We start from the raw sequence: 57671 nt of genomic DNA, 5'->3' as shown, positions 1-57671 counted from the left end.
CGACATCACCGATCCCGACACGGGCGCGGTCATGGCAACCTGCGCCATCGCGGATGGCAACGCACCCGAGGTGGTGTGCACGCTGAGCGAAACGGTCGCCGGTAAGGAGAATATTGGCGGCTCCCTGTGGATGAGTGCCGAGGCCAGCCGATCCACCACCAACGAAACGGTGACGTTCGACATCAACAACAAGCTGGTCCTCGTGGATCTGCCCGGTGAGGGTGGAATCATCACCGAAGACCTCACCGAGCCGGTGGAACCCGTGAAGTACAGCAGCAAGACGGCCACCGATGGCCGATTCATGTGGAGTATCCGCGTTCCCGCGAGCTCCGTGCACAATGGTGGTTTCGCGATTACCGACAGGCTTGACCCCACTCAGGAATCGCACACCTACACCGGAGATATCGAACTCCTCCAGCGCCCCGTTGAAGACGGAAAGATGGTGGAGGACTGGAGTCCGGTCGATCCCGGAAAATTCACGGTGGACTGGGCTGGCGACATGAAGTCATTCAGTTTCGCGGTTTCCGGGCTGGAGCCGAGCGGGTTCATCTACATCCTGCAGTACTACACCCAGGCCGATGGTCTCGTGGTTGAGGGCGATACCTTCGGTAACTCGGCGACGGTGGATAACACCACCGTCACGGCTATCCACCGCGTTGATGCTGAGGGCGGCGGCACGGGAACCGCCGATCAGCACACCCGTTTCACCATCACCAAAAAACTCACCGGTGAGGCCGCGGCCCTCGCCGCTGATGCTACGTACACCGTGCGGTATTCGGTCTCCGGTTCGACTGCGAGCGCAAAAACCATGACCCTGCCGGTGGGAACCACCATCCGTTCGGATCGGGTCCCGCTGGGCTCAACCTTCAGGATCGAGGAGATCAACTTCCCCACGATTGCGGGGGTTACCTGGGGTGCCTGGACACTGAGTGGCGAGGGTGTATCCCGGAATATTGATGGCACCTACAGTGTGGCACCCGGTGCCGCGACCGAGGTGAGCCTGACACTCACAAACGATGCTCGGGTCCCCACCGGTCCCACCGGCTCGATCGCCTGGACAAAGGTTAACCCCGACGGTGATCTACTCGCCGGGTCCGAATGGGAACTTATCGGACCGGACGGTACGGCACTCAGCGTGACCGATAACGGCACCGCCGATGCAAATCCGAAGACGGGCACCTTCCTAGTGGAGCACCTGGTTTATGGCACGTACACGCTCACCGAGAAGAAGGCCCCCGCAGGATATGTCCTGCTGAGCGAGCCGCTCAGCATTGTCGTCGATGCCGAGCACACGGCGGCAACGTTTGGTGCGATACACAATCTCCCCATCGTTCCCGTTCCCTCCGATCCGGAGGAGCCTGGACCCCCGGCCCTCGCACACACGGGATTTGATGCAGCCGGTGGCCTCGGGCTCGCCGCCATCCTCGCGGTGGTCGGGTCGATCGTCCTGATTGCACGACGCCGCACGCTCACCCGGGAGCGCTAACACCGATGGGCGGGTCCGCGGCGTGTTGACACACACGCCGCGGACCCGCCCAGTTCGGCTGCAGCTAGCGACCAGGTAGGCGAAGATTACGCCTTAGCGTCGGGGATCGAGTAGAACCAGGCCTGCATCTCCTGGCCGGGCTTGTTGGCGGCGTTCTTGTCCTTGATCAGCTGGTCCAGGTCGCGGTAGTCGCCGTCGAGGTTGTGCGACACAAACGCGACCTCGGTGTGGCCGTTCACCTTCTTGACGCTGGACACGGTCATCACGTGGTCGGGGCGGCCCTCGCCGGTCCACAGGAACACGCCGATGTCGCCGACCTTGAGCTTGTCGCGGTCGGCGAGGGTCAGCTTGGTGAGGCCCAGGGTTGAGGCGTCGTTGGTGAGCCACTTGTCCATGGTGGGCACGAAGCGCCAGGACTCGGTCGAGGAGGCCACGTTCACGCCGGGGCTGTTCCACTGCGGGTTCTGCTTCCAGCCGCGGGCGATCAGGCCCTGGCTGGTGAAGTTGGCGCAGTCGCCACCGCCGGCGTTCATGTCGCCCCACTGCGCGGTGTTGTAGTTGTTCCAGTGCTTGAAGAGATAGGCCATCTGACGGTCCACGTCGGTCTTCACGTCGTAGCTGTACTCGGCGCTACCCGCGGCAGCGGTCTGACCCACCAGGGCGGTGACCGGAACCTTGCCCACCACGTAGTTGAACGAGGAGGGCACGGTGACCTCGATGGTGGTGTCGTTTTTGACGGTGATGTCGCCGGCGTCCACGGTACCGAAGTGCACGTTGGTGACGCCCTTGAGGTGTTCACCGGTCAGGGTCAGGGTGGTGCCACCGGAGAGGCCGCCCTCGGTGCTGGAGAGCTTGGTCAGCGCGGGCTTACCGGTGCCGGCATCGGCGCTGGTGTTGCTGCTGGGGGCGGCAGAACCACCGGTGGACGGTTCCGATGCGGCGCACCCGGCGAGGGTGGCGGCGAGCAGGCCGCTCAGGACGAGGGCGGGGAGACGAGTGCGCACGGGGACCTTCCAAAACACAAATACAGACAATATGTCGAGACCTCATCCTAAGCGCGCGTGCCTGGGAAATCGGCACAAAAATCGGCGGGCCGGGATCGAAGGTTACGACGCGAGGATCCCGCCGGGTAGCCCGGGCGGCGCACACGCGAGAGAATGGGGGCGTGGGGAATTCCGTTTCCCCGTGTGCTGTTGCTCCTTCACAGCACACCCCGTACGACAAGTGCCCATTTTGGGCAGAGGAAGCCGTCTCCTATGACCCTGAACCATCCGATCGACGATGCCGAGGCCGCCCGCCTCGCTGCCGACTTCCCGGCCCTGGATCAGGAGGTGAACGGTCACCGCCTGGCGTATCTGGACTCCGGCGCGACCTCGCAAAAACCCACCGCCGTGCTCGATGCCGAGCGCGACTTCTACGAGCACCACAACGCCGCCGTCCACCGCGGTGCCCACACCCTGGCCGCCCTGGCGACCGAGCGGTTCGAGAATGCGCGGGCCAAGGTTGCCGGGTTTATCGGGGCCGATGTCGACGAGGTGGTGTGGACCAGCGGTGCCACCGAGGCGCTGAACCTGATCGCCTACGGCATCTCCAACGCCAGCGCGGGCCTCGGCGGCGAGGAAGCGAAGCGCTTCGCGATCGGGGCCGGAGACGTGATCGTCACCACCGAGGGTGAGCACCACGCCAACCTCATCCCCTGGCAGGAGCTGGCCGCCCGCACCGGCGCGACCCTGCGGGTGATCCCGATCCTGGACGATGCCACCCTCGACATGGAGTCTGCCGCCGCGCTGATCACCCCCGAGGTGAAGCTGGTCGCGTTCACCCATGTGTCCAACGTTTCTGCGGTGATCAACCCGGTTTCCGAGCTGGTCGCCCTGGCCCGTGCCGCGGACGCCCTGGTGGTGCTGGATGCCTGCCAGTCGGTTCCGCACATGGGGGTGAACGTCCGCGAGCTGGACGTGGACTTTGCCGCGTTCTCGGGCCACAAGATGCTCGGTCCCACCGGCATCGGTGTGCTCTATGGCCGCTCCGAACTGCTGAACGCCCTGCCGCCGTTCCTCACCGGCGGCTCGATGATCACCACCGTGACCCTGGAAAAGGCCGAGTATCTGCCAGCCCCGCAGCGCTTTGAGGCGGGAACCCAGCAGGTCGCGCAGGCGATCGGGCTGGCCGCCGCGATCGACTATCTGGATGCCGTGGGACTGGACCGGATCCACGAGCGCGAGGCCGAGCTGGGCGCACGCATGTATCGCGGGGCCGCGGCAATCCCGGGCATCCGGGTCCTCGGCCCGAGCGAGGCCGCGCTGCGTTCGGGCGTGGTCGCGCTGGATGTCGAGGGGGTGCACGCGCACGATGTCGGCCAGTATCTGGATGATCGCGGCATCGCGATCCGCGTGGGTCACCACTGCGCCCAGCCGCTGCACCGTCGTCTGGGCGTGACCGCCTCGACCCGGATCAGCCCCTACTTCTACAACACCACCGCCGAAATCGACGCGGTGATCGAGGCCCTGGGCGAGGTCCGTGCCTACTTCGGCCTCGCCGACTAATCCCGCCGTACTCCCCCACTCAGATTTAGAAACTGGAGCTGCCATCATGGGCTCACCCGAACTCGCCTCCCTCTACCAGCAGGTCATCCTGGAGGCATCCAAGCAGAAGCACGGCTTCGGCCTGCGCCCCGAGGATCACCCCAGCAACCACCAGCTGAACCCCACCTGTGGGGATGAGATCACCCTGCAGCTGGTCACCGACGCCTCGGGGGAAACCGTGGAGAAGCTCGCCTGGGAGGGCCAGGGCTGCTCGATTTCGATGGCCTCGGCCTCGCTGCTGACCGACCTAACCGCGGGTCTGCCGGTGGCCGAACTGCCCGAGCGGATCGGCCTGTTCCGCGAGCTGATGCAGTCCAAGGGCGCCGGGATCGAGGACGACGAACCCCTCGGGGACGCCGCCGCGCTCGAGGGTGTCTCGCGCTATATCGCCCGGGTGAAGTGCGCGATGCTCGCCTGGACCGCGCTCGAGGGCGCGATGATGGAGAGCGCCGCCAAGTAGGCGGAGCGTGCGCCCGGCGGTCCGCGGCGGCCGGGTGACAGATGCCTAACGCAGGTGGTTTCGACCTGGCAATGCCCTGGGAGGCGTGCGGCATTGCCCCCATCCGGGCCCGATCCCGGAAATAGTTGTAGCGACAATCTATTTCCGATCGAAGGAGCCCGCTTTGACCCCGTCGACCACCTCGTCCCTTGGCCTGGCACTGCTGCGCGTTGCGCTCGGTGTCGTCTTTTTCGCCCACGGCTGGCAGAAACTCACCGAATTCACCCTCGCCGGCACCACCGAAGCGTTCCGCGGCATGGGGGTACCGCTGCCCGAGCTGGTGGGTCCGGCCGTGGCGATCCTGGAGATCGTTGGAGGTGCCGCGCTGATCCTCGGCCTGGCAACCCGGATTGTCGCCGGACTCCTGGTGCTCGACATGCTCGGCGCCCTGTTCCTGGTGCACGCCTCGGCGGGCATTTTCGTGGACGCGGGCGGCTTTGAGCTGGTCCTCGCTCTCGCCGCCGGTGCCGCCGCCCTGGCTCTGACCGGCCCCGGCACCTTCTCGGCCGACCACCTGGTGCGCGGCCTGCGCCGCGGCCGCTCATCCGCCGCGACGGCCTAGTCGCACCCCCGCGTCGCCCTCGATGTCCACACGGGCATCGAGGGCGACTTTTTAAGACGGCACCCGAGTAGAGTGGTGGGGTTCGTCGCGGCCAGGCCGCCGCATTCCCCGCTTCACGTTTCGGAGACCAACGATGTCCTCTCCCCTTACCCGTCCGAACCCGATTCCGCGTCGCCCGCTGCGTTTGGGCGTCCTGGGTGCCGCACGGATCGCCTCTCGCTCGCTGATTCCGGCCGCACAGGCCGCCGGCGATGTGCTGGTCGCCGTGGCCGCCCGCGATCCCCAGCGTGCCCGCGACTATGCGGCCGAGCACGGATTCCTCCGCGCCGAAAATGACTATGCGGCACTGCTGCGCTCCCCGGACATTGAGGCCATCTACGTCCCGTTGGTGAACTCCGAGCACGCCGAATGGGCGGCCCGGGCCCTCGACGCGGGCAAGCACGTGCTGGTGGAGAAGCCGATCGCCGCCAACTCCGCCCAGCTGGAATCCCTCGCCGCGCGGGCGTCCGGATCGGGCCTGGTGCTGGCAGAGGCGTTCCACTACGCGATGCACCCGCTCTGGCTGCGCGTACACGAGGTGCTGGCCTCGGGCGAGCTGGGCCGGATTCAGAGTGTCACGATCCGCTCGGAGATCCCCGCCCCCGACGACGCCGACCCGCGCTGGAGCCTGGGCCTCGCCGGCGGCAGCGTCATGGATGTGGGCTGCTACGCGCTGCACGCCGCCGAAAACCTGGGTTCACACTTTGGTGGCTCTCCGCGCCTGATCGGTGCCACCGCGCTGGGCCGCCCCGAGGATGCCGAGGTGGATCGCTCGCTCACCGCCAACCTCGCCTTCCCCGACGGCACCCCGGTGCGCATCACCTCCTCGATGGATGCCGCGGACATGGAGTTCTCGCTGCGCATCGTCGGGCGCGCCGGAGTCCTGGAGGCCCCCGACTTTGTGCTGCCGCAGCTGGATGATCGCCTGCTGATCGGCCCGCTGGATGCCCCGCGCACCGAGCGCCTCGGCACCGTCGCCTCCTTCGACTATCAGCTGAGCGCCTTCCGGGCGGCCGTGCGCGGGCATGCGGCCTTCCCGGTGAGCGTCGCCGAATCCGTGCGCACCCTCGCCCTGATCGACGCCGCCTACCGAGCGGCCGGACTCGCCCCGCGCCCGGGCGAGCCCGTGGGCGCGCGGGTCTAACCCGCTACTTCACCGCGCCCGAGGTCAGCCCGGCCACCAGGCCGCGCTGCAGGAAAACCGCGGCGGCAAAGACCGGCGCGACCCCGACCAGCGAGGCGGCGGCGAGCTGCCCGAAGTCCTGCACCTTATCGCCGAGTAGCAGCGAGAGGATCACCGGAACCGTCTGCGAGTCCGGCCCCTGGGTGAGGAACAACGCCAGCAGGAACTCGTTGTAGTTGAGCACCGCGACCACCACTCCCACGGCGATCAGAGCCGGGGTCAGCAGCGGCAGAACGACACGGAACAGGATGCGCAGCGTGCCCGCACCATCGAGCGCCGCCGCCTCCTCGATCTCCAGCGGAACCTTCTTCAAAAACCCCTGCAACAGGAACACCGCCAGGCCCGTATTGGCCAGCGCGTAGACGACCGCCAGCCCCACCAGCGTGTTGTTGAGTCCGAGGATGCGCAGCAGCGTGAACAGCGGAATCACCGCGACGATCGGCGGCAGCAGCCAGGGTGCCAGGATGCTCGCGGTCAGGGTCTTTCCGCCGGTCTGGTGGCGCACCATCGCCCAGGCCGCCGGCAGCGCGAACGTCAGGGTAATCAACGCCCCAAAGCCCGCGGCGATCACCGAGTTGAGGATCGCCCGCGGCAGCCCCGAGGTGGTCAGCGCGGCCTCCCAGTTGCCCCACGCCGGGGCCGAGGGCAGCAGGTGTCCGGCGGCCACATCCGCGCGCCCCATGAACGAGAGCGAGAGCAGATACAGCAGCGGGATCAGGGTCAGCGCGAGACTGATCCCCAGCACGGTGGCCGCAACCGGGAAGCGGCGGCCGGAGGTCCGGCGGCCTGCTGTCCGACGGCGCGCGGGGGTGCCCGCGGGAGCGGTATCGGGCCCGCGGGTGAGTGTCGCGCTAGTCATTGCCAAACCTCCGGGAAATCAGGATGATCGGGGTCGTGATCACGGTGATGACCACGGCCAGGATCAGCGTCAGGGCGGCCGCCTGGCCCACATCCGAGTGCTGCAGGGCCGCCTGGTAGATCTGATAGGCGGGCATCGTGGTGGCCTGGCCGGGCCCACCCGAGGTCATCACATAGATCAGGTCAAAGACCTTGAAGGCCAGCACCAGGCGCACCAGGAACGCGGCGGCGATGGTTGCGGCGATCGCCGGCAGGGTAATCTCCCGGAACAGTCGCCAGCCGTGCGCCCCATCGAGGGCCGCGGCCTCGGACACCTCGGGATCCCGACCGAGCAGCGCGGCGAAAACCAGCAACGCGATCAGCGGCGTCCACTCCCAGATGTCCGCGATGCCCACCCCGGCGAGCGCCAGGTCGGGATTGGCGAGGATCGAGAGTGGTTCGCCCCGGTAGCCGAAGGTGCGCAGCAGCGTATCGATCAGGCCGCCCGAGGGACTAAAGATCAGCTTCCAGAGGATTCCCACCACCACCGGCGGGGTGATCAGCGGCAGGAGCAGCAGGGTACGCACCAGCGATCCCGCACGCACGGCCCCGGCGAGCGCCAGGGCCACGATCACCCCAAACACCACGCTCAGCACCGCGACGGCCAGTGCGTAGCCGACCGAGCGGATCAGCGAGCCAATCACATCGTCGTTGGTCAGCGCCGAGGTCACGTTATCGCCACCAACAAACTCCTGGAACGGACGCCCGAGCGAGGAGCGGCTGAAGGCCGCGAGCAGGATAAACACCAGCGGGAACGCGCCCAGCACGATGACCGCGAGGCCGGCGGGGGCCACCAAGCCCGCCCGCACCAGGCGGGTACGCGGTCCCTCGCCGGGCAGGCGCGGGCGCCGGCCACGGGCGGGTCGACGCTCAGGTCGACCCGAGCGACGCAGGTCGGCGATCCGGGCAGCGGCACCCCGGGGACCGCCGGTCACGGAACCGGCGACTCCGGTGGCCTGCACCGTGGCCTTCCCGGCGCGGGCGGACTCCGTGTTGGAGTCCGCATCAGCAACGGCGGAAGCCGCCGACCCGGCTTCGGGGTCGACGGCGTCCAGCGTGGGGGTGTTATTTCCCAAGGAGGGACTCCCACTTGGTCTGCACCCGGTCGAGGGTTTCCTTGGCGGTGCCCCCGGTGCCGGCGAGCAGCTTGGCCAGCTCATCGGTCAGGGTCTGCGCGAGCTCGGTAGCCTTGGGGCCGGTGGGCCAGGCGAGGGCACCGTCGAGGGTTGCGCGGTTGACGCGCTGGATCTCCGGGTATTTCTCGCCATAGGTGGCATCCTCGAGCGAGGACTTGCGGTTGGGGTCGATCCCGGTGGTGGGGATCGCGGTCAGCAGCGCGGCGTTGACCTTCTCCGAGGAGGCCCAGATGATGAAGTCCTCGGCGAGCTTGGTCTTCTTGGTGTTGGCGGCCACGACCCAGCTGAAGCCGGCCACCAGCGAGGCGCGCGACTTCTCGCCGGCCTTCTCGGTGGGCAGGAAGGTGACGCCCCACTTATCGGCGATCGCCGGGGTGTTCTGGGAGTTCACGCCGGTGTCGGTCCAGTTCTCGATGAAGCCCACCTTGCCCGAGTACCAGGCGTTGTTGCCGGCGCCGAAGTCGGTTTCGGCCGGGGTCGGCAGGGCGAAGTTGTTGACATCCACCAGGGCCTGGGCGGCCTTCACGGCCTCGGGCGAGTTGATCGCGGGCTTGCCGTTCTTGTCCAGGAACTCCCCACCGAAGCCGGCGAGGCGGTTGGCGAAGCTGGCACCGAGGATCAGCGGCGACTTCTGACCGAAGACCGCGGCTCCGTAGGTGCCCGACTTACCCTCGTTGGCGGTGATGGTCTTCACGTCTTCGAGATACTCGTCCCAGGTGGCGGGCGGTTCGGTGATGTTGTTCCGGGCCAGGATGTCCTTGTTGTAGAAGAGCACGTGGGTGTCGCCATCAAAGGGCAGACCGTAGCGCTTGCCATCTACCAGGGAGTAGGGGTCGTAGATCGAGGGGATGAAGTCGTCGGGCTTAATCTCGGCGGCACGATCCTTGATCACGCCGGTGAGGTCCTTGATCGCCCCGTCCTGGGCGAGCGAGCCCAGCGAAACGTACCAGGGGGCGGCGGCGTCGATCGTGTTGGCACCCGACTGCTGGTCGAGGGCGAGCTTGGACCCGATCTCGTCATAGGGCACGATGACCGGGTTGATCTTGACCCCGGTCTCCTTCTCATACTCGGTCTTCAGCCACTCGGCCGCACCCTTATGCGAGGAGATCAGCAGGACCGTGAGTGACTTATCGCCGGCCTGCGAGTTATCGTCGGCGCTGGCACCGGCCGCGCACCCGCTCAGCGCGAGGGCGGCGACGCTCAGGCCGGCCACGAGACCGGTGACGCGGCCGAGGCGGCGGCGTGGGGTGGAGAAGAATGACATGGGGTTCCTTTGGGCGGGGATGGCGGGGATTCTGGCAACCCGATTCGGGGCCTCTGAGTTGCGTTGCGTCACGCTAGCATCGGCGCTCCCCGGGCCGCGCCCTCCCGCGTCATGATCCGACGCGTCCGGTAACACTGCGTTATGTAAGGCGCGCATGGCGCGTGAATTCGCGCGTGCGGGAACGCGTGAGCGCGCGCGAATGTCCCCGTGTTACGAAAGCCGGGCGCTCACCCCGGCCGCGCTGTTAGCGTTCCCCCACGGCAGTTTTTCTCCCCACCGATCAAAGGATCCACCGTGTCCAAGCGCATCATCCTCAACGCCTTCGATATGGGCTGCGTCACGCATCAGGCCCCGGGCCTGTGGCGGCACCCGGACAACCGGGCCGACACCTACAACACCCTGGAATACTGGACCAACCTCGCCCGGCTCCTGGAGCGCGGCAAGTTCGACTCAGTCTTCCTCGCCGACGTGCTGGGCGTCTACGACGTCTACCGCGACTCGGTTTCCCCCGCCCTGATCGACGCGGCGCAGGTGCCGATGATCAACCCGGTGCTGCCGATCACCGCGATGGCCGCGGTCACCACACACCTGGGTTTCGGCGTCACCGTGGCGCTCACCTATGAGCAGCCCTACAGCCTGGCCCGCACCTTCTCCTCGCTGGATCATCTGACCGGAGGCCGGATCGGCTGGAACGTGGTCACCAGCTACCTCAACTCCGCGGCGACCAACCTGGGCCTGGAAAAGCAGCTCAGCCACGATCAGCGCTATGAGCTGGCCGAGGAGTTCCTCGACGTGACCTACAAGCTGTGGGAGGGTTCCTGGGAGGATGGCGCGGTGGTGCGCGACCGCGAATCCGGCGTCTTCACCGACCCCACAAAGGTGCACCCGATCGATCACCGCGGCGAGCACTTTTCGGTGCCCGGCATCCACCTGGCCGAACCCTCCCCGCAGCGCAGCCCGGTGATCTTCCAGGCCGGCACCTCCAAGAGCGGGAAGTCCTTCTCCGCCCGGCATGCCGAGGCCGTGTTCCTCAACGGCGTGCGGCCCGAGATCACCCGCAAAAACGTCGACGATATCCGCGACCAGACCGAGGCCGCCGGCCGCGACCGCAACGAGGTCAAGATCATCGTGCTGGCCACGATCATCACCGCCGAAACCGACGAGCTGGCCCAGGCCAAATACGACGAGTACCGCTCGTACACCAGCGTCGAGGGTGCCCTGGCGCTCTACGGTGGCTGGTCGGGCCTCGACCTCTCGGGCTACGATCCCGACGTACCGCTGGAATACGTGGACACCGATGCCGCCCGCTCGGCCCTGGCGATCTTCACGATCACCGATCCCGAGCGCCGCTGGACCCCGCGCGACATCGCCGAATACCTGGGCATCGGCGGTATCGGTCCGGTGATCGTGGGCTCACCCACGACCGTGGCCGATGAGCTCGAGCGCTGGATCGAGGTGGCCGATGTGGACGGGTTCAACCTCGCCTATGCGGTCACCCCGGGCAGCTTCGAGGACATCGTGGACCTGATCGTCCCCGAGCTGCAAAAGCGTGGCCGGGTCTGGAACGAGTACCCCGAGGGCACCCTGCGCGAACGCCTCGGCGGCGCCGGTCCCCACCTCCCCAGCACCCACCCGGGTGCCGCCTACCGCGGGGCCTTCACCGGTGCCCGGTCCGCCGCCGATGGCGACGCCTCGCGGGTCATCCCGCATATCGATTCGATCCGCGACACCCCGAAGGACGCAGCATGACCACCATCGCCGAAGCAACTGGAACACCCGAAACCACAACCGCGGCCGCCGCGCTCTCGCCCTGGCACGGCGTCGCCGATGCCGCCGAGCGCGCCCACTGGGAGGCCGTGGCCGCCGAGGTTGGGGCCCGCCTGGGCACCGACGCCCTCGAACGCGACCGGGCCAACCTCGATCCCCACGCCGAGCTGAACCTGCTGCGCGAGGCGGGGCTGGTCAACCTGCTGCACCCGGCCGAGTTCGGTGGCGGCGGGGCACACTGGTCCACCGCGCTGCACGTGGTGCGGGTGCTGGCGCGCACCGATGCGTCGGTCGCCCAGGTGCTCGCCTACCACTACATCAACGCCTCGAACATCGTATTTTCCGCCGCCCCCGAGGCTCAGGAGGCCTGGTTCCGGGCGAGCATCGAGGGCAACTGGGTGTGGGGCGACTCGGTCAACCCGGTGGATCCGGCCCTCGAGGTGGTTCGCGAGGGCGACGGCTATCGCCTGAACGGGCTCAAGCGCTTCTCGACCGGCGCCAGCGTCGGCGATGTGGTCCTGCTCAACGCCCGGATCACCGAGGGTGAGGATTCCGACCGGTTCCTCTACGCGGTCCTGGATCACGACCGCGAGGGCGTGGAATACCTGGGCGACTGGAACGCGCTCGGCCAGCGGCTGTCCGCCAGCGGGTCGGTTCGCTTTAACAACGTCCGGGTCGAGGCAGCCGACGTTCTGGGGCTGGACTCCCCCGAACCCTTCGCCAGCCTGCTGACCCCGGGCATCCAGCTCGCGTTTGGCAACCTGTACCTGGGCATCGCCGAGGGGGCGCTGGCTCAGGGCACGCAGATCCTGCGCAACCGTCCCAACGCCTGGTTCCTCTCGGGGGCCGACACCTACCGTCACGACCCGTTTGTGCAGCGCACTGTGGGCGAGTTTGTGGCGCAGATCGAGGCGGCCGACGCTCTCGCCGAGCGTGTGGGGATCCACTTCGACCGGGCGGCCGATCGCGGCGGCGACCTCACCTGGGATGAGCGCGGCGAGCTGGCGATCGCCGTGGCCAAGCTCAAGGTGGTGACCGATGCCGTGGCCCTCGAGGTGACCCACCGAATCTTCGAGGTCACCGGGTCCTCCTCGGCCAACCAGCGCGTGGGACTCGACCTGCACTGGCGCAACGTGCGCACGCACTCGCTGCACGATCCGGTGGACTATAAGAAGCTTGAGGTGGGTGCACACCACATTAACGGTGAGTTCCAGCCGGTCTCGCTCTACACGTAGACCACCCGGCAACATCGGCCCTCGTCCTCGGGTTTTTCCCGAGGACGAGGGCTTTTTGCCGTGCCCAGCCGCGGAATTCGGGGAATTTGTCCCCCGGATGCGGGTTTCCACTCGGTACAGACCACATCAATACCACTCTTGCCAAGTTAGAAACCACAGGCTATTGTTGGGGCCAACGGTTCGGCCCCCAACCCGACCGTTCGATTTACGGCAGCACCGCCGTAACCGTCAGGAAGGATCCACCGATGCATCGCTTCAGACAAGCAGGACTCGCCGTTCTCGTCACCACCGGCCTCGCGCTCACCGCCTGCTCCAGCGGCGGCGCCTCCGCCGGGGGTGGCGACGCCGACAGCATTACCCTGCAGACCATTTGGACCAGTGGTAATAGCCAGGGCACCGCCCTGCGCGACGCCATCAAGGAGTTCACCGCCGAGAGCGGGATCAAGGTCAAGATCCTGGAAAACGGCGAGGACCTCAACCAGGTTTACGAAACCTCCCTGCTCGCCGGCGATGAGGCCGACGTGCTGCTGGTGGGCCTCCTGGAAAAGCAGCTCGACTGGGCCAAGAACGGCGCGGTCATCCCGGTCAACAACTACCTCAAGGACTGGGATCTGGGCGACGCAATCCCCCAGGCCGCGGTCGAGGCCTGGACCGACGATGAGGACAACGTCCGCGGGTTCCCCTACACCGGCTTCACCTGGCCCTGGTGGTACAACACCGACCTGCTGAAAAAGGCCGGCACCGAGGTTCCCAAGACCATCGATGAGCTCAAGGCAACGGCCGCCGCCCTGCGGGCCAGCGGCGTGGGTCCGGTGGCTACCGGCGGTAACGACTGGTCCGGTCAGAAGATCTTCCTGCAGATCCTGCAGACGTATATGGACGAGAAGGAGACCATCCAGGTCTTCGAAAAGGGTGGACTGTGCAAGTCCCCCAACGCGATGAAGGGTGTCGAGCTGTTCACCGAGCTGCGCGATGCCGGCGTCTTCGTGGACGGCGTCGAGGGCCTCACCGCCGACCAGGCCCAGGCGCTCTACATGTCCGGCAAGGCCGCAATCGGTCCGATGGGCAGCTGGGCGTACCTGCACGCCGAGGAGCCCGTCGCCTCGGCCACCGAGCTGGGCGGTTTCCCGGTCGCCTCGGGCGGCACCTTCACCAAGCCGAACGCCTACCGCGGCGACACCTCGGCCGGCTGGTGGGTCACCCCCAACGGCCAGAAGAAGGAGGCCGCGCTGAAGAAGCTGGTCGAGTTCATGTACAAGCCCTCGACCATTCAGATCATGGCCGATGCCGGCATCGTGATGGCCACCAGCACCAAGGTGGACACCTCCCACATCGACTCCCCGATCATCGCCCAGGCCAACGGCCCGCTGCTGGACTCGGTGGACTGGGCGGTCATGCCCGATGGGCACGTGCCCGGGGACGTCTCCAACCCCATGTATCGCGCGACCTCGGTGGCCTACACCAAGGGCAACGACGCCAAGGCCATCTGCGCGGCCGTCGATAACGTCTACGCCGCCGCGGGCTAAGCGGCACACCGGTGGCGTCGGGAAGTCCGGCGCCACCGGTTCTCGCCCCCAACAACGATTCAACCCTCAACGTTCGGAGCCACCATGGCTGTCATTGACGCGGCGCCCACCGAGGTGAGCAGCGCCGCACACCCCGCCTCACCCCGGTCCCAGACCCCACGCCGTCGCTCGGTCTGGAAGCGCAACGCCGGGCTGACCTTCGCCCTTCCCGCGCTGGTGTGGTTCCTGGTCTTCACGATCGGGCCCCTGTTCAGCCTGTTCTACTTCTCGATGACCAACTGGCGTGGACTGATCGCCCCGCGCACCTTTGTGGGTCTCGACAACTTCACCAAGCTCTTCGCCGACCCGGTCCTGCACCAGGCAGCCCTGAACACGCTGATCCAGCTGGTCATCACCGTGCCGATCGTGGTGTGCGGCGCGTTCATGACCGCTTACTACGTGAACCTGCGTCCGCGCGGTCACCGCTTTATCCGCGCCGTCCTCTTTACCCCGGTGCTGCTCTCGGCCCCCGCGCTCGCGCTGGTCTTCCTCGGGGTGTTTGCGCCGACCGGTCTGGTCAACGGGTTCCTCGACACGATCGGGCTCGGCCACATCGCCAAGCCCTGGCTCGCCAACGGCGACAGCGCCTTCATCGCAATCATCATCGTGATCCTCTGGGCCTCGGTTTCGGTATCCGCGGTGATGCTGGCCTCGGCCATGAACTCGCTGCCCACCGAGGTGTTTGAGGCCGCCGAGCTCGATGGCTGCGGACACTGGCGTCGCATGTGGCTGATCGCGTTCCCGATGGCCAAGGGATTTGTGGGCGTCATCACGACCCTGCAGTTCCTCTGGACCCTGTTCACCTCCGCCGCCGTGGTGCTGCTGCTGACCCGCGGCGGACCCGGTACCTCAACGATCAACCTGTCCTTCCTGGTCTACGACTACGCGTTCAATAAGTCGAAGGTGGGCTATGCCCAGGCGATCGCCGTCATCCTGTTTGTGCTCGGAGTGCTCGGCCTGATCGGCATCCGACGACTGTTCCGGAGCAAGCCATGACCACCACCGCATCCCCGCTCAACACCCGCGCCCAGGCTGCGCCGGTTCGCGCGTCCTCCTCCCGTGGGTCGCGCGGCATCTCCGCCTTTCTGACCTATCTGTCACACGGCGCGATCTGGCTCTACGTGCTCCTGCTGCTGGTCCCGATCTACTACCTGGTGATCTCGGCCTTCAAGACCAATACCGCGATCCTCAACGAGCCCTTCAACCCGTTTGCCGGCCTGGTGCTGGACAACTTCGGCAAGGCGTGGGAGCAGGCGACGCTGGGTCCGGCGCTGTTGAATCAGGCATACCTGACGGTGGGCGCGAGCGTGCTCACGCTGCTGCTGGCGATCCCCGCCTCCTACGCGCTGGCCCGTTCCAAGGGCAAGCTCGGCGGCATCGTCGAGCGCATCTTCCAGGTGGGCTTCCTGGTGCCGGCGTTTGCCGCGCTGGTGCCCACGGTGATGCTGGCGATCTCGATGAACCTGTTCCACACCCGCGAGTTCTTGATCCTCTTCCTCCCCGCCGGCGCGATGCCGCTCTCGGTGATTCTGCTGACCCAGGCGATGCGCACGGTGCCGGCGGAGCTCGAGGAATCGGCGGTGCTGGACGGTGCCAGCCAGATGCGGGTGCTGTGGGCGGTGTTCCTGCCGGTCACGATGCCCACCACAATCACGGTCATCATCCTGAACTTCCTGGGCTTCTGGAACGAGTACTTCTTCTCGCTGGTGATCATCGGCCCCGACCCCGCGCTGCGCACCGCCCAGGTCGCGCTGCCCACGCTGTCGATGACCAATGCGGCGCAGTACGGCGTGCTGGCCGCGGGCATCGTGATCACCCTGATCCCCGTCTATATCGTGTACGCGATCTTCGCCGAAAAGATGGAGGGTGCCGTGCTTGCCGGCGCCCTCAAGGGCTAGTTTTTCCACCTTCACCTTACGAAAGGCTTTTCCATGCCGGTCGAGATTCCCCGTCCCGCCACCGCGTTTTCGGTCGGGCAGGCCGAGGCTGTTCCCGCCACATCCCAGGTCATCATCAATCACATCGGATACGACCCCGGATCCCCATCCGCCGCAATCCTCGGGCTGCCGGATGGGTTGCCGCCGCGCTCGGTCACAATCCGCGAGGTTCTGGCCGATGCGTCCCTCGGCGAACCCCGAGAACTCACCGCGGGCCCGGTCAAGCGGGTGGCCCGCTGGCACATCGGCCCGTTTGCCCGGGTACCGCTGCCCGTGCTGGCCACCGGCACCTATGTGATCGAGTGCGTCGACGCCTCGGGCACGGCGGTGTCCTCGCCGCCGTTTGTGGTGGAGCCGGACCTGCTGCAGCGCTCGGTGTTGCCGGATCTGCTGTCCTATTTCCGGGCGCAGCGTTCAAGCGGGGAGATCGACCGCAAGGATGCCGCCGCCGCACTCTACGGCGACGACTCGGGATTCACCGTGGATGCCCGCGGTGCCTGGCTGGATGCCAGCGGCGACTTCAGCAAGTTCATGAGCCACCTCACCTATACCCGGATGATGAGCCCGCAGCAGATTCCGTTGTGCGCCTGGGCATTTTTCGCCGCACGGGACGAGATTGTGCGCCGGCACCCAGGGGTGGCCGATATGTTCACCGCGCACCTGCGCGATGAGGGCCTGTTCGGCGCCGATTTCCTGGTGCGCTTCCGCTCCCCCGAAGGCTACTTCTATACCGGGATCTTCGATGCGCTGACGAAGGATCTGAACGAGCGGGTCATCAACGCCCCGCTGCCCGAGTCCGTGCGCACCGACCGCTATCAGGCGGCGTATCGGCACGGCGGCGGGTTGGCGATTGCCGCGCTCGCCCGCGCATCCACGCAGGATGCGGCCGGGGAGTTCGATTCCGCGACCTATCTGCGGGCGGCCACCGAGGGGTTCTGGCACCTCGAGGAGCACAACACCGAGTACCTGTTTGACGGGATCGAATCGGTCCTGGATGACTACTGCGCTCTGCTCGCCGCGGCCGAGCTGGTGGCGGCCGGAGAGTCCTCGGCCGAGCCCGCGGCCCGCGCCCGGGCGGCGTCGCTGATCGGTCGCTATGTCACCACCGACGGCGGTTACCTGGTGGGCGACTTCGAGGGGCGTCCCTTCTTCAGCGCCGCCGAGGCCGGGCTCCCGGTGATCGCACTGCTGCGCTTTGCCGAGGCACTGCCCGAGGGGCCGGATGCCGAGGCTGCGCGCTCGTGTGCGGCGCGGATCCTGCTGGATCTGATGGCCCGCGCCGACGCGGTCCCCAACCCGTTCGGCTATCCGCGCCACCGCGTGCAGGCGGTCGGCGGGGAGGCGCGCGAATCCTTCTTCTTCCCGCATGAAAACGAGACCGGCTACTGGTGGCAGGGCGAAAACGCCAGCGTCGCCTCGCTCTCCACCGCGGCCAGCCTGGCCCTGAGCGCGGGGATCATCCCGGCCGAACACACGGAGCGCGTCGCCCGCTTCTCCGCCGACCAGATCGCCTGGGTCCTCGGCCGCAACCCGTTCGACGCCTGCATGGTCACCGGCCGTGGCCGCAACAACCCCTTCTACCGGGTCGAGTGGCCCAACCTGCTGGGCGGCGTGGTCAACGGCATCACCGGCGGCATCGACGACGAGGAAGACCTCGCCCTGCTCCCCGGCAACGCCGAGGAGGGCCGCACCTGGCGCTGGGGCGAGCAGTGGATCCCGCACGCGGGCTGGCTGACCCTGGCGCTGGCGGCCGCGCGGTAGCGGATCTGAACGGCCGTGGCCGCGAGCATACTGCTCGCGGCCACGGCCGTTTTCTGTGCGCGCGTCTGTTTCACTGCGCAATCCATCTCTCTGCGCCCTCCCGCAAACTCGGGGGTCGAATTCTCTTATAATCATCGCCCCGGTCCTATACCGTGAGGGAAGGAGCGCAGCCGGCTCGGGCACGGAAGGGAGACGTCGATGACCGTTCGCATCCCCGTCGCGCCCGAGATCTTGACCTGGGCTCTCGAACGCGCCGGCCTCAGCGCGCACACGGCCCACGCTCGTTTCCCCAAGATCCAGGAGTGGATCGACGGAAAAACACTGCCCACGTACAAGCAGATTGAGCATTTTGCTCAGTCCACACACGTGCCGCTCGGGTATCTGTTTCTTGAAGAACCACCGGTTGAGCCGGTGCCCCTGCCGGATTTCCGGACTCGTGGGAATACACGGCTGTCCTCATTATCCGCCGAGCTTCGCGAGACGATCTACGACTGCGAAACCAAACAGGAATGGTATCGGACCTATGCCATTCGCTCCGGCGCGGAACCACTGAGTTTTGTTGGCTCCGTGAGCCATGCAGCGGATCCTCGGACCGTCGCCGCCCAGATACGGTTGGCAATCGGGCTCAATCCGGAAAAGCGGCGTTCGTTCAGCAACTCCGAGGAGATGCTGCGCGGACTCATCGACATGGTCGAGGCCATCGGGGTGCTGGTCCCAATCAGCAGCGTGGTGAAGGGGAACAATAACCGCCCGCTCGACCCTGACGAATTTGGCGGCTTTGCGATGTCCGACACCTTCGCACCCCTGGTTTTTGTTAACGCCGCGGACACTCGAGCCGCGCAGATTTTTACCATCATCCATGAGCTTGCCCACATCTGGGCCGGCGAGAGCGCCCTCTCCGATCCGCTCAAGGCTCAGCGATCCACCAACCGCAACGAGCTGTGGTGCAATCAGGTGGCCGGGGAGATCCTCGTTCCCGAGGCCGAACTCAGGGATGCTTTCCAGGGCGATCATTCCCGGGAAGCGTTAGAACGCATCGCTCGCATTTTCAGGGTCAGCACCCTCGTCCTGATCAAACGTCTCCACGAAACCGGGGCACTCGACTGGGAGGAGTACCGCGAGATCTATGCGGACGAAGAGTCCCGGGTCATCGAATTCGCGCTACGAGCGCGCGAGAAAAGATCGTCCGGAGGTTCGTTTTACCTCACCCAACCCATTCGCCTGAGCCGCCGCTTTGCGACGGCCGTGGCGCGGGACACCCTGCAGGGCGGGACCCTCTACGGCGATGCGTATCGGCTACTGGGCACAACAAAGGCCGCGACATTTGACGAGTTGGCCACGCGGCTCGGGGTCGGTTAGATGTATCTCCTCGACACCAACGTTTTTATCGAAGCGAAGAATCGCTACTACGCGTTCGACCTGGCGCCGGGGTTTTGGGACTGGCTGGCGGTAGCTGAAGAGTCCAACCTGATTCTGAGCACCGAAGGTGTGAAGTCCGAGCTCATTCGAGGCGAGGACGAGTTGGCAACGTGGGCTCGGAACTCCTCGACGCTGTTTCGGCCGATCGATGCACCCACCATTAACATGATGCGCGAGCTATCCACCTGGGCCCGCTCGGGGAATTACAGCGAGGCCGCGGTCGCCGAGTTTCTCAGCATCGCCGACTACACGCTGGTTGCCTATGCCGCCGCCCACGAGCTGGTCCTCGTTACCCATGAGCAGCCCGCCCCCGCCGCGACCAGGAGGATTCCCACCCCCAGTGCCTGCGCCGCCCTGGACGTGGAGTACTGCACAACATTCACCATGCTTCGAGCCCACGGCGTCCAGCTCGGGTTGAGCTGAGCGGCACAGCGCAACACCTCGGGAGGTTCTTCCTCCGTCCCGCACCCTAGCCCGCCGCCGCTGTGGGCAGGGTGGACAGGGCCAGCAGATACCAGGCCGAGTGCGGGATCCACTGTTCGGTCCAGCGCCAGGAGTCGTGGCCCGCGGGCGTGCCGGTGCGAAAGTCGATGCCGTTTTCGTTATCCAGGCCGCTGGTGATGCCGTTGACGATGCCGCCGGGGAGGTTCGGGAAATCGGGGGTGTACTCGGCGTTATTGCGGCCGCGGCCCTGCAGCATGCACACGTCGAACGGGTTGCGGCCCACCATCCAGTGCACCTGATCTACCGCGAACCGGCGCAGCCGCTCACGCAGGCTCTCGGGCACTCCGGGGAGCTCCGCGACCCGCGCCGCCGCATGGCTCAGCGACCCCAGCGCAGCGTTCTCCCCCTGCCACCAGTAGCCGGTGTCGTTCTCGTGCGGGAAGAAGAAGGCATCACGCGCCTCACCACCGCGCGGCTGCACCCGCTGGCGCGGATACCCGAACGGGTTGGGGACCGCGTCGGTGCGCGCGATTAGGTCGGACATCGCGGTCACCGCAAGGGTGCGGGCGCGTTCGGAAATCTCGTCCTCCTCGAAGACCTCGGCCGCCCGCAGCAGCGCGATCGGGAGGAGGCCGGGCTCAACCGGGCTGAAGTGCGGGCGACCGTCCTCCCACGCCTCAAACCAGCCCGGCGATCCCGCCCGGTACCGACCCTCGAGCTTCGCGAGTCGGGTTGCGGCCGCCTCCGCATACTCGGGGCGCGGATCCGCCGCGTGCAGCTCGGTCGCCGCCAGCAGCGCGCAGTAGTCGTCCACGATCGACTCCGAGCTCGGCGTCAGCTCCCCCGAGGCGAGGTCCAGGCCAAACAGATACTCGTCGTTGTGGGCCTCCAGGTCCAGGAACGCAGTGCGCGCCGCCGACAGGTACGCCGCCTGGTCGAACTCGCCGTGCTCGCTCTCCCGGGATGCCCGAGCCAACGCCGCAATCGCCAGGCCTCCCCCGCCCCGATACGAGGCGATATACCGGTCGGTGCGCACACACTCGGGCAGCGGGGCGTTGATGATCCGCTCGGGCAGGCTCTTGGTCAGCCCGTCAAAGATGCCGGAGTAGAAACGGCCCTGTGGATCGCGGAATCGGATCAGGAAATCGGCCCCGAACAGCGCCTCATCGCGCAGCCGCGCCCCGAGTACACGAGAGAACCGCGGGTGGAACCGGGCCAGACCATCGCGGGCCTCCAAAAACGCCCAGGCGCACAGCGGGATCTGCTGCGGGCTCATCGTGGGTGAGTAGGTGAGGTGGGAGAGGAACTTGCTGGTGTCGCCCGAGGCGTCGAGCCAGCCGCCACGGGCATCCACCGTAGGGGCACCCGGTTCCGCACCCCAGAGGGCAGCGGCCGCGTCCTTGCGCTCGATCTCGCCGCTTGAGCGCACGGCCTTGAACGCGAACAGCACGTCGGACATGCCCTGCGCGTGAACGCGCTCGATCCCGATCTCAAACGGTTCGGAGCGCACGGTCAGACCCCCGCTAGTGGCTTCGATGCGGTACGTACCGGGGACATCCACCTCGGAGAAATCAACGGCCGCATAGGCACCGCCCGCCCAGTGGTCTACCTCGGTCGCCGGGGAGACGTGCGCCTCGATGATCCCGCCCGTGGCCGCGGCCGTGGCCGTGGCGTCCACCGTGACGATAGCGGCATCAACGCCGGCGTCCGTGTCGATGGCAGCGCTGACCGCAGCGGCAGCGGAACTCGCGACGGCAGCGGCGCTGGCGCTGGCGCTGGCGCTGGCGGCAGCGTTGGCGACATCGGCGTCGACTCTCACCAGCCGCACGTCTGGCCGTTCCCCGACGGCAAGCTCGCCAATCACCGCGCGCTTGAACGCGCCGATGTCATATCCCAGGTGGGAGGTGTGGATGCGCACGGTCAGCCCTTCCGCGCCACGGCCTCGTCACCGTTCACGCATAAGTGGTATTTATTGGTATCTATCTTGTACCATAATGGAAGAACCGCGGTGATATTTTCTTCGAGCCCAGTCGTGTACCGTACGGCGTGGGGGCGAGCCCGCCCCGGCGCGTGAAAGGAACAGCAATGGCGAACCCCGGTGAATTCGAGCCGCCGATCCGCGTGGACTATCCGGATCCGCTGTGGATCCAGGCCGTGCGGCTGATCCGCGATCAGATCAACTCCGGCAGCCTGGCCGAGGGTATGCGACTCCCCCCGGAGCGCGAACTGTGCCAGCAGCTCGGCATCAGCCGCGTCACCCTGCGCAAGGCCCTGACCCAGCTGGTTGACGATGGCGTGCTTGCGCCCTCGCACGGACGCGGCTGGTATGTGGGCACCGCGAATCAGGACCGCGACTGGTCCAACGACCTGGAATCCTTCTCCGAGACCGCGAAACGGATGGGTCTGGAGCCCTCCTCCGAGGTGGTCACCGTCGAGGAGCGCCCGGCCTCCCTCGACGAGGCCGAATCCCTCGGCGTCGCCCCCGGCACCCCGCTGTTCCACCTGGACCGGGTGCGCCTGCTCGCCGATGTCCCGATCGCGCGTGATGAGACCCTGGTGCCCGCCGCGCTGATGCCGGATATCACCGGCGTGGACTTCAAAACGGCCTCGCTGTTCTCCATCCTGGCCGACGCCGGGTTGGCGCCCGAGCGCGCCGAATCCACGATTCAGGCGCGCGCGGCCGACGCCTCACTCGCCGAGAGCCTGCGGATGCTGGAGGGCGAGCCGATCCTGGAGATGCACCAGATCGCCTACGCCGCCGATGACCGAAAGGTCTCCATGTCGCGCATTCGCTACGCGGGCGACCGCTACCGCCTGCGCACAGGCTTTGCCCGCGGCGCACACTAGCCAACCGCTAGCCACCGGCCACACGAGGAAGGGGCCCGACGCAAAAAACGTCGGGCCCCTTTCCTGTCGCGGGTACGCCGCCCGAACACGGAATATCGTCGGGACGGACGGGCGACGCATTGACGCGGGGTGCCATCAGGGCACAAGCGGAGCATCGAGGCCGACATCAGATACCGCGCACGCCCGCACCCCACAGACACCGCGCACGCCCCCACATCCACAGCTCCCGAAACCCGCTCAGAGTGCGCGGGCCAGCGCCAACGCCCCGGCCACCGGATCGTCCTCGAGCAGGTGGAATTCCAGTCCCGGATGCGCGGTTGCCACACGCTTCCGCACGCCCTCGGCCAGTCGCGGTTGCCCCAGGATGACGCTGCCCGCGGCCACCACGTGCGCGCCGACGGCGCCTCGGCGCACCAGCTGATCGACCAGGCGGGCGAGGTGCGCGGCGGCACCGTCGATCACACCCGCGGCGAGGCCCGAGCCCGCATCCGCCGCCGCAAATACGGCGGGTGCGTGCGGGGACCAGTTCGCCATCGTGGGTTCATCGTTGACCGCGCGAGCCAGGCGTTCGGCATCGGCCACCCCGAAACTCGCCAGCAGCGCGCCGAGCAGGCCGTCGTCTGGAAGCCCGTCATCGTGGGCGAGCAGGGCCGCCCGGGTGGCCTCACGGACGATGCCGGAGCCGCCGGCTTCGTCGCCGATCACCCAGCCCCAGCCGCCCGCGCTCACCGCGGTACCATCGGCGAGCGTGCCCACCCCGATGGCACCGGTGCCCGCGATGAGGCCGATCCCCGCGTCCACCCCGGCAGCGGGAATCAGCAGGGCCGCGTCGTTGACGCAGTGCACGCGGGCGAGGCCACGGGCGCGCAGGGCGTGCTCAAGGTCCGCCGCCACCTGTGGATTATCGAGTCCCTGAGCGCCCACACCGAGTCCCAAAACCTCGGCGGCGGACACCCCGATTCCGCTCAGCACGGCGAGGATCAGCTCGGCCGCGGGATCCGCCGGTTCGGCGTCCCACTCCCCCGAGGACACCACCGTGTTGTGCACCTGGACGCCGTGCTCATCCACCGCGCGCAGCGCCGTCTTCGTGCCACCGATGTCCAGGCCGATGCGCAGCGCACTCACGCGCCCACCTGCGAGGGGGCCTTGGTGTCGTCGTTTTCGAAGACAAACTCCTCGATCGCGATGCCGCGGTTTTCGGCAACCTCGCGCACCAGCTGCTGCATCACCAGGGCCTCGATCACGCCGCGCTGGGTGTCGCTGAGGGTGGGGATCACGATCGTGGTGACCAGGGGCAGCGGATCGCTCCCATCATCGGAGATCAGGATGACCGGGTGTCCGGCACCCGCGAGCATGCGCGCGGCCTTGCGCTCACGCGCGGTCCCAAACAGCACGTGCACGCCGGCACCCGCGGACTCCATCGCGCCGTGCAGGTACTGGCGCGTACTCATCGCGGTGGAGGGGATGCGCGCAACCTCACGGAAGAGTAGCGCACCGGCCTCGGCGGAGCCGACCGAGGTCGCCGACCCTACGAAGTCGGCACTGGGGGCGTTCTCGAAGAGCGCCGCAGCGGCGGTGATGGCGGGGGCCAGGTCACGTTCGGCGGCGGCGAAGCGGGCTCCCAGGGTGTCCCAGTCGGCGGCGATATCGCCCCCGTCCCAGGCCTCGGCGAGCATGCCCAGCGCGCTCACGGTCGCGGTGTAGCCGATCGTGGAGGCGTAGCTATCGTCGATGCTGCCGAGGTCGATGGTGTCGGTGGCCAGCGCACTCAGCGGCGAGGGGGTCACGTTGACGATGCCAAATCGGCGCTCGGGCACCACGCTCTCCAGCGCGGCCAGGGTTTCGGTGCTGCGTCCACTCTGCGAGATCGCAAAGACCGGGCTCTCGCCCACCACGATCGGCATCGGGCTCTCGCCCGGGTCGAGCCTGGCCGCCTCGATGCCGCGCTTACGCAGGTGCCAGACGGCGGCGGCCGCGGCGGCGTAGCTGGCGCCGATGCCCATCAGCACGGGACCGCGCCCCCGCAGGTTTCCGGCCTGGGCGAGACGCTCGAAGTGCGCGCGCAGTCGCGGCACCAGCGCCGTGAGCTCCTGGGCCTGGTCCGCGGTGGCGGCGGCGAACGTAATGTAACCGTCCACGGTGCTCCTTTTCTGTGGCGCTTCGCCGCGGGGGCGAAGACTCAAAACGATGACGGAATCCCGCCCTAAGACAATCTAGTACCTAACCATACCTCCTAATACCTCTTGGGTACAGGGTGTTCCGCTGCGACCACAAACAAAACGGGGCCGGATGTCGCGAGTGCAACATCCGGCCCCGAGGTTTGGGGTGCCGATCCCGGTCGGGCTCGGCGGTTCCGTATTCGGCCCCGTGCTAGACGGCGGGGGCGTCGGTCAGCGCGATGGCGTCGATCTCCACCAGCATCTCCTCGCGCGGCAGCCCAGTGAACACGGTGGTGCGCGCGGGCAGGACGCCCGAGGTCACGCGAGCCGAAACGAATTCGCCGTAGGCATCGTTCATGATCGAGAAGTCCTCGCGCTTGGTGAGGTAGACCCGCAGCATCATGACGTCATCGAAGGTGGCACCGGCGGCGGCGAGGATCGCCTCGACGTTCTGCAGGGTGCGGGTGGTCTGAGCGGCAACGTCGCCGGGGAACAGGTACTCATTGGTCTCGGGATGAACCGGACCCTGGCCCGACACCTGCACAAACGGCCCCTTCCGCACGCCCTGAGAGAAGGTGTGCGCCGGTGCGGGCGCGTCGGTGGTGGAGATGGCGATACGTTGTGACATGGGGTCCTTTCGGGACGGCAACCTGTTGACGGTGTCTGGTCCCCGATGCTAGAACGTACCTAGCGACGGACGCAACCAAGAGCGCATCCACACTGCCGAGGGCGACGCCGCCCTCACGACTAGTCAGGGGTTTTGATGTTGGGCACGACCGACTCGGCGACGAGTCCGATTTTTTCAGGCCCACTCAAGGCTTTTCCCCCGGTGCCGGGCGGGATCACCCCCGACGATTTGCGGGCTCGGCGCCCCGCGCTGAGCGACCTCACCACCCCCCTGGTGACCGTGGATGAGTCGGCAATCGCCCACAACATCGAAACCATGCGCGCCTGGTGTGAGCGTGCCGGCGTGGCCCTCGCCCCGCACGGCAAGACGACCATGAACCGGGTGCTCTGGCAACGGCAGCTCGACGCCGGGGCGTGGGGCATCACCGTGGCCACCCCCTGGCAGCTGAGTGTCGCGCTGGGCTGGCGGATCCCCCGGATCATGCTGGCGAACGCGCTCGTCCAGCCCGCCTTTCTGCGCCTGGTGGCCGCCGCGCTACGCGACACCGACACCCGGATTGTGGTGTGGGCCGATTCGCTGCGCGCGGTGGAGATCATGGATGCGGTGCTGCGCGAGGAGGCGGAAACCTCCGGCACCGGGACGGTCGCGCGCGGGACCCCCGAGAGCGCTACCCGCGGAACCGAGGCCGGCAGGGTCAAGGCCGCGGCCTCCGGGACTGTACGCCCGCTCGAGGTCCTGGTGGAACTCGGCCAGCACGGCGGGCGCACCGGTGCCCGCACACACGAGGAGGCGATCGCGATCGCCGCCGCAATCGGTGCCTCTCAGGTCCTCGCCCTGGCCGGTGTTGCCGGCTACGAGGGCGCGCTAGCCCACCACGGCGATGAAGCTTCGCTGGCGATTATCCGCGGCTATCTCAACCGGCTCGCGGACCTCGACGATGCCCTGCGCGACACCTACGATCCACGGATCGAATCCGCCATCGTGACCGCCGGCGGCAGCGCCTACTTCGACGTGGTGGCCGAAGTTCTCTCCCCGCGTCACGCCCCGACTAAGGGGCGCGAAGTACTTATGCGTTCCGGGGCATATATCTCTCACGATGACGGTTTCTACCGTGGAATCACGCCGCTCGGACGGTCCGGTGCGGAGAATTTCCGCTCGGCCATTCACGGCTGGGCCACCGTGGTCTCGCGTCCCGAACCTGGGATCGCCCTGCTCGACGGTGGCAAGCGCGACCTCCCCTTCGACGAGGGTCTGCCCGAGGTTCAGGGAGTGCGCCGATTCGGCCAGGAAACCCTGGACGAGCTGCCCGGCGCGAGCGTCACCGCGATGAATGATCAGCACACCTTCCTCGCCCTCCCCGAGGACAGCACGCTCCAGGTGGGCGACGTGGTCCGCCTGGGCCTGTCCCACCCCTGCACCACCTTCGATAAGTGGCGGGCGCTGATCGTGATCGACGATGTGCGCGCCGAACGCCCGGTGGCGACCGACGTGCTCTACACCGAGTTCGGCTAGGCGCGACGATGCAGACCATCCTGCTGCGCCACGCCCGCATCATCGACGGCACCGGGGCCCCGAGCCGGCCCGGCGACGTGTTGATCATCGAGGGCAGGATCGCCGCGCTGGGCGAGTGGATCACGATCCCGCCCGGACCCCACCTGGAAATCGACGTGGCCGGGCGGGTGGTCGCGCCCGGGTTTATCGACATGCACGCGCACTCGGATCTCGCGGTCCTGCACGATCACGATCACCTCGCCAAGGTCTCCCAGGGCATCACCACCGAGGTGCTCGGGCAGGACGGGCTCTCCTACGCGCCCACGACCGACGCGACCATGGCGATCCTGCGTCGGCAGATCGGCGGCTGGAACGGCGAGCCCGCGGGCATCAATTTCGACTGGCGCAGCGTCGGCGAATACCTGGACCTCATCGACCGCGGGGCGGCGCTCAACGTGGCCTATCTGGTGCCGCAGGGCAATCTCCGGATGGCGGTCATCGGGACCGAGGACCGGCCCGCGAGCCCCGCCGATATCGCCGCGATGCGGGACCTGGTGGAGGCCGGGCTGCGTCAGGGCGCGTTTGGAATGTCCTCGGGACTGACCTACGTCCCCGGGATGTTTGCCGACACGGATGAACTGGTTGAGCTCTGCCGGGTGGTCGCCGCGCACGACGGCATCTATGCACCGCACCAGCGTTCCTACGGCCGCGGCGCGCTTGAGGCCTATGCGGAGATGGTGGAGGTGGCCCGGCGCTCGGGCGTCGCCCTGCACCTGACCCACGCGACGATGAACTTCGGGGTGAACGCCGGGCGCGCACACGAGCTGGTGGCGCTGATCGATGCGGCCGCCGCCGACGGGATACGCATTTCGTTTGACACCTACCCCTACCTGCCGGGATCCACGACCCTTTCGGCGCTGCTTCCCGGCTGGGCGGCGGCGGGCGGTCCCGATCAGACCCTGGCCCGGCTGCGGGATCCCGCGACGCGGGAGCGGATCCGACACGAGCTGGAGGTCACCGGAGCCGACGGCTGCCACGGGGTGGTGACCGACTGGTCCACGATCGAGATCGCCGGCGTGGCCAACCCCGCGCTCACCGGCATCGTCGGCTCGACCATCCAGCGGCTGGCGGAGAGCGTGCGCGGGGGAACCCGCTCGCTGGTGTCTCCGGAGATCGCCGCCGAGTGGCCCACCGATGATCCCACCGGCGTCTTTTTCGCGCTCCTGCAGCAGGATGAGTTGGCCACCAGCATTCTGCAGCACGTGGGCGATGAGGCCAACGTACGCACGATGATGAACCACCCGCTGCACACCGGCGGGAGCGACGGCATCCTGATCGGCGACAAGCCGCACCCGCGCGGCTGGGGTACCTTCCCCCGTTTCCTCGGCCACTATGTCCGTGACGAGGGTGTGCTGAGCCTCGAGGATGCGGTTGCCCACTTCACCTCGCGTCCGGCCGCGGTCCTCGGCCTGAATGACCGCGGTGTCCTGCGTGAGGGCGCGGTGGCCGACCTGGTGGTCTTCGATCCCGACACCATCGCCGACCGGGCCACCTTCGCCCAGCCCCGTCAGCAGGCCGCCGGAATCTCCTGGGTGTTTGTGGCCGGGGTCCCGGTCATCGCCGAGGGCGAGCGCACCGAGGCACTGCCCGGACGGGCGCTGCGTGGCCCGGCCTGGGACGGCACCCGCTAGCCGCGAACCGGTGTCAGGATCGGCGTAACACGGGCAAGAAATCACTCGTGTTACGCACCGTGTCATCACGCTTTGCGGCGTCCCCCAAACGGGAGGGAAGATGACGATGAGAGATTCCCTTCCCTCATTTTTGGCGATCCCCACGCCCCACTCCTTTTCCCCCGGAGGAAACACCCATGTCTCGTTCGATTCGTTTGGTGAGCGCAATCGCGCTGCTCACCGTAGCCGGCCTCGGTCTTGCCGGTTGCTCGGCCAGCGCCTCTTCATCCGATAATGCGGCGAGCGCCAAGGCTTCCAAGGCCGAGAGCCTCAAGGACTTCGGCACCCTCGATGAGCTGGCCGCCGCGGCCAAGGCCGAGGGCAAGCTCAACGTCATCGCGCTGCCTCGTGACTGGGCCAACTACGGCAACATCATCGACGCGTTCAGCAAGAAGTACGGCATTAAGGTCAACGAGCTGCAGCCCAACGGTTCTAGCGCCGACGAGATCGCCGCCGCCAAGAACAATAAGGGCCTCGACACCGCCCCCGACGTGTTCAACATCGGTGACACCATCGCCAACAGCAGCGAGAAGTACCTCGCCGTGTACCGCAACCAGGCGTGGGACGAGGTGGACCCGAGCCTCAAGGATGCCGACGGTCACTTCATCGCCGGTGAGGGCGGATTCCTCTCGATCGGGTATGACTCGGCTAAGGTTCCCGAGCCCAAGACCTTCAACGATCTGCTGGGATCCGACTATAAGGGCCTTGCCATCTCCGGCGACCCGACCAAGAACGCTCCGGGTCTTGCGGCCGTCGGCCTGGCCACCCTGCAGGAGGGTGGCACCCTGGACAACTTCCAGCCCGGGATCGACTTCTTCGGCAAGCTCAACAAGGCGGGCAACCTGATCAGCGTGCAGCCGAGCTCGGCGACCGTGGTGTCCGGCGAGACCAAGCTGATCATCTCCTACGACTACTCCAACGTGGCCTACGGCCGTGACCTGCCCACATGGAAGGTCACCATCCCCGAGGGCACCGGCTACGGCAGCTTCCTCTACCAGGCCATCAACAAGGACGCCCCGCACCCCGCGGCCGCGCGCCTCTGGCAGGAGTTCCTGTACCAGGCCGACCAGCAGAACCAGTGGATCAAGAGCGGTGCCCGCAGCCCGATCGAGGCCGCCCTGGTCAAGGCCGGCACCGTGGACAAGGCGGCCCTCGCGGGTCTGCCCGCCGCCCCGGCCAAGTATGTGATCCCGACCATCGAGCAGTCCAAGAAGGCTGGCGAGCTGGTTGCGACCAACTGGGCACCCGCGGTCGGCTAAGTCCGTGACCTCATTTATTACCCCGCCGGGTACCGGATCCTCCGGTACCCGGCGTTCGGGCTCCCGGGAGGCGGCGCGGACCGAGCCTCGGGACACGTCGTCCGGCGTGGTGGCCTCGCCGACATCCTCCCGATCCGGCTCCGCGCCCGTGCGCCGCGGTCGTCCCCGCGGCCGCATCGCGTTGGCGGCCGGCCGCGGCGTGGGCCTGCTCCCCTTCACCGTCTACGTGCTGCTGTTCCTGGCGATCCCCACGATCATCGCCCTGGTCAGCGGCTTCCAGGACGGCGACGGCAACCTCACCCTCGACAACCTCTCGGCCCTGACCGATCCCACCATCCTGCGCACGATCGGCAGCTCACTGTGGCTGGCTGCGCTGACCTCCCTGCTCGGCGCGATCATCGGCGCCCTGGTGTGCTTCGCGATGATGGGCCTGGACGAGAACCGGCTGCTCTCGCGCATCGTGACCTCCATTTCCAGCGTCCTCGCCCAGTTTGGCGGTGTGATGCTGGCCTTCGCGTTCATCGCGACGATCGGTATCCAGGGCGCGATCACCGTGTTCCTGCGCGGCGAGCTGGGCATCGACATCTATAAAAACGGCGTCTGGCTGTACGAGCTGCCCGGGCTGATCCTGCCCTACCTCTACTTCCAGGTTCCGCTGATGGTGATCGTGTTCCTCCCCGCGATGAAGACCCTCAGGGTGCAGTGGGCCGAGGCGAACCTGACCCTCGGCGGCACCCGGCTGACCTTCTGGACCCGGATCGGATTCCCGCTGCTACTGCCCTCGTTTGTCGGAAGCTTCCTGCTGCTGTTCACCAACGGCTTCTCGGCCTATTCGACCGCGGCCGCGCTGATCAACCAGGCCTCCCCGATCGTGCCGCTCCAGATCCGTCTCGCGCTCAGCAGCGAAACCGTGCTGGGCCGGGAGAACGTCGCCGGGGTGCTCGCCCTGGCGATGATGGTCATTATGTCCGTGGCGATGGCGCTGTATGCGCTGGTGCAAAAGCGGGCGGCGAGGTGGCGAGTATGAGTGCGAAGGTTCGTCATCCGCTGGCCCCCGCCCGGGCCACCCGGATCATCATCCTGGCCGTGATCGGGGCGCTGTTTGCGGTGCCGATCGCCTCGATGGTGGAGTTCACGCTGCGTGATCCCAAGACCGGCGGTCACACGCTGGACAACTGGGCGGGCCTGTTCGCCCCGGACGCCGCGAGCACCTATGAGGTGGTCTGGACCGGGATCGGCAACTCGCTGCTACTCTCGGCCTTCGCGGTCGCGGTGGTGCTGCTGATCCTGGTACCCACGATGGTCTATGTCGAGGTCGAATTCCCCCGACTGTCACGGGTGATGGAGTTTATCTGCCTGATTCCGCTCTCGCTGCCGGCGATCGTGCTGGTGGTGGGATACGTGCCCGTGTACCAGTTCATCGGCCGGATCGTGGGAACGGATGTGTGGTCCCTGGGCTTTGCCTACGGGATCATCGTGCTGCCGTTTGCACACCGGGCAATCAAGTCGAACCTCGACGCGATCGGCATCCGGGTGCTCAGCGAGGCCGGACGCACCCTCGGGGATTCCTGGTTCGGATTCCTCCGGCGCGTGGCCGTGCCGAACCTGCGCGGCGGGATTTCGGCGGCGGTGCTGATCACCGTGGCCGTGGTCTTAGGTGAGTTCACGCTCGCCTCGCTGCTGAACCGCACCAACCTGCAGACCGCGCTGAACATCATCAACTGGCAGAACCCGTTTGTGTCGGTGGCGATCTCGCTGGTTTCGCTGATCGCGGTGTTCCTCCTGCTCCTGGCCGTCAGCGGCCTGGGCCGCGTGGGCGTGCGCCGGGCTCGGCGGCGCTCTCCCTCGAAGGTCGTGTAGTGACCGCTCGCACGGGGGCTCCCAGGCCGGGTCAGCTCCCCGAACCCCGTTTCTTCTTCCCGATCACTCCCCTGCGAGGCACCCGATGACCACTTCCTCCCCCGTTCTGCCCGGCATCGTGGGCACCCCGGTGTCCTTCGAGGCGGTGTCGCTGAAGTTTGGCAGCACCCTGGCGCTGGATGAGTTTTCGCTGGATATCGCACCCGGTGAGTTTGTCGCGCTGCTCGGACCCTCGGGCTCGGGCAAGACGACGGCGCTGCGCGCGCTGGCGGGCCTGGAAGCCGCGTCCTCGGGTCGCATCCTGGTCGATGACGGGGACATCACCGGCGTCCCCACCAATAAGCGGGACCTGGGCATGGTGTTCCAGTCGTACTCGCTGTTCCCGCACCTGACCGCGCTGGAAAACACCGAGTATGGTCTGCGAAACCGCCGCCAGCCGAAGGCCGCACGGCGCACGGCGGCGCAGGCGGGGCTTGATCTGGTGGGCCTCGGCGACCTGGCCGACCGCTACCCGCATGAGCTCAGCGGTGGACAGCAGCAGCGCGTGGCCCTCGCCCGCGCGCTGGTCACGCGGCCGAAGGTGCTGCTACTGGATGAGTCGCTGTCGGCGCTGGATGCGAAGGTGCGCGTGCAGCTGCGCGAGGAGATCCGCCAGCTGCAGCTGCGCCTGGGCATCACCACAATCTTTGTGACCCACGACCAGGAGGAGGCGCTCTCGATCGCCGACCGGGTCGCGGTCATGAAGGACGGCCGGATCGAGCAGGTCGGCACCCCCGAGGACCTCTACCTCCGCCCCGCCAGCGCCTTCGTGGCCGAGTTCGTGGGCGTCACCAACCGCATCCCCGCCGAGAACCTGGGCGACGGCACCGTGCGCGTCCTGGGCAGCGTGCTGCCGGTGGCGGAGGTGCCAGTGGGACAGGTGGCAGAGGTTCCGGCGGGCCATGCGCCGGCGGCGGATGCAACCGCGGGCGGGCTCGTCGCGTACGTACGGCCTGAAAATCTGCGGTTGGTGGCGGGTGCTGCCGCCGGTTCGGTAACGGGTTCGGTGGCCGACGCCGCGGCGGGTTCAGCCGCTGGTTCCGGCGTCTCCGCAACCGTGGTCGAATCCTCATTCCTCGGCTCCTTCCGGCACACCCTCGTCACCCTGCCGGACGGTTCACTCCTGCGCATCCAGCACGCCGCCAGCGAAGCCCTGGCCATCGGCACCGAGGTGCGCGTGCAGGTGCTGGCGGTCACGCGGGTGGTCGCTGCGTAGGAGTCTTCGCGGGCCCGAAATTACCGCTGTCAGCGCGTCTCACTGCTGCGGAAACTTCTCATCCAGTTCCGCGTAGGCCTCCACCTCGGTGAGTTCACCCGTCAAGATTCTCCGTGCACGTCCCAGCGCATCAATCTGAAAGGCGTTGTTACGGCATACGTCTCCAGCATATTGATTGTGATTCAGGATAACGCTCGCGGCGACGTAGTGTTCAGCACACATGGGTCATGCCGGGCTCTGATTTCGGTGGTTCATCAGGACAGTCAATCTCCGTGTGCTGCCCCGCGGTTCCGTATCCCCGCAGTCCAGCGACGAGATCGAAAAGGAGTAAACATGAGTCAGAAGCCGAGCAGACGCACGGTCGCCACGGGCCTCACCCTGCTCTTACCAGTCCTCGGGATCGTGAGTATCGCCATCATCCTCTACCGGCTGAGCGACAATACGGGCACCACCGTTGTGGCCGTGGGGCCATCTATCGTTATCCCGCTGCTCGCCGTTATCCCGCTGCTCGCCGTGGTCGGTCCCGTCATCCTGGCTATCGTGGACAGGCAAGAACGGCTCCTGCTGATTGCCGCCGGGATATTCGCGATGGCTGGTTTGGCAAACGCAGCACTGACCTCATCGCTGTTGGGCGGGACCACACATTTCCCCTTCTCCATTGCGGGAATAGCCGTCGGCCTGCTTCTCTGCCTTAATCGCTTACTCCTCGCAGCCGAGCGAGGGCGCTTCCGACCCGCAACGACCTGATCTGGATGCGGGCACTACTCGGAAACGAAAAACCCACCCGGCTGGCACCGGGTGGGTTCGAATGTTGTTCTTAACGCTAGGCCACTGCGCCACAGGCATAACGGCAAAGGCCCCGACCCGGACATGCCGGACGGGGCCTCTGGGCGCGCGGAACCTACCGGCTCAACTCGATCTGGCCGAGGTCCGCGTAGCGCAGGCGCACCGGGTCGTGCAGGGTGTGGGTCCGGGCGTTGCGCCAGAAGCGGTCGGCGCGAAGCGAGCGGTCGGCGGTGCGCGCGCCGGTCCAGGAGAACAGCTCCGTAGCGACTCGGTTGGAGACGTCGGCGGAGAGCGCCTTGGTGGCCAGCAGGCCCTCGCGCACCTCGGTGAGCAGGGATTCCGGAGCATCGGGGGTGGCCTCGGCACGGTCGATCACCGCGGCGGTTTCGCGCAGCAGCGCGGCCACGGCGCGCACGGCGGCCGACTCCCTCCCCACCTGGAAACGCAGGATCGGATCCTCCACGAGGCTCGCGTACTGCGCCAGTTCGAAGGGCACGCGGTTGTTCGCGCGCACCGAGGCCACGCCGTAGCGCAGCGCGCCCTCGGCGATGCCCACGTCGATCGCCGCGTGCGCGAGGCGTCCGGCCTCGGCCCAGGCGGTCGGCCGGGTCGCCGGGCTCCAGGCGAACACAAAGTCGGCGGGCACGGCCACCTCGCTCAGGCGCAGGGTGCCGCTGCCGCTGCCGCGCTGGCCCATGCCGCTCCAGTCGTCGATGATTTCCAGGCCCGGGGCGTCGGTCGGGATGAAGGACATGATGACGCTGCCCTCGCCGTCCACGGCCATCACGGTGATCCAGGCGGCACCCAGCGAACCGGTCGCGTAGAACTTCTGACCCGATGCCAGGTAGGAGCCGTCCTCCTGGCGGGTGAACACGGTCGAGAAGTCGGCCGCGTGACGGCCCCCGCGCTCGGCCGCGGCATTGGCGATCCGCTTGCCCGCGCGAATGTCGGCGTAGAGGCGCTCGCGCGCGTCATCCGAGCCGAGCATCACCACGGCGTCGGTGAATCCATAGTGCGGCTGGAGGAGCTGGGCGATGCCCGGATCCGCCTGCGCCAGGATCCGGAACACCTCGGTGATCTCGACCTGGCTGGCCCCCGGGCCGCCGAGCGCGGCAGGGATCCGCAGGGCGAGCAGGCCGGAGTTCTCCAGGATCTCGCGGGCCGCGGCGTACTCGCCCGACTCGTCGCCATCCAGCGCGATGTTCGCGAGCGCATCCCGGGTGGCCTCGGCCAGCGCGATGAACTCGGGGTTGATGGTGTGGGACATGGCACATCCTTTACTGCGAGGGGCCGCCGCGGCGAACCCGAAAATGGGTGGGGCGACTAGATCGAAACCTGGTGCGCGGGGTGGGTCGCGGGCAGGCGGGGCGATCCGAAAACGCGCTCGCGCAGACCCGAGGTGCCGTAGCTCTCGCGGGCCAAACCGCGCTCACGCAGGCGGGGAAGAATGTGCTCGATGAAGTCGTCGAAGGTCTCCGGCTGCACGATCGGCTGCACGTTGAACCCGTCGATTCGGCCCTCGGTGGCGCGACGCTCGATCTCGTCCACGACCTCCTCGGGAGTACCCACGATGGGCTGCACGTAGGATCCCAGAGTCCCGAAGTGCTGCTTCAGCTGACCCACGGTGCGGGCATTTCCGCCCTCGACCGAGAAGCGCTTGGCCTGGGTCTGGACGTGATCGGTGTCGCCCTTTTCGAAGACGGTGTCCTCGTCATAGTGGTCGAGATCCCGACCGCTCACGCCGCACCAGTGCGCGAGCGCACCCTCGCGGGAGAGGTAGTTCTGGTACTCCTCCAGACGCGCCTGCGCCTGCTCATGGGTCTTGCCGACGACAACCTGCAGGCCGCCCAAGAGACGCACGTCCTCGGGGTTACGACCCGCGGCCACGGCGGCGGCCTCGATGTTTTCGCGGGCCTTCAGCTGCCCGGCCACCTCGTTGGTTCCCAGGAATACCACCTCGGCGTGCTTGCCAGCGAACTGCACTCCGCGGCCCGAGGTGCCCGCCTGGAACAGCAGCGGGGTGCGCTGCGCGCTCGGCTCGACCAGGTGGGGTCCGGCCACCGACCAGGTGCGCCCCACGTGGTTGATCGCATGGATGCGGTCCGCCTCGGCGTACACGCTGCGCTGGATGTCCGCGACGACCGCGTCTTCATCCCAGCTCTTCTCCCACAGCTTGTAGGAGATCTCCAGGAACTCCTCGGCGCGGTCGTAGCGGTCATCGTGGCTCCACTGCTCGGTCAGGCCGAAGTTGCGGGCGGCCGAGGGCAGATAGGAGGTCACGATGTTCCAGCCGACCCGGCCACCGGTCAGGTGATCCAGGCTCGACCAGCGCCGCGCGTTAGCAAACGGGTGTTCGTAACTCGTGGAGGCGGTGACCACAAAGCCAAGGTTTTCGGTGACCGCGGCCATCGCCGGGATCAGGGTCAGCGGGTCGTGCGCGGGGAACTCCACCGCGTTCTCGATCGCCGGGGCGGAGGACCCGCGGTAGGTGTCATAGAGCCCGAGCACGTCGGCGAAGAACACCGCGTCAAAGCGGGCGTCCTCGTAGCGGCGGGCCCGGTCCAGCCAGTGCTTGAGGCTGCCAAATCCCAGGCGATCATCGCGCGGGTGCGCCCACATGCCCTGCTGCACGTTACCAACGGTGTTGCCTTCAAAGGCGTTCAGAATCAGGGGACGCCGGGGCGCGGGGGGACGACTCATCGGGGGAATCCTTGGTGCTCAGGAGGTGGCGCACCGAGTCGCGCGCCGGCCTGCGGCGCACCGGAAACGTCACCGTTGGGGATGCGATGGCGGTCCAAAATTGGGGGGATCTGCGGACCACCACACGCATCACATTCTGGCCCAGCATCCGCGCCACACCGCAGTTGTGTGACGAAGCATGACGGTCACCCCCACGCGGGGGCTTGCCAGGGTGCGAACTAGTCGGCGAGCGCGCTCTCCGGCAGGGGCACCGCCCGGCGCAGACCCGGCCCAGGAACGGGCCGCGGGCGCGGGGCGACCTGGGTTTCCGGAGCCTCGACGACAACCTGCTCGGCAACAATCTGCTCGGCAACCACCGAGGCCTCGGTCTCGAGCGGGGGCTCCTGGGCAGTGACCTTCGCCCGTGCCGCGCGCTTCTTGGTCGCGGTCGGAGCCTTCGCGGGAGCCTTCACCGAAGTCTTGGCAGAGGTTTTCACCGCCTTTACAGCCGGAGCTTTCGCGGTCGCAGCCTTCGCCCGCGGCTTTGCCGGGGCCTTGGGCGTCTTGGGTTTCGCCGCCGCCCGGGTGGCCGGGGTGTCCTCGAGCGGGGGCACCACGGTGTCCGCGGAGTCCGCATCCGGGTCCATCCCGAATCGGCGACGCATAACCTCGATCGCCTGCGGGTTCTGATCGATCAGCACAAAGTTCCGGCCGAGCTCGCGCGCCGCGGCCCCGGTGGTCCCGCTGCCGGCGAAGAAGTCGAGAATCCAGTCGCCCTCGCGGCTGGAAGCCTGGATGATCCGACGCAGAATCCCCAGCGGCTTCTGGGTGGGATACCCGGTCTTTTCCTTACCGGTGGGCGACACGATGGTGTGCCACCACACGTCGGTGGGCAGCTTGCCGCGCGCCGCCTTCTGCGGGGTCACCAGGCCCGGTGCCATATAGGGTTCACGGTCCACGGCGGTTGAATCGAAGTGGTACTGGGCGGGATCCTTCACGTAGACCAGGATCGTATCGTGCTTGGTCGGCCACCGACGGGTCGCCTTCGCCCCGTAGTCATAGGCCCAGATCAGCTCGTTGAGGAAGCTGTCGCGTCCAAAGATCGCATCCAGCATGACCTTCGCATAGTGGGCCTCGCGATAGTCCAGGTGCACATACAGCGTGCCCTCGGGCCCGAGCAGACGCCACGCCTCCAGCAGACGCGGTTCGAGGAAGGTCCAGTAGTCGTCGAAGGTGTCATCGTAGGTGCGCAGTTCCCCGCGGATCCGCTGATAGCTCTTGCCCTTAAACCCCACGCTCCCGCTCACCCCGGGCTCGGAGCGCACCGCGGTGGTCACGTGACGCGCCTGGCTACGCCCGGTGTTAAAGGGCGGGTCGATGTAGATAACGGTAAAGGACTCATCGGGCAGTTCGGCGAGCAACTCGAGGTTGTCGCCGTGCCAGATTTCGCTGGACTGCGGGAACTCACGCGCCACGGTTAGGGGACCCGATTCAGCCAGGCGTCGGTGGAGAACTTCTCGCGCACGAGGGTCTCCGCCTGGGCATACTCGTCCGGCGTGATCTCACCGGGGACCGCACCGGTGAGGGTCACAAAGGTCGCCTTCATGGCCTCGATGATCTCACTTCGGCTGCGCCCGGTCTGGCTGCGCAGCGGATCCACGCGCTTGGCGGCGGAGGTGGTTCCCTTGTCCGAGAGCTTCTCCCGGCCGATGCGCAGGACGCGCGCCATCTGGTCACCGTCCATGTCGTAGCTCATGGTCACGTGGTGCAGCACACCGCCGCTGCCCAGGCGCTTCTGCGCCGCCCCGCCGATCTTGCCGGCCGGGGAGGTGATGTCGTTCAGCGGCTTGTACACGGCCTCGATGCCGAGCTCGCGCAGGGCGGTCAGCACCCAGTCATCGAGGTAGGCGTAGCTCTCGGCAAAGGTCATACCCTGCACCAGCTCGGCCGGCACATACAGCGAATAGGTGATGATCGCGCCCTTGGCCATCAGCATCGCGCCACCGCCGGAGATCCGGCGCACCACGTCAAATCCCTCGGCCTTCGCGGCGTCGAGGTCCACCTCGTTCTTGAGTGACTGGAACGACCCAATCACCACGGCGGACTCGTCCCACTCCCAGATACGCAGGGTCGGGCCGCGGTGCCCCAGCCCCACCTCGCTGGTCAGCACCTCGTCCAGGGCCAGGTGGGTGCGCGGGGGCACCGCCTGGGAGTGGATGATCTGCCAGTCAAAATCGCGCCAGTCGGCGGCGGAGGTCACCGAGCGACGGATCGCCGTGGCCACCGAATCCGGGGTGAAACCCAGCAGCTGCGCACCCTCGGGCAGGGCCGCCTGGATCGCCGCGGCGATGGTGGTGGCGTCGCTGCGCGCATCCAGACCGTTCACCGCGGCGTTGATGTCCTCAATGGCCTCATCGGGTTCGAGGAAGAAGTCTCCGGCGAGCCGGAAGTCCGCAAACACCCCGTCCACCACGTCGAGGTCAACCACCACGAGCTTGCCACCGGGCACCTTATATTCACCGTGCATGGTCCCAGCCTACCGATTCCATGGCAATCCCTGCCGTGTCGGCCCAAACCGGGGCACAATGTTCTCATGACGACGTTTATCCTGGTTCGACACGGCGAAACGATCTGGCACACCGGACACCGGTATGCAGGCATGAGCGATATCCCTCTCGACGCCGAGGGACAGCGCGCCGCCGACGCCCTGGCCGAGTGGGCCGTCGGGGCCCAGCTGGATGCGATCGTGGTTTCCCCGTTGATCCGCGCGGTCAACACCGCGCGCCCCTCGGCCATCGCCCTGGGCATGCCGCTGCACATCGATCCCGACCTGGTCGAGGTCGATTTTGGTGTGGGTGAGGGCAAAACCATCTCCGAGCTGCGCCCCGATTACCCCGACGAGGTGGCCGCGTTTGAGGCGGCTCCGGCGGATTCCCCGCTGCCCGGCGGCGAGGTGGGACGCCACGCGATCACCCGCTACCTCGGCGTGCTCGACAAGCTGCGTGAGCGCTACCCGGCCGGCCGTGTGCTGGTTGTGGGCCACGGTACCGCGATCCGGCTGGCGGTCAGCGAGCTGATCGGCATCGAGCCCAACCGCTACCGCGATCTGATGCCCGAGATGCTCAACTGCGGACGCACCACCCTGGAGATCACCGACCGCGGCGTCGCACTGCAGGGATTCAACGTGCCCAGCTACACCCCGGGGAACTAGTTTCACCCACCCGATTAATCAACAACACAAAGGAGAACACCATGCAGGCTCTCGTGAACGGTGCCGTCATTGCCGACGCCGCCCCCGAAGACATCGTCCTGATCGAGGGAAACCGCTACTTCCCGCCCGCCTCGATCGCCGCGGGCACGCTCGAAAAGAGCCCCACCCCCTACACCTGCCCGTGGAAGGGTGTGTGCCAGTACTTCGACGTGGTAACCCCCGACGGAACCCGCATCAGCGACGGCGCCTGGAGCTACCCCAACCCCTATGACGGCGCCGAGGAGCGCGTGGGCCACGCCTTCGCCAACTTCGTAGCCTTCGCCCCGGGCGCAACCTTCACCGACTAGCCCCGGCCCGGCTTCCCGGCCGCAGCTACCAGGCCCCGCCGCGCAGAGTGACGCTGCCGGCGGGCCACTGCCCGTCCGTTTCGCGCCCCTGTGTGGGCTAACCCGCCGCCAGCACGTGCGAATCCAGCCAGCGGATCAGGTCGGCGATGATCTCCTCGCGGTTGAGCTCGTTGTAGATCTCGTGCCGGGCGTCGGGATAGACATGCAGGGTCACATCGCTCAGCTTGGCGCGATTGCGGTACGCGGCATCCAGCTTGGTGAGGCCGCGCTCCCCGCCCAGGGAATCGGCCGAGCCGCCCTGGATCAGCATCGGAATGTCCCGCGGCATCCGGCGCGGCGGCCGCCCGAGCAGCCCGATCGCCTGGAAGAGGTTCCAGGCGGGCTTCTCGGCGATGTCGAAGTTCAGGGGGTCCGCTCGGAACGCCGCCCCGGCTTCGGGATCGCGATTGAGCCATTCCAGCCCGGTGGATTCCGGGCCACGCCAGGGCCTGTTGAGGTCGCCGGAGTTCAGCACCCCGGGCACCGCGAGGCTCGATCCCGAGAGCACCACGGCGTCGTAGATGGTGGTGGTGTTGACCAGTTTCTGAGCCATCAGCGAGCCCCAGCTGTGTCCCAGCAGAACCAGCGGGATCCCCGGATACTCGCGGGCGATGGACTCCCCCACGCTGCGCAGCGAGCGGATCGCCCCGCGCACCGCCCCGGGTCCCAGATCCGCGAGTCCACCCGCCTCCAGGCCGGTTCGCCCGTGTCCGCGATGGTCGTCGGCCACCACCGTATAGCCGGCGGCCACCAGCTCCTCGGCGAGCGCCGCATACCGGCGCGCATGTTCGCCAACCCCGTGGGCGAGGTGGATGATCGCGCGAGGATCCTTCGCCGCCCAGGTATAGGTGTAGACGACAATACCGTCGGCATCGGTGAGGGTCCCCACACGCGCACCGGTGGGGTCGATCGGGCTGTCCTTCTCCGCGCTGCTCATTCCCTCAGACTAGTGATTCGCTGGGAATGCCTCCACCCTTATTTCATTAGCAAGACTAATGAGTTATGCTAACGATCTATGACGATTGACCCGAACCTGGATGCGACTCAGATCCGCCAGGGCGTTCTCCACCTCTCCCGCCGACTGCGCGCGGAGAAGGCCGATAACGAACTCAGCGACGGCCAGTTCTCGGTGCTCGCCTGCCTCTACCGGCATGGTGCACACACCCTGGGCGGCCTCGCCGAACACGAACGGGTCTCCCCGCCGTCGATGAATCGCACGGTCAACTGCCTCGAGGGCAGCGGCTATGTGGAGCGCGCGGCGGATCCGACAGATGGCCGACGCGTGCTGATCAGCCTGACCCCCGAGGGTCATGACATGGTCGCACGCACGGTGGTCCAGCGCGACGCCTGGATCGATACCCGGCTGCGCGACCTCTCCCCCGAGGAACGCGAAACCCTGACCCGCGCCGCCGAGATCATGAGGAGGCTCGCGACCGCGTGAGTGCAATGTTTCGCTCCCTGTCCGGATACAACTATCGGCTGTGGTTTATCGGAGCCCTGGTGTCCAATGTCGGCACCTGGATGCAGTCCACCACCCAGAACTGGGTGGTACTGACCGATCTGACCCATAACGATGCCGTGGCGGTGGGCGTGACAATGTCGCTCCAGTTCGGTCCGCAGCTCCTGCTGGTGCCGGTGAGCGGGTGGATTGCCGACCGGTTCGACCGGCGCAAGATCCTGCTGTGCACCCAGAGCGCGCTGGCGCTACTGGGTCTCTCCCTCGGCCTCCTGCTGATCCTCGGCCATCCCCAGCTGTGGCACCTCTACCTCTTCGCCCTGCTACTGGGCCTGGTCAACGCGATCGACGCCCCCGCACGCCAGACCTTCGTGTCCGACCTGGTGGACGAGCACAACATGTCCAACGCGGTGGCCCTGAACGCCGCCTCGTTCAACGCGGCCCGGATGCTCGGTCCCGCCGTGGCCGGTCTGCTGATCGTCGCGGTCGGCTCGGGCTGGGTATTTGTGATCAACGCCTTCACGTTCCTGGCGATGATCGCGGTCCTGAATAAGCTGCGTCTGAACGAGCTGCGCAAGCGGCCCAAGCGCGCCTCCCGCGGCGGACAGCTCGGTGCCGGTTTCCGCTATGTGAAGGGTCGCCCGGACCTCGTGGTGATCTTCGTGATCGTGCTCCTGGTGGGTGCGTTCGGCCTCAACTTCCCGATCTTTGCCTCCACGATGGCGGTGGAATTTGGTGAGGGTGCGGGTGAGTACGGGCTGCTGTCCTCGATCCTGGCGATCGGCTCGCTCACCGGAGCGCTCCTTGCCGCCCGTCGTCCACGCGCTCGAATGCGGGTTGTGATCCTGGCGGCCGGCGGATTCGGGCTCTCGGCGGCGCTGTGTGCGGTGATGCCCAGCTATCCGGCGTTTGCCGCGGCGACGATCCTGATGGGATTCTCCTCGGTGAGCATGCTCACCACCGCCAACGGCTACGTCCAGACCACCACCGACGCGGGTATGCGCGGCCGGGTCATGGCGCTCTATATGGCAATCCTGATGGGTGGAACCCCGGTGGGGGCACCCATCATCGGCGCCATCGCCAACGCCTGGGGTCCGCGGCTGGCACTGCTGGTGGCCGGAAGCGTCTCGGTCCTGGCGTCGCTGATCGGGCTCGCGTGGATGGTGTTTGCCCGCAACCTGCGCATCCATCGCCACCCCGATTACACCTGGCGTCTGCAGGTCACGCATCTCAGCAGCCCCGGGGAGCCGGAATCGGTCGAGTTCTCCGATGAGCTGGCCGCCACCTCCCCGATCACCCTGCCCAAGCTCCCCCGCGAACGCCGCGAGCCCCGCGACTAGCTCAGCGCACCGGCTAGGCACCCGGCCGAGGCTCCCCCGCGAAGCGGTGAACGCCGCAACTAGCGCCGCACATCAGACGGGCACACGGCCCCGAGGCATCCCCGCGGATGCCACCTCCGAGGACGCACACACCAAACGGGCACCCGACTTCCGGGTGCCCGTTTGGTGTTGGCGATAATGCCTAGGCGGCCGGGGTACTCGCGGTGTCGAGCAGGGAGAGTTCCTCGCCGCTCAGCTCGATCTTCAGCGAGTCGGTGATCGGAGGCAGCTGCTCAAGCGAGCGAGCGCTGGCGATCGGCGCACCCACCGTGGGCTGCTGACGCAGCCAGGCGAGCGAGACGGCGGCCACCGAGGTGTCGTGGGCGGCGGAAATCGCGTCCAGCGCATCGAGCACGCGCAGTCCACGCTCGTCGAGGTACTTGACGGCGTCGCCCGCGCGCGGGCTGTCGATCTCCACGCCCGGGCGGTACTTACCGCTCAGGAATCCGCGAGCCAGCGCGAAGTAGGGGAACACCGAGAGACCGTACTTCTCGGCACGCTCGCGCAGCGCACCCTCAAAATCGCGCTCCACCAGGTTGTAGTGCGGCTGCAGGGCGACCGGGGCGTGCAGACCGTTTTGGGCCACGATCTCCAGCCACTCGTCGATCCGATCGGCCGAGTAGTTCGAGATGCCGATCGAGCGCACCTTGCCCGCGTCTACCAGCTCGGACAGCGCGCCGACGGTGTCGGCCAGCGGCACACTCTCGTCGTCGAAGTGGGCGTAGTAGAGGTCGATGTGGTCGGTGCCCAGACGGGCGAGGGACTCATCGGCGGCCAGGCGAATGTTGTCGGGGGCGAGGCCCTTGCGGTCGGGCTTGGTGCTGACCTTGGTCGCGATGACCACGTCGTCACGGCGACCACGGGCGGCCAGCCAGCTGCCGATCACGGATTCGGATTCCCCGCCGGTGTGCCCGGGAACCCAGGCCGAATAGCCGTCGGCGGTGTCGATGAAGTTGCCGCCACCGGCCACAAATGCGTCGAGGATCCGGTGCGAGGTGGGCTCATCCGCGGTCCACCCAAACACGTTGCCGCCGAGCGTGATCGGGGCGATGCTGAGATCCGAATGACCAATGTTTACGTGCTCTGCCGTCATGGTTTTCCTCCCGCGGGATGCTGGTTTTCAGGTATTTCCTTGACCCTAACCCCGCAAAATAACAAACGGGCAAACATGACGTTTCATTCCGCGGCCGACACCCCTAGGGTGGATGCATGACCTCCCCCACACTCACCGTTACCGTGCCCGGAAAGACCCTGCTCAAGGCGATTGGTGAGGTGCCCGACGGGGTACGGGTGCTCGAATGGGATCTGAAAACTCCGGCCCCGGCGGCGCATATCGACCTGCTGGTTGCCCCGTATATTGCGCCGAACGTGAAGTTTCCCGGGATCGATGATGTGACCACCACGCTGATCCAGAGCCAGTCCATCGGCTACGACGGTGTCGAGGGCACGCTGCCGCCCGGCCGTGTCTACGCCAATGCCGCCACCGTGCACGAGACCGCGACCGCCGAGCTGACCCTGGCCCTGCTGCTCGCCGCCCAGCGCGACATTCCCCGGTCGGTGCGCAACGCGCAGACCGGACTGTGGCAGGGGTCCACCACCCCGAGCGTCGCGGATCGGAACGTGCTGATCGTCGGCTACGGCGGGGTTGGGGCGGCGATCGAGGCCCGCCTGACCGGCTTCGAGACGCGCATCACCCGGGTGGCGCGCTCGGCCCGCGAATCCGCGTACGGCCCGGTGCACGCCCTCGCCGATCTCCCGGAGCTGCTGCCCACCGCCGAGATCGTGATCCTGGCCGTCCCGCTCACCGAGGACACCCGTGACCTCGCCGATGCCGCGTTCCTGGCCGCGCTGCCGGACCAGGCTCTGGTGGTGAACATCGCCCGCGGACCGGTTCTGAACACCGCGGCGGCCCTGGCCGAGGCGGAGTCCGGACGGCTGCGCTTTGCACTGGACGTGACCGATCCCGAACCGCTGCCGGCCGATCACCCGCTGTGGACGCTCCCCAACGTGCTGATCACCCCGCACCTGGGCGGGGCGGCCACCTCGATGATGTCGCGGATGGCGGCCCTGGTACACCGCCAGATTGGGCACCTACTCGCGGGCGAACCGGTGGAGAACGTGGTCCTCCGCTCCTAGGTAACCGCGCGATAACCTTTTTAATCGAATGCATCACAACCTCGGGGCTCATGTTAGTCTTTGTGGTCTGACCACATACGAGCGCAATGGCGCGCGAATAACGTGAGGGGCACGGAAATGGTTGAAGCGCGGGCATGGCAAATTGTGCTGGAACGGATCGAACAGGATCTGCTCTCCGGCGTACTCCAGCCCGGGGATCACCTCCCCGGCGAGCGCGCCCTGGCCGCCGAACTCGGCGTGGGACGCTCCAGCGTGCGCGAGGCCCTGCGGGTGCTTGAGGTGCTCGGGCTGATCCGCACGGCGAGTGGATCCGGCCCCCGTTCCGGCGCGATCATCGTGGCGCTTCCCGGCGGCGGGATGTCGGCCCTGATGCGCCTGCAGGTGGCCGCGCAGGGCTTCAGCGTGGACGATATCGTGCAGACCCGTCTGATTCTGGAGACCGAAACCGTCTCCCGCCTGGCCGGCAACCCCGACAATCGCGCGCTCACGGTTCCGCGCACCCTGCTCAGCGCGATGGATTCGGCCAACCTGACCCCCGAGGAATTCCTGACGCTGGACGCCCAGTTCCATCTCTCCCTCACCGAGGCCCTGGGTAACCACGTGCTGACCGCGACGATGGCGGGCCTGCGCAGCTCGATCGAGGCCTATGTGCAGTCGGGTCTGCCCGGGCTGGCGTCCTGGCCGGCCACGGCCAACCGCCTGCGGCACGAACACCGCGAGCTGACCGACGCGATCGCCGCCGGTAACGTGGAGCTGGCTCGCACGGTCATCCACGATCACATCACCGACTACTACGTCGAGACCGGCCTGGCCGAACGCTCCGGAGAGAGCGTCCCGGCACCTGCCCGCTAGGTCTCGGCGATGCGGCGCACCACTCGGCGAGACGATAACCGCGGATCCCAGCCTGCTCACCGGGAAGGCCACCCGCACCGAAGCGCTGAGCATCCATCTCGACCAGATGTGCCGGTTAAACAAACCAGCCCCGTGACTGGAAATCCAGTCACGGGGCTTCGAATTATAAGTCCGGCGGTGTCCTACTCTCCCACAGGGTCCCCCCTGCAGTACCATCGGCGCAAAGAGTCTTAGCTTCCGGGTTCGGAATGTGACCGGGCGTTTCCCTCTTGCTATGTCCACCGAAACAGCTAATTCGTGGTTATGTGTCTAGTTTACACGGCGGAAACGGCACCCTCGACCACGGTGTAATCGGCGGGGGCCAGACCGGCGGCGGCGGCCGCGTCCAGCAGCACCGTCACGTGCGGATGCGACTGGATGGCGGAGGCGGGAATCTCGGGACTGATCGGCCCGTTAATCGCGCGCGCCACGGCGTCGGCCTTGTGCGCGCCGAAGGCCAGCAGGAACAGGTGCCCGGCACGAAGAATCGTGCCCACACCCTGCGTGATGGCGTGTCGCGGCACCTCGTCGATGGTCTCGAAGAAGCGGGCGTTGTCCTCGCGGGTCTGCTCGGTCAGCGGAACCCGACGGGTCAGCGAGTCCAGCGGGGAGCCGGGCTCGTTGAAGCCGATGTGCCCGTTGGCTCCGATCCCCAGGATCTGCCAGTCCACCCCACCGGCGGCGCGAATGGACTCCTCATAGGCGGTCCCGGCCGACTCCAGCGTCTCCGGGTTGCCCGAGGGCACGTGCACCCGCGATGCGTCCAGGCCCAGGGTCTGGGTCACCTCGGCGTCGATCACGTGGTGGTAGCTCTGCTCATGGGTGGGATCGATGCCCACATACTCATCCAGCGCGAATCCGCTGACCCGGGACACGTCGATCCCCTCGGTCCGGACCTTCTCGGCGAGCGCCGCATAGATCGGCAGTGGGGTGGAACCGGTGGCCAGGCCCAGCACGGTTTCCGGATTGGTGGTGATGGCACGGGCCAGAATTTCGGCTACGTACTCCCCGGCCTCGGCCGGTCCCGATACAACGAATACTTCAGACACTGTTTGAAACTCCAATGAGGGCGGCGCCAACGGCGGCCACCGGGTGGGTTCTGGGGATCACACGGATGCGTTCACCCAGGCGCAGCGAGGCGATAAACGGGGAGGCCTCGGCCCACTCGTTTAGCACCGCATCCACGCCGGACAACAGGGGTTCGCCGAGGCTGGTGACGCCTCCGCCCAGCACCACCGTGCGCACATCCACGCTGAGCGTGAGGATGCGAACGGCGGTTGCTACCCCCTCAAAAAGCAGGGCACGAATCCGACCGGCAACCGGATCTCCGGCGGCCGCTGCGGCCATCATATCGTGGACCGGTGAGGTACCGGTGGTCGGCCACTGGCGGGCAATCGCCGAGCCCGAGGCCACGGTTTCCAGGCAGCCGCGCTGGCCGCAGGAGCAGATCACTCCACCGGGATCCACGGGGATGTGGCCGATCTCCCCGGCCACCCCCGAGCTGCCCCGACGCAGGTGTCCGTCGAGGACGATTCCGGCGGCCAGTCCCGTCCCCAGGTTGAGGTAGGCGAGCCCGTCGGTGCCCAGGGAGGTGTCGCCCCCGGTGGTGGCCACATAGCGGTAGGCACCCACCGCGGCGGCGTTCACATCGTTCTCCACCGAGACCCGGGTGCCCAGCCGCGCGGCGGCCTCGCTGCCCAGATCGAAGCGGTCCAGGCCCAGGTTGACCGCGTGCTCGACCCGGCCGATCTGCGCGTTGACCGCCCCGGGGATCCCGATCCCGATCGAGGCGAAGCGGTCGGCGGTGAGGCCCACCCGCTGCGCCAGCTCGGCACTGGTTTCCAGCACCGAGGCGAGCACCTGGTCGCGGCCATAGCCGGTGGGGCGGGTCAGCTCCTCGACCGCCACATCATTGTCATCGAGGACCACCGCGGCGGTTTTGGTGCCGCCGACATCGATCCCCAGTCTCATCGCGGAACCTCTTCTGCCGCGAAACCACCGCTGAGCCAGCGCTCCAGGAACGCCTCCCCGGCCAGGCGCGAGGCACCCAGGGTGGCGATCTGCGCGTCGGCGCGGTCGGGAGCGGGCCAACCCATGTCCACGGTGGTGGGGGCGTCGCCGCGCTCGCGCAGCAGGGCGAGCACCGCCTGCACCCGCTCCCCGCGGTGGTTGTTCTGTCCCAGCACCACGATCGGCACGCCGGTGGGAATCTCGGCCACGGCGCCCGAGAGGTCGGTGCCGTCCACCAGGTGGAAGATCAGCCCCGCGTCCCGCGCCTCGGCGGTCTGGGCCGCGTGCGGCCCCCAGGGCAGCGGTCCGACGGCAATGTTCGGGACCCCCTCGACGGTGACCACGTGCACCGGCGCCTCGGGGCTCGGCGTGGGCAGGGAAACCCCGGGCAGTACATCGAAGGTCGCGGCCACCGCGGCGGGGGTCGGCCAGGCGGTGTCGGGAATCGGCTGCGAGGCGGCCTCGGCCCGCAGGGTGCGTCCGCGGTCGGCAAGCACGCGCAGGCGCTCGGCGGCCTCGAGTACCCGCTCGGCGGGCAGCACACCGGATTCGATCGCCGCGGCCACATGGGCCTCGATCTCCCCCATCTGCGGATCGGTGTTGTTGCTGCCGATGCACAGCAGGTCGCAACCCGCGGCGAGCGCACGCACCGCGGCCTCGGGGATTCCGGTCTTACCGCTGGCGCCGGTCATATCCAGCGCGTCGGTGACGATCACGCCGGTGAAGCCCAGCTCGCCGCGCAGCAGGTCCTGCAGGATCGTGCGGGACAGGGTGGCCGGGTGCTCGGGATCCACCTGCGGCAGCATGATGTGCGAGGTCATGATCGTGTTGGTGCCCGCGGCAATGGCGTCCACAAACGGGATCAGCTCGCGCTCGCGCAGCTCCTCGAGCGAGCGGTCGATCACCGGCAGCGACAGGTGTGAGTCGTTCTCGGTGTCGCCGTGGCCGGGGAAGTGCTTGGTGCTGGCATCGATGCCGCGGCCCTGCACCCCGCGCACCCAGGCGGCGGTGTGGACACCCACCGCGTGGGCGTCCGTGCCGAAACTGCGGGTGCCGATCACCGGGTTGTTGGGGTTGGAGTTGATATCGGCATCCGGGGCGAAGGTCATCGTGGCCCCGGCATCGGCGAGCTCGTATCCCACCCGGGCGGCGATACCCTCGGTACCCACCGGATCACCCAGCTTGCCGAGGATCGCGTTGCCCGGGAAGGGCGAGCCGGTCTGGTGGTGCAGGCGGGTCACGTCCCCGCCCTCCTCATCGATCGCGATAACCGCGTCGGGATTGGCATCGAGGATCGCCGCGGTCAGCTCCCGGAGCTGACTCGGGGACTCGATGTTCATCGAGAACAGGCACACCCCGCCGAGGCCGGCGCGCAGGCGCGCGGCCAGCCAGTCGGGCAGCTCGGGGCCGTCAAAGCCCGGGAGCATGGTCGCGGAAATGGCGCGGAGGACCTCGGCGCTGAGGGAGGAGTTGGTCATGGTTATCCCTTCACGGCACCGGAGACCAGGCCACTGGTCATTCGGCCCTGAACGATCAAGAAGAAGACGATCACCGGGATCGCCATGAGGGTGGATCCGGCCATGATGGCGGCCCAGTTGGTGGTTCCGGTGAGCGTCTGGAACGTACGCAGCCACACCGGCAGGGTCATCATGTCGGGCCGGGAGTTGACCACCAGGGCCAGCAGGAACTCGTTCCAGGCCTGGATAAATCCGAACACACCGGTGGCCACCAGGCCCGGGGCGAGCAGCGGGAAGGTGATCTTCCAGAAGGCACCCGAACGTGAGAGCCCGTCAACCATGCCGGCCTCCTCGAGCTCCACCGGGATGCCGTTGACAAACCCGCGCAGGGTCCAGATCGTGAACGGCAGCACGGTCGCCACGTACACCAGGGTCAAACCGGCGATCGTGTTGAGCAGGTGCCAGCCATCCAGCACCCGATAGGTCGAGACGATCATGGCCTCGGCGGGGATCATCTGGATGATCAGGATGGTCAGGATGAACGCCTTGCGGCTCTTGAAGCGGAAGCGGGTCACCGCGAGCGACGCCAGGAAGGCAAACACCAGCGCCACGGTCACCGTGAGCAGGGTCACCATCAGCGAGTTCCCCAGCGCCGGCAGGAACGGGGTCCGGCCGGGCTCAAAGAGCACCGTGTAGTAGTTACGCAGGGTGAAGTTATCCGGCCAGAAGTGCAGCGTGGTCGAGCGGATCTCGTTATTGGGCTGGAAGGAGGTGTTGATCATCCAGTACACCGGGAACACCGCGCACAGGAAGATAATCACGGCGATAATGCTCAGCACCACCGTGGTGGTTTTGCGCCGGCGCAGGGCACCGGAGGTCACGCGCTTGGACGGCGGGGTGGTCCCGCGCAGGGTCGGGCCGAGGGCCGTTTGGCTGGTCACAGCTCTTCCTCCTTGATGCTCTGACGGACGTAGTACAGCGAGATGGCCATCAGGATGATCACCGTGATCACGGCGATGGCACCGCCGATGCCGTACTCTCCGCTACCGAGCGAGGTCTGATAAATGTACACACCGAGGGTGCTGGTCTGCTCCTTGATGCCGCCGATACCCTGCAGCGCGTAGATCTGGGTGAACACCCGCAGGTCCCAGATGATCTGCAGGATGGTGACCACCACAAAGATCGACTTGAGGTACGGGAACACGATCAGCCGGAAGCGGGCCAGGTAACCGGCGCCGTCGAGCGAGGCGGCTTCGAGCACCTCGTCGGGGACCTGGCTGAGGCCCGCGTACACGGTGAAGGTCACAAACGGAACGGCGCCCCAGATCACGATGATCGCGGCCACGAAGAAGAAGCTCACCGGATCGATCAGCCACGAGTGCTGCTGGAAGTCCAGCCCAAACACGTTCACCAAAACGTTGTTGATGACACCGTAGTCGGTGTCAAAGATCCAGCCCCAGACGATGGTTGCGGTCAGCGCGGGCATCGCCCAGGCCAGCAGCAGACCCACCGAGAGCAGGAGGCGGAAGAACTTGGTGAGGCGGGTCATCATCATCGCGATGAGGGTTCCCAGCACCATGGTGATCACCACGCAGACCAGGCAGAACAGCAGTGAGCGTCCGAGGACCTCCCAGAAGGTGGGGTCGCCGAGCACCTTGGCGTAGTTGCCGAAGCCGATCCACTCCGGCGGGGCACCAAACACCTGGGCGCGGCCGAACTTCTGGAACGACATGATGATCAGGTTGATCAGCGGCCAACCGATCACTACACCGAGCACCACGATCGACGGCACCAGCAGGGAGTACGGGGTGAACTTGGCACCAAAGCGGCCGCGTGCGTTCGCCTTGCCGCCCGCCGGCGTGGTCGCCGGGGCCTCCTCCGGCGCGTCTGGCACCCGCGGTGGGGCGCTATTCAGGGTAGACATCTGAAACTCTCTTCGTTGAAAAAGTGTGGGGATGGGACCGGAAGGGGATTCGATCGGGTTCGCCGGGGTGTTGCGGGGTGTTGCGGGTGGGGAGAGGGAAGCCGGCCGGGGTGTGTGGTCCCCGGCCGGCTAGCTGGGAGCGGATCGGCCGCGACTGTGCGGCCGATCCGGGTGGCGTTAGCCGTTGAGGATGCCGTCGATCTTCTTGTCGAGCTCCTTGGCCAGGGAATCAACATCCCCGCCCTGGGCGATCTTCACAAAGAAGTCCTGCAGCACACCGGCGGCCTCAACATCGGCCCACTTGGGCGATGCGGGGGTCAGGCGAGCGTGAGCGGCGGCCTCGGCGGTTGCCTTGGCGACCTCATCGGTGCCGAGCTCCTTGGCCAGCGACAGCTTGGCCGGAACCAGTCCGCCCTTGGCGTAGATGGTCTGGAACTCGTCGCTGAGGATGATCTTCAGCGCCTTGACCGCCAGTTCTGGGTGCTTCGACTTGGCCGAAACGGCGATGTTGGATCCACCGGCCATGACCGATGCGGCGCCGCCGTCCTTACCGGGCAGTGCGTAGACGCCCAGGTTTTCTTCCTGGTCGGGGCAGCCCGGGGTCTCCGAGTCGGCCTTGGCCAGGATCGACCACTTGACCCAGCTCGGTGCCGAGAGCTGCAGGCTGGTGCCGTCGCAGAAACCAACCTGCGGGTTGTCTTCCTTGCCGTCCTTGGGGGCGCGCGAGGCGTTCAGCATGGCGTCCTGAACCTGCTTCAGACCCTCGAGGGACTTCTCGGTCGAGAAGGCCGAGGACCACTTGCCATCCTTGAAGGTGGCAACCTCGCCACCGTTTTCCCAAATGAAGGGCAGGGCGTTGTACCAGTCCTGTCCGGGCCACCAGATGCCCGACTTGCCGGGGTTGTCGGTCGCGAGCTTCTTGCCGTTGGTGACGTAGTCGGCGAGGGTGGTGGGAACCTGCAGGCCCGCGGCGGCGAGGGCGTCCTTCTTGTAGAAGACGAGGCGTGCACCGGAGTACAGCGGGGCGGCGTAGAACTTGCCGTCGTAGCTACCGGCCTCCACGAAGCCGGGCAGCAGGTCCTTGCCGCCGAGCTCGTCGAAGTCCTTGGTCAGGTCGAGGAAGGCGCCGGCCGAGGTGAAGGCCGCGGCCTGGGTGTTTCCGACCTCAACCACGTCGGGGCTGTCGCTGCCGGAGAGGTTGGTGTTGAGCTTGTCCACCAGGCCGGTCCAGGACTGCTCCTCGATGGTCAACTTTGACCCGGGGTTTTCCTTTTCGAACGTGGAGACGAGGTATTCGCGCGCTTCCTTGGGGGTGTCGGTACCCACCAGCCAGACACGAATGTTGGCATCGGATGCTTCGCTGGATCCGGGGCTGCCGTTACTTGCGCAGCTGGTCAGAGCCAGGGCCGACGCGGCCACGAGGGCCAGTACTCCCAGTTTCTTCTTCATGATGCGTTCCTTAAACAATTGGTGTGACGAGGTGATCATGTGATCGGTTGTGTTTCTCGGCTATGAAACTCCGAGCTGTCCGGAGAGGACGAGAACGGCCGCGCCACGCAGGACGATGTCCTGGCCTAGCGCGGTCATACGCAGCGTCAATTCAGCATGGATATCGCTGATTGTGCGCTGACGAATGGTCTCAAGGACCGCGTCGGCAAACGGGCCCTCGAGAAGTGTGGTGGGTCCGCTGAGGACAATTTCGGAGAGGTTGAGCACGCCAACCACGGGGGCCAGGGCGATACCCAGGCGCTCTCCGGCGGCTGCCAACAGGGCCTCGGCGGCGGCGGGGTCGGCGGCCTGCTCAAGCTGTTCGGCCAGGCGACCGGCTGCCACCCAGGCCTCGACGCAGCCATCCTTGCCACACGCACAGCGCGGACCGCCGTCGGTGCCCACCACAACGTGACCGATCTCACCGGCGGCCGAGCGGCTACCCGAAACCGGGGCACCGTCCACGATCAGGCCGGCACCCACACCGGCCCCGATTTGAATCAGGATCAGGTCGCTCGCGGCGTCCTGGCTCCCGAAGGTGTGCTCGGCGAGCACCGCGGCGTTGGCGTCGTTGGCGACGGTGACGGGGAGTTCGAAGCGCTCGGCCAGCAGATCACGCAGGGGCAGGTCGTGCCAGCCGAGGTTCGGGGCGGTGCGGATGCGGCCCTCGCCGTCGACCACACCGGGGCTGCCCACGCCAATGCCGAGAATCGGTGAGGTCTCATCGCGCAGGAGACGCTCCACCAGCGCATAGACGAGTTCCAGGGCGTCCTCGCCCACCGCGGTGCCGCGGGGAGCGGAGATGCGCTCGATGATCGTGCCGCCGAGGTCGAACCGGGCCGCGTGGAAGGCCACCTTGTCGGAGAGGTCCATCCCGATCAGGTGGAAGGCGTGAACGTTCAGGGCGAGCAGGGTCGCGGGTTTGCCCGGACGCGCGTCCTCGCGCTGGCCGAGCTCGGTGATCAGCCCCTCGCCGATCAGCTCCCCCACCAGATCGGAGATGGTGACCCGGGTGAGACCGGTGCTGCGGGCGATGTCCGCGCGGCTGAGGCCCTCGGTGCGGTAGAGCTGCTGAAGCACGAGTGAACGGTTGTGGCTGCGGGCATGCTCGGGCAGCACCTTGGCGGTGGGGCGCAGGCCGCGCAGGCCGCCGCCGGCGCGGGTCATGCGTCCTACCGCTGCGTTGCGATCGGTGTCTACTCCGTGAGTCATGTTTGTTAGTAAAGCTTACGAACAAATTAACAGCAAGTGTTTTTTGTGGTCGTTAACACAAACGTTACAGACCGAAAACATTCCGGCCGCCCCGAGGGACGGCCGGAATGAGGGTGGTGGGCCTAGCCCAGGGCGATCTTCTTGGCCCCGCCCCAGACCGAGTTTGACACGCTCAGGGTCTTCAGCTCGGCGTCGGCCGGCAGATCAAAAATCACCGATCCGGTCACTGAATTGCCCGGGTTGATCTCGGAGATCCAGGTGTCGGCGGAGCTGGTGTCATAGATGGTGGCGCTGCTGTCCGCGTTGAAGCTGCGACCCTGGGCATCCTCGATCTTGAGGAAGTTCACCAGGAATGTTTCGGGCTTGTCTCCAACATTTTTCACCGAGAGCGCGACACGCACAAAACGCCCCTGCGCGGTGGCCGAGAGGTACTGTCCACCCACGGTGGTGCCCGCCTCCTCAACCCCGGTGACGGTGAACTCCATCGAGCCGGCGGTGACCGCCTCACCGATCCCGGGCAGCGTGTCCTTGGGCTTTTCCTCGGCGGGCTTTTCCCCGGCGCCTGCTTCCCCCGCGGGGGCCCCGGCCGCGGGCTTGCCCTCGGGAGCGGGCTTGGACTTCCCGCCACCCCCGGCGGCGATGCTCGAGATGACGATGATGGCCGCGATGATGCCCAGAACCGTCAGGACCTTGTGACGGGCGAACCAGTTCCGACGCTTGGCCGGTGCCGCACCGTTCGGTGCCGAGTTGTCGGGGGCGGGGAGGGTGTTCTGCGGAGCACTCATGGTGATTCTGTCCTTCGTGTCTGGGACGGCGATACCGGTTGTCGAGGCGACCCGGGCCGTGTCTTGCTGTGGTTCCCAGCCAACCAGCGGCGACGATCACCGCACACCCACCAAACGGGCCGAACCCTCCCGCCGTTCGGGGGGAATGCCACCCCGCCACACTCCCGCCACCCGGGGGCCGCGGGCAGGGTGCCCGCTGTCATACGATGATGTGCATGACCACTCCCCCGCCCCCCTTGCCGCCGTCCGGTGCGCCGCAGCCAATCCGTGTTCACACCGGTGCCGGTACTCGTGGACGGGCGTTTCTGCGTGGGCTGGTCACCACCGTCTGGGTGACCCTCGGAATCTTCTTCTCGATCATCCCGTTGGGCCAGCACCTCGGCGATGCCGACCGGGGAATTCCACCGACCAGTCCCGGCATCGCGGTGGCCGCCGGCGTGGGTACCCTGCTGATGATCGGGGCTTCGATTCTTCTCGTCTGGCGCACCCGGTGGCCCTATTTGGTGACCGCCATTGCCGCAGCCATCGCCATTTTGCTACCCACCACCCCCATTCCCGCGCTGATCGCGCTGGTATCGGTCTTGCATCGCCGACGCGGGCCCTGGGTGTGGATCCTGACCGGGGCCGTTGCCCTGGCCTGTGGGGTGGCGACCCGCTGGGATTCGCAGGCGGTCTCAAACTCGCTGGTTTCCGGGTTTGCCGGACGGGGCGCGGGGCCCGAGGCGGTGCTGGCGTCCCTGCCCTGGGCGGTACCGCTGTCGGTCTTTCTGCTCATGCTGCCCTTCGTCTCGACCGGGTTGATCCTGCGGGCTCGCTCCGAGCGCGATGTCGCGCTGGTTGAGGTTGAGGACACTCGGCAGAGTGCAGCAACCCTCAGCGACGAGGTCACCCGGCAGCGGGAGCGTCAGGAGGTGGCCCGGGAGATCCACGACACCCTGGCCTCGCGCCTGTCCACGCTGTCCCTGCACGCGGGTGCCCTGGAGGTCAACGCCCGCGAGAGCGACACCGCCCTGGCCGGAGCCGCAAGCGTGGTGCGGGAGTCCGCACAGCGCTCCCTGGACGATCTGCGCTATGTGGTGGACGTGCTGCGTGACCCGGCCCAGGCGCGGGGCGCTCGGATCACCTCCGGGCGTACCTCGCTTGCCGATCTCCCCGACCTGATTGAGGCCGCCGAGGCCCTCCCCGGCGGGATCGTCTCCAATGTTTTTCTCTCCGATGCCGCGGGCTGCGACCCACGGGTTGCGCACGCCTGCTACCGAATCGTGCAGGAGGCGCTGGCCAACGCGCGGCGCCACGCGCCGGGGCAGACGGTCTCGCTCTCGCTGCGCGGAGGCCCGGGGGCGGGTCTCACCCTCACCCTTACCAATCCCGCCCCCGAGGGCCTCACCCCGACGTCCGTGGGCGGCGGGCACGGGGTGACCGGAATGACCGAACGCGCCCAGCTACTGGGCGGCACCCTCACCGCCCGTACCGACGACAACGGCGTCTACGGTATCTATGCCTGGCTTCCCTGGATCCCCCCGGAGCCCGCCGCCCACGATGCCCTGGCAGCCCCGATCCCCGCCTAACGAACCAGCGCAGCTCGGGGAGCGCCCAACGCCCGTGCGTCACGGGCCTCACTCCCCGGCCTCGATAGCCTCCCGGCACCGGATGTACGCCCTAGAATCAAGGGGTGACTTCAGGCAGCGCTTCAAATCCTTCGGGTGTTCAGCACATTGACGTGCTTGTGATCGATGATGATCCGTTCGTGCACACCGGAATCGAGAGCATCCTGTCGGCCACCGCGGACCTCCGCCTGGTGGGATCCCGGATGGACGGCGCCGATGTCATGGCCGCCTGTACGCAGCTTCGGCCCGATGTTGTCCTGATCGATGTGCGGATGCCCGGCATCGACGGTGTTGCCGCGGTGACGATCGCACAGGGCCTCCCGGTTCCTCCCCAGTTTGTGATGATGACCTCCTTCGATGATGGTCCGCGGGTTGTTGATGCAATCGCCGCGGGTGCGGCGGGCTTTATCCTCAAGTCCGACGGCCCCGATGCGATTACCACCGCGATCCGCGGGGTCTCCCGCGGCGAGACCGCGCTGTCACCGCGCAGCGCCAATCATCTGGCCGACTGGGTTCGCGCCGGCGGCACCGGTGCCCCGCAGGAACGGGCACGACAGACTATCGGCCTGCTCTCCCCGCGCGAACGCGACATCGCCTTCGCCCTGCTGGATGGTTCTTCTAACGCGGAAATCGGTCGCCGGCTCTTCATCGCCGACTCGACGGTCAAGTCGACCCTGCAGGACATCCAGCTCAAGCTCGGTGCGCGTAATCGTACGGAGATCGCGGTCCTGGTCGCCCGCTCCGGCCTCGACCACTAACCCGCACCACAGGCCTCGAGCCCCGAGCTTGAGTCCCGAGTCTGCAGTGCCGAGTCCCGAGTCTCCCGCCTGCGACCATCCCTCTCCCTGGCAAGGCCAGCGGCCGCGGCAGCACACCCCACAGCCCCGTGTTAAACACAAAAGGCCTTGCCGCTCCCCGGCAAGACCCACAACCCCAGCAGCACACCCCACAGCCTGGGTTAAACACTAAAAGCCTCACCCTCACCGGCAAGGCACCCACCCCGACAACATCCACCCCACCGCACGGGTTAAACACAAAAAGGCCCCGCCCTCCAGGCAAGACCCACAACAACAACCACACACCACAACCAGCACCAGCACCAGCACCAGCACCAGCACCACAATAGTGCTGTTAAACAAGGAAAGCCCCGACCATAAGGTCAGGGCTCTCAACCTGCAACACACACATGTGTTGTAAAGAAGTCCGGCGGTGACTTACTCTCCCACAGGGTCCCCCCTGCAGTACCATCAGCGCAA

Annotated in this window: 50 protein-coding genes, 1 rRNA gene and 1 pseudogene (1 of these 52 running past the window's edge); 29 read left to right on the top strand and 23 right to left on the bottom strand. The window is 67.1% G+C overall.

Features of this window, described 5'->3' with window-relative positions; genetic code table 11:
* Window positions 1–1486: the 3' portion of a SpaA isopeptide-forming pilin-related protein gene (locus IE92_RS0115325; RefSeq protein WP_030149381.1), read on the top strand. 302 nt of this gene lie to the left of the window's left edge; only the last 1486 of its 1788 coding nucleotides appear in the window; its start codon lies beyond the left edge, outside the window; it ends in the stop codon at window positions 1484–1486.
* Window positions 1487–1572: 86 nt separating this feature from the next.
* Here the strand turns inward: IE92_RS0115325 and IE92_RS0115320 are convergent, their stop codons facing one another.
* On the bottom strand, window positions 1573–2490 hold the full coding sequence (locus IE92_RS0115320) for an amidase domain-containing protein (protein ID WP_051702034.1): 918 nt from the start codon (window positions 2488–2490) through the stop codon (window positions 1573–1575).
* Window positions 2491–2742: 252 nt separating this feature from the next.
* Between IE92_RS0115320 and IE92_RS0115315 the strand changes: the two genes are divergently transcribed.
* From IE92_RS0115315 to IE92_RS0115300, 4 genes are all read left to right on the top strand, one after another.
* The gene (locus IE92_RS0115315; protein WP_030149379.1) at window positions 2743–4032 is read left to right on the top strand and encodes an aminotransferase class V-fold PLP-dependent enzyme; all 1290 of its coding nucleotides are present in this window, start codon (window positions 2743–2745) and stop codon (window positions 4030–4032) included.
* Window positions 4033–4078: 46 nt separating this feature from the next.
* On the top strand, window positions 4079–4531 hold the full coding sequence (sufU, locus tag IE92_RS0115310; RefSeq protein ID WP_030149378.1) for a Fe-S cluster assembly sulfur transfer protein SufU: 453 nt from the start codon (window positions 4079–4081) through the stop codon (window positions 4529–4531).
* A gap of 163 nt (window positions 4532–4694) precedes the next feature.
* Entirely contained in the window at window positions 4695–5132 is a 438-nt protein-coding gene (locus IE92_RS0115305; protein ID WP_043322355.1) for a DoxX family protein, read from the top strand.
* Window positions 5133–5265: 133 nt separating this feature from the next.
* Entirely contained in the window at window positions 5266–6315 is a 1050-nt protein-coding gene (locus IE92_RS0115300; protein WP_051702033.1) for a Gfo/Idh/MocA family protein, read from the top strand.
* 4 nt (window positions 6316–6319) lie between these two features.
* Here IE92_RS0115300 and IE92_RS0115295 read toward each other — a convergent pair whose 3' ends face one another.
* Genes IE92_RS0115295 through IE92_RS0115285 form a run of 3 tightly spaced genes read right to left on the bottom strand, consistent with a single transcriptional unit; the run spans window position 6320 to window position 9651 of the window.
* Entirely contained in the window at window positions 6320–7213 is an 894-nt protein-coding gene (locus IE92_RS0115295) for a carbohydrate ABC transporter permease (RefSeq protein WP_081864191.1), read from the bottom strand.
* Window positions 7206–8327 (bottom strand): carbohydrate ABC transporter permease, encoded by a 1122-nt coding sequence (locus tag IE92_RS0115290; RefSeq protein ID WP_245601320.1) that lies wholly within the window; start codon window positions 8325–8327, stop codon window positions 7206–7208. Before IE92_RS0115290 ends, IE92_RS0115295 begins: the two co-directional genes overlap by 8 nt.
* Window positions 8317–9651 carry an ABC transporter substrate-binding protein gene (locus tag IE92_RS0115285; RefSeq protein ID WP_051702032.1) on the bottom strand — a complete coding sequence of 445 codons (1335 nt, stop codon included), beginning with the start codon at window positions 9649–9651 and terminating at the stop codon, window positions 8317–8319. The genes IE92_RS0115290 and IE92_RS0115285 overlap by 11 nt, the downstream gene beginning before the upstream one ends.
* Before the next feature lie 294 nt (window positions 9652–9945).
* On the opposite strand from IE92_RS0115285, the gene IE92_RS0115280 reads away from it, so the two are divergent.
* The 8 genes from IE92_RS0115280 (at window position 9946) to IE92_RS0115245 (ending at window position 19758) form a co-directional block, all read left to right on the top strand.
* On the top strand, window positions 9946–11400 hold the full coding sequence (locus tag IE92_RS0115280; RefSeq protein ID WP_051702031.1) for an LLM class flavin-dependent oxidoreductase: 1455 nt from the start codon (window positions 9946–9948) through the stop codon (window positions 11398–11400).
* Entirely contained in the window at window positions 11397–12653 is a 1257-nt protein-coding gene (locus IE92_RS0115275) for an acyl-CoA dehydrogenase family protein (protein WP_030149371.1), read from the top strand. The genes IE92_RS0115280 and IE92_RS0115275 overlap by 4 nt, the downstream gene beginning before the upstream one ends.
* A gap of 245 nt (window positions 12654–12898) precedes the next feature.
* Window positions 12899–14179, top strand: coding sequence for an ABC transporter substrate-binding protein (locus tag IE92_RS0115270; RefSeq protein ID WP_030149370.1), 1281 nt, complete (start codon window positions 12899–12901; stop codon window positions 14177–14179).
* 84 nt (window positions 14180–14263) lie between these two features.
* A complete protein-coding gene (locus IE92_RS0115265) occupies window positions 14264–15214 on the top strand; it encodes a carbohydrate ABC transporter permease (protein ID WP_030149369.1) in 951 nt (316 codons plus the stop codon).
* Window positions 15211–16116 (top strand): carbohydrate ABC transporter permease, encoded by a 906-nt coding sequence (locus tag IE92_RS0115260; protein ID WP_081864189.1) that lies wholly within the window; start codon window positions 15211–15213, stop codon window positions 16114–16116. The genes IE92_RS0115265 and IE92_RS0115260 overlap by 4 nt, the downstream gene beginning before the upstream one ends.
* A gap of 33 nt (window positions 16117–16149) precedes the next feature.
* The gene (locus IE92_RS0115255) at window positions 16150–17916 is read left to right on the top strand and encodes a glycoside hydrolase family 9 protein (RefSeq protein ID WP_051702030.1); all 1767 of its coding nucleotides are present in this window, start codon (window positions 16150–16152) and stop codon (window positions 17914–17916) included.
* Window positions 17917–18114: 198 nt separating this feature from the next.
* Window positions 18115–19275 carry an ImmA/IrrE family metallo-endopeptidase gene (locus IE92_RS0115250; protein WP_030149366.1) on the top strand — a complete coding sequence of 387 codons (1161 nt, stop codon included), beginning with the start codon at window positions 18115–18117 and terminating at the stop codon, window positions 19273–19275.
* Window positions 19276–19758 (top strand): DUF4411 family protein, encoded by a 483-nt coding sequence (locus IE92_RS0115245; RefSeq protein WP_030149365.1) that lies wholly within the window; start codon window positions 19276–19278, stop codon window positions 19756–19758.
* A 46-nt stretch (window positions 19759–19804) separates the two neighbouring features.
* On the opposite strand, the gene IE92_RS0115240 is transcribed toward IE92_RS0115245, so the two are convergent.
* On the bottom strand, window positions 19805–21697 hold the full coding sequence (locus tag IE92_RS0115240; RefSeq protein WP_051702029.1) for a glycoside hydrolase family 9 protein: 1893 nt from the start codon (window positions 21695–21697) through the stop codon (window positions 19805–19807).
* Window positions 21698–21864: 167 nt separating this feature from the next.
* On the opposite strand from IE92_RS0115240, the gene IE92_RS0115235 reads away from it, so the two are divergent.
* Window positions 21865–22626, top strand: a complete 762-nt coding sequence (locus IE92_RS0115235; protein ID WP_030149363.1) for a GntR family transcriptional regulator — start codon at window positions 21865–21867, stop codon at window positions 22624–22626.
* Between the two features lie 237 nt (window positions 22627–22863).
* Here the strand turns inward: IE92_RS0115235 and IE92_RS0115230 are convergent, their stop codons facing one another.
* From IE92_RS0115230 to IE92_RS0115220, 3 genes are all read right to left on the bottom strand, one after another.
* The gene (locus IE92_RS0115230; RefSeq protein ID WP_030149362.1) at window positions 22864–23751 is read right to left on the bottom strand and encodes an N-acetylglucosamine kinase; all 888 of its coding nucleotides are present in this window, start codon (window positions 23749–23751) and stop codon (window positions 22864–22866) included.
* Complete coding sequence (locus IE92_RS0115225; protein WP_030149361.1) at window positions 23748–24764, bottom strand: SIS domain-containing protein; 1017 nt, start codon at window positions 24762–24764, stop codon at window positions 23748–23750. Before IE92_RS0115225 ends, IE92_RS0115230 begins: the two co-directional genes overlap by 4 nt.
* A 232-nt stretch (window positions 24765–24996) precedes the next feature.
* Window positions 24997–25413, bottom strand: a complete 417-nt coding sequence (locus IE92_RS0115220) for a RidA family protein (protein ID WP_030149360.1) — start codon at window positions 25411–25413, stop codon at window positions 24997–24999.
* Between the two features lie 201 nt (window positions 25414–25614).
* On the opposite strand from IE92_RS0115220, the gene IE92_RS0115215 reads away from it, so the two are divergent.
* The 7 genes from IE92_RS0115215 (at window position 25615) to IE92_RS0115180 (ending at window position 33755) form a co-directional block, all read left to right on the top strand.
* A complete protein-coding gene (locus IE92_RS0115215; protein ID WP_052367308.1) occupies window positions 25615–26925 on the top strand; it encodes a type III PLP-dependent enzyme domain-containing protein in 1311 nt (436 codons plus the stop codon).
* Between the two features lie 8 nt (window positions 26926–26933).
* Window positions 26934–28595: an N-acyl-D-amino-acid deacylase family protein gene (locus IE92_RS0115210; protein ID WP_030149358.1), complete on the top strand. Its 1662-nt coding sequence runs from the start codon at window positions 26934–26936 to the stop codon at window positions 28593–28595.
* A 176-nt stretch (window positions 28596–28771) separates the two neighbouring features.
* Entirely contained in the window at window positions 28772–29893 is a 1122-nt protein-coding gene (locus tag IE92_RS0115205; protein ID WP_030149357.1) for an ABC transporter substrate-binding protein, read from the top strand.
* Window positions 29894–29897: 4 nt separating this feature from the next.
* Window positions 29898–30920, top strand: a complete 1023-nt coding sequence (locus IE92_RS0115200) for an ABC transporter permease (protein WP_245601319.1) — start codon at window positions 29898–29900, stop codon at window positions 30918–30920.
* Window positions 30917–31753, top strand: coding sequence for an ABC transporter permease subunit (locus IE92_RS0115195; protein WP_043322353.1), 837 nt, complete (start codon window positions 30917–30919; stop codon window positions 31751–31753). The genes IE92_RS0115200 and IE92_RS0115195 overlap by 4 nt, the downstream gene beginning before the upstream one ends.
* Before the next feature lie 85 nt (window positions 31754–31838).
* Window positions 31839–33008, top strand: a complete 1170-nt coding sequence (locus IE92_RS0115190; protein ID WP_030149354.1) for an ABC transporter ATP-binding protein — start codon at window positions 31839–31841, stop codon at window positions 33006–33008.
* Between the two features lie 333 nt (window positions 33009–33341).
* The gene (locus IE92_RS0115180) at window positions 33342–33755 is read left to right on the top strand and encodes a hypothetical protein (protein ID WP_030149352.1); all 414 of its coding nucleotides are present in this window, start codon (window positions 33342–33344) and stop codon (window positions 33753–33755) included.
* A 154-nt stretch (window positions 33756–33909) separates the two neighbouring features.
* On the opposite strand, the gene IE92_RS0115175 is transcribed toward IE92_RS0115180, so the two are convergent.
* The 4 genes and pseudogenes from IE92_RS0115175 to lplAB form a co-directional block, all read right to left on the bottom strand.
* Complete coding sequence (locus IE92_RS0115175) at window positions 33910–35061, bottom strand: acyl-CoA dehydrogenase family protein (RefSeq protein ID WP_051702027.1); 1152 nt, start codon at window positions 35059–35061, stop codon at window positions 33910–33912.
* A 56-nt stretch (window positions 35062–35117) separates the two neighbouring features.
* Window positions 35118–36494, bottom strand: coding sequence for an LLM class flavin-dependent oxidoreductase (locus IE92_RS0115170; protein WP_030149350.1), 1377 nt, complete (start codon window positions 36492–36494; stop codon window positions 35118–35120).
* Between the two features lie 623 nt (window positions 36495–37117).
* A pseudogene (locus tag IE92_RS19010) lies at window positions 37118–37948 on the bottom strand (DNA-methyltransferase); the annotation flags it as partial.
* 2 nt (window positions 37949–37950) lie between these two features.
* Window positions 37951–39000, bottom strand: coding sequence for a lipoate-protein ligase LplAB (lplAB, locus tag IE92_RS0115160; protein WP_030149348.1), 1050 nt, complete (start codon window positions 38998–39000; stop codon window positions 37951–37953).
* A gap of 66 nt (window positions 39001–39066) precedes the next feature.
* Here lplAB and IE92_RS0115155 point away from each other — a divergent pair, with 66 nt between their 5' ends.
* Both IE92_RS0115155 and IE92_RS0115150 read left to right on the top strand, forming a co-directional pair.
* Window positions 39067–39684, top strand: a complete 618-nt coding sequence (locus IE92_RS0115155) for a histidine phosphatase family protein (RefSeq protein WP_030149347.1) — start codon at window positions 39067–39069, stop codon at window positions 39682–39684.
* 41 nt (window positions 39685–39725) lie between these two features.
* Window positions 39726–40031: a DUF427 domain-containing protein gene (locus IE92_RS0115150; RefSeq protein WP_030149346.1), complete on the top strand. Its 306-nt coding sequence runs from the start codon at window positions 39726–39728 to the stop codon at window positions 40029–40031.
* 97 nt (window positions 40032–40128) lie between these two features.
* On the opposite strand, the gene IE92_RS0115145 is transcribed toward IE92_RS0115150, so the two are convergent.
* Window positions 40129–41007 carry an alpha/beta hydrolase gene (locus IE92_RS0115145; protein WP_030149345.1) on the bottom strand — a complete coding sequence of 293 codons (879 nt, stop codon included), beginning with the start codon at window positions 41005–41007 and terminating at the stop codon, window positions 40129–40131.
* A 78-nt stretch (window positions 41008–41085) separates the two neighbouring features.
* Here IE92_RS0115145 and IE92_RS0115140 point away from each other — a divergent pair, with 78 nt between their 5' ends.
* Together IE92_RS0115140 and IE92_RS0115135 are read left to right on the top strand one after the other, a co-directional pair.
* The gene (locus IE92_RS0115140) at window positions 41086–41511 is read left to right on the top strand and encodes a MarR family winged helix-turn-helix transcriptional regulator (RefSeq protein WP_030149344.1); all 426 of its coding nucleotides are present in this window, start codon (window positions 41086–41088) and stop codon (window positions 41509–41511) included.
* Window positions 41512–41516: 5 nt separating this feature from the next.
* Entirely contained in the window at window positions 41517–42866 is a 1350-nt protein-coding gene (locus tag IE92_RS0115135) for an MFS transporter (RefSeq protein ID WP_051702026.1), read from the top strand.
* A 181-nt stretch (window positions 42867–43047) separates the two neighbouring features.
* Here the strand turns inward: IE92_RS0115135 and IE92_RS0115130 are convergent, their stop codons facing one another.
* The gene (locus IE92_RS0115130; protein ID WP_030149342.1) at window positions 43048–43998 is read right to left on the bottom strand and encodes an aldo/keto reductase; all 951 of its coding nucleotides are present in this window, start codon (window positions 43996–43998) and stop codon (window positions 43048–43050) included.
* A 116-nt stretch (window positions 43999–44114) separates the two neighbouring features.
* Here IE92_RS0115130 and IE92_RS0115125 point away from each other — a divergent pair, with 116 nt between their 5' ends.
* Window positions 44115–45041: an NAD(P)-dependent oxidoreductase gene (locus tag IE92_RS0115125; RefSeq protein WP_030149341.1), complete on the top strand. Its 927-nt coding sequence runs from the start codon at window positions 44115–44117 to the stop codon at window positions 45039–45041.
* A 117-nt stretch (window positions 45042–45158) separates the two neighbouring features.
* Window positions 45159–45893 carry a FadR/GntR family transcriptional regulator gene (locus IE92_RS0115120; protein WP_030149340.1) on the top strand — a complete coding sequence of 245 codons (735 nt, stop codon included), beginning with the start codon at window positions 45159–45161 and terminating at the stop codon, window positions 45891–45893.
* A gap of 169 nt (window positions 45894–46062) precedes the next feature.
* Here IE92_RS0115120 and rrf read toward each other — a convergent pair.
* From rrf to IE92_RS0115075, 9 genes are all read right to left on the bottom strand, one after another.
* Window positions 46063–46179: ribosomal RNA gene (rrf, locus tag IE92_RS0115115) — 5S ribosomal RNA — on the bottom strand.
* Window positions 46180–46207: 28 nt separating this feature from the next.
* Window positions 46208–46981, bottom strand: a complete 774-nt coding sequence (locus IE92_RS0115110; protein WP_030149339.1) for a glucosamine-6-phosphate deaminase — start codon at window positions 46979–46981, stop codon at window positions 46208–46210.
* Entirely contained in the window at window positions 46974–47903 is a 930-nt protein-coding gene (locus tag IE92_RS0115105; RefSeq protein WP_030149338.1) for an ROK family protein, read from the bottom strand. Before IE92_RS0115105 ends, IE92_RS0115110 begins: the two co-directional genes overlap by 8 nt.
* Window positions 47900–49420, bottom strand: a complete 1521-nt coding sequence (locus IE92_RS0115100) for a glycoside hydrolase family 3 protein (protein ID WP_030149337.1) — start codon at window positions 49418–49420, stop codon at window positions 47900–47902. The genes IE92_RS0115105 and IE92_RS0115100 overlap by 4 nt, the downstream gene beginning before the upstream one ends.
* A gap of 2 nt (window positions 49421–49422) precedes the next feature.
* Entirely contained in the window at window positions 49423–50241 is an 819-nt protein-coding gene (locus tag IE92_RS0115095; protein ID WP_370581458.1) for a carbohydrate ABC transporter permease, read from the bottom strand.
* A gap of 95 nt (window positions 50242–50336) precedes the next feature.
* Entirely contained in the window at window positions 50337–51323 is a 987-nt protein-coding gene (locus IE92_RS0115090) for a carbohydrate ABC transporter permease (protein ID WP_030149335.1), read from the bottom strand.
* Between the two features lie 177 nt (window positions 51324–51500).
* Window positions 51501–52772, bottom strand: a complete 1272-nt coding sequence (locus IE92_RS0115085) for an extracellular solute-binding protein (RefSeq protein ID WP_030149334.1) — start codon at window positions 52770–52772, stop codon at window positions 51501–51503.
* Between the two features lie 60 nt (window positions 52773–52832).
* Window positions 52833–53978: an ROK family transcriptional regulator gene (locus IE92_RS0115080; protein WP_030149333.1), complete on the bottom strand. Its 1146-nt coding sequence runs from the start codon at window positions 53976–53978 to the stop codon at window positions 52833–52835.
* Window positions 53979–54145: 167 nt separating this feature from the next.
* On the bottom strand, window positions 54146–54808 hold the full coding sequence (locus IE92_RS0115075; protein WP_030149332.1) for a DUF4352 domain-containing protein: 663 nt from the start codon (window positions 54806–54808) through the stop codon (window positions 54146–54148).
* Between the two features lie 215 nt (window positions 54809–55023).
* Between IE92_RS0115075 and IE92_RS0115070 the strand changes: the two genes are divergently transcribed.
* A complete protein-coding gene (locus IE92_RS0115070; protein WP_030149331.1) occupies window positions 55024–56376 on the top strand; it encodes a sensor histidine kinase in 1353 nt (450 codons plus the stop codon).
* A 104-nt stretch (window positions 56377–56480) separates the two neighbouring features.
* Window positions 56481–57173, top strand: a complete 693-nt coding sequence (locus tag IE92_RS0115065; protein WP_081864187.1) for a response regulator — start codon at window positions 56481–56483, stop codon at window positions 57171–57173.
* Window positions 57174–57671: the final 498 nt, after the last annotated feature.

It is taken from the genome of Mycetocola saprophilus, assembly GCF_000718085.1.
GTDB lineage: Bacteria > Actinomycetota > Actinomycetes > Actinomycetales > Microbacteriaceae > Mycetocola > Mycetocola saprophilus.
The sequence above is the reverse complement of the archived record's forward strand: the minus strand, read 5'-3'. Positions and strand labels throughout refer to the sequence as shown.

Coding starts and splice junctions, on each gene's coding strand:
- IE92_RS0115315 (WP_030149379.1), top strand. CDS start 2,743: ATGACCCTGAACCATCCGATCGACGATGCCGAGGCCGCCCGCCTCGCT.
- sufU (WP_030149378.1), top strand. CDS start 4,079: ATGGGCTCACCCGAACTCGCCTCCCTCTACCAGCAGGTCATCCTGGAG.
- IE92_RS0115300 (WP_051702033.1), top strand. CDS start 5,266: ATGTCCTCTCCCCTTACCCGTCCGAACCCGATTCCGCGTCGCCCGCTG.
- IE92_RS0115295 (WP_081864191.1), bottom strand. CDS start 7,213: ATGACTAGCGCGACACTCACCCGCGGGCCCGATACCGCTCCCGCGGGC.
- IE92_RS0115285 (WP_051702032.1), bottom strand. CDS start 9,651: ATGTCATTCTTCTCCACCCCACGCCGCCGCCTCGGCCGCGTCACCGGT.
- IE92_RS0115275 (WP_030149371.1), top strand. CDS start 11,397: ATGACCACCATCGCCGAAGCAACTGGAACACCCGAAACCACAACCGCG.
- IE92_RS0115270 (WP_030149370.1), top strand. CDS start 12,899: ATGCATCGCTTCAGACAAGCAGGACTCGCCGTTCTCGTCACCACCGGC.
- IE92_RS0115265 (WP_030149369.1), top strand. CDS start 14,264: ATGGCTGTCATTGACGCGGCGCCCACCGAGGTGAGCAGCGCCGCACAC.
- IE92_RS0115260 (WP_081864189.1), top strand. CDS start 15,211: ATGACCACCACCGCATCCCCGCTCAACACCCGCGCCCAGGCTGCGCCG.
- IE92_RS0115255 (WP_051702030.1), top strand. CDS start 16,150: ATGCCGGTCGAGATTCCCCGTCCCGCCACCGCGTTTTCGGTCGGGCAG.
- IE92_RS0115250 (WP_030149366.1), top strand. CDS start 18,115: ATGACCGTTCGCATCCCCGTCGCGCCCGAGATCTTGACCTGGGCTCTC.
- IE92_RS0115245 (WP_030149365.1), top strand. CDS start 19,276: ATGTATCTCCTCGACACCAACGTTTTTATCGAAGCGAAGAATCGCTAC.
- IE92_RS0115235 (WP_030149363.1), top strand. CDS start 21,865: ATGGCGAACCCCGGTGAATTCGAGCCGCCGATCCGCGTGGACTATCCG.
- IE92_RS0115220 (WP_030149360.1), bottom strand. CDS start 25,413: ATGTCACAACGTATCGCCATCTCCACCACCGACGCGCCCGCACCGGCG.
- IE92_RS0115210 (WP_030149358.1), top strand. CDS start 26,934: ATGCAGACCATCCTGCTGCGCCACGCCCGCATCATCGACGGCACCGGG.
- IE92_RS0115205 (WP_030149357.1), top strand. CDS start 28,772: ATGTCTCGTTCGATTCGTTTGGTGAGCGCAATCGCGCTGCTCACCGTA.
- IE92_RS0115195 (WP_043322353.1), top strand. CDS start 30,917: ATGAGTGCGAAGGTTCGTCATCCGCTGGCCCCCGCCCGGGCCACCCGG.
- IE92_RS0115190 (WP_030149354.1), top strand. CDS start 31,839: ATGACCACTTCCTCCCCCGTTCTGCCCGGCATCGTGGGCACCCCGGTG.
- IE92_RS0115180 (WP_030149352.1), top strand. CDS start 33,342: ATGAGTCAGAAGCCGAGCAGACGCACGGTCGCCACGGGCCTCACCCTG.
- IE92_RS0115175 (WP_051702027.1), bottom strand. CDS start 35,061: ATGTCCCACACCATCAACCCCGAGTTCATCGCGCTGGCCGAGGCCACC.
- IE92_RS0115170 (WP_030149350.1), bottom strand. CDS start 36,494: ATGAGTCGTCCCCCCGCGCCCCGGCGTCCCCTGATTCTGAACGCCTTT.
- lplAB (WP_030149348.1), bottom strand. CDS start 39,000: ATGCACGGTGAATATAAGGTGCCCGGTGGCAAGCTCGTGGTGGTTGAC.
- IE92_RS0115155 (WP_030149347.1), top strand. CDS start 39,067: ATGACGACGTTTATCCTGGTTCGACACGGCGAAACGATCTGGCACACC.
- IE92_RS0115150 (WP_030149346.1), top strand. CDS start 39,726: ATGCAGGCTCTCGTGAACGGTGCCGTCATTGCCGACGCCGCCCCCGAA.
- IE92_RS0115145 (WP_030149345.1), bottom strand. CDS start 41,007: ATGAGCAGCGCGGAGAAGGACAGCCCGATCGACCCCACCGGTGCGCGT.
- IE92_RS0115140 (WP_030149344.1), top strand. CDS start 41,086: ATGACGATTGACCCGAACCTGGATGCGACTCAGATCCGCCAGGGCGTT.
- IE92_RS0115135 (WP_051702026.1), top strand. CDS start 41,517: ATGTTTCGCTCCCTGTCCGGATACAACTATCGGCTGTGGTTTATCGGA.
- IE92_RS0115130 (WP_030149342.1), bottom strand. CDS start 43,998: ATGACGGCAGAGCACGTAAACATTGGTCATTCGGATCTCAGCATCGCC.
- IE92_RS0115125 (WP_030149341.1), top strand. CDS start 44,115: ATGACCTCCCCCACACTCACCGTTACCGTGCCCGGAAAGACCCTGCTC.
- IE92_RS0115120 (WP_030149340.1), top strand. CDS start 45,159: ATGGTTGAAGCGCGGGCATGGCAAATTGTGCTGGAACGGATCGAACAG.
- IE92_RS0115105 (WP_030149338.1), bottom strand. CDS start 47,903: ATGAGACTGGGGATCGATGTCGGCGGCACCAAAACCGCCGCGGTGGTC.
- IE92_RS0115100 (WP_030149337.1), bottom strand. CDS start 49,420: ATGACCAACTCCTCCCTCAGCGCCGAGGTCCTCCGCGCCATTTCCGCG.
- IE92_RS0115090 (WP_030149335.1), bottom strand. CDS start 51,323: ATGTCTACCCTGAATAGCGCCCCACCGCGGGTGCCAGACGCGCCGGAG.
- IE92_RS0115085 (WP_030149334.1), bottom strand. CDS start 52,772: ATGAAGAAGAAACTGGGAGTACTGGCCCTCGTGGCCGCGTCGGCCCTG.
- IE92_RS0115080 (WP_030149333.1), bottom strand. CDS start 53,978: ATGACCCGCGCCGGCGGCGGCCTGCGCGGCCTGCGCCCCACCGCCAAG.
- IE92_RS0115075 (WP_030149332.1), bottom strand. CDS start 54,808: ATGAGTGCTCCGCAGAACACCCTCCCCGCCCCCGACAACTCGGCACCG.
- IE92_RS0115070 (WP_030149331.1), top strand. CDS start 55,024: ATGACCACTCCCCCGCCCCCCTTGCCGCCGTCCGGTGCGCCGCAGCCA.